This is a genomic window from Plebeiibacterium marinum, assembly GCF_026013615.1.
Lineage (GTDB): Bacteria > Bacteroidota > Bacteroidia > Bacteroidales > Marinilabiliaceae > Saccharicrinis > Saccharicrinis marinus_A.
This window is the reverse complement of the sequence record NZ_JAPDPI010000005.1, coordinates 1-57671: the sequence shown is the minus strand read 5'-3', so window position 1 is coordinate 57671 and position 57671 is coordinate 1. Positions and strand designations below refer to the sequence as shown.

Sequence of the window (57671 nt, the reverse complement as noted above, 5' to 3'; positions counted from 1 at the left end):
TGCATTTCATAATAGCGTCGCACGTAACAGAATTTCTTGAAGCCAAAGAGCCATATATTAATACATCTGACTCATTGGCAACCTTTTCCAACTCTGGAGTAAATTCAATAGCATCCCATGCCACAGGTTCACATATCGTATAACTTGCCTGGTCTTTGTTATCCAGGTTAACTAACACTTCACTTGTTGGTAGATGATCATCTATTTGAATTAAATCAGTGGATAAACCGGATTGTTCCAAAAAATCTATCAACTTTTGTCCTTGTTCATCATTTCCAACTCTGCTGGCTATCTGAACATTTAATCCAATGTTCTTCAGATGCAAAGCCACGTTCATAGGTGCCCCTCCTGGTTTGGCTCCTGTAGGAAGCATATCCCACAGAACCTCACCAATGCATAATATTTTTTTCTCTTTTAGTACCATTTGATTTTTTTCTAAATAATTTGTGTTTCAACTGATTTTTAATTTCTGTTTTGTATCTCACGTTGTATTTCTTCCAGACTTTTACCCTTGGTTTCAGGCATAAGCTTCCAAGCAAAAAAGAAGTGTAATACCATCATTACCGCAAAGAATGCAAATGAGAAACCTCCTCCAATACCAGGCATTTCAGCTACAATTGGGAATCCCCATATTAATGCAGCAGCCATAATCCAGTGCGTAAAACTTCCAAGAGCCTGTCCTTTAGATCGTATCTTATTTGGAAATATTTCGGAAATAAACACCCATAAAACAGCACCTTGTGAAAAAGCAAAAAAGGCAATGAATCCCATTAGGTAAACCATAACTCCATAACCTCCAAACTCAGTAAAATTGTTGGTATAAAATGCTTTAGACAGCATACTTAAAAAGAAAACCATTCCAACAGAGCCGACCATTAATAACGTTCTTCTGCCATATCGATCAATTAAAAACAGGGCAAGGAATGTAAAGGCCAAATTTGTTAAACCTATAGATATAGATTGAAGCAAAGCAGAGTCTGTAGCAAATCCAGCCATTTCAAATACACGAGGTGCATAAATCATTATGGCATTGATACCTGCTAACTGATTAAATGCTGCAATAAGAATAGTAAGTATGATAGGAAAACGATTTTCTTTTACGAAAAGTTTACCATGTTCCAAATGCATTTCTGCTTCAATAGCCTCAACTACTGAGTTTAACTCTCCATGTGGATCCTTAGCACCAATACTTTCAAATACCTGAAGTGCTTCTGCCTTACGGTTTTTATTAACTAACCAACGAGGACTTTCAGGAACTGAAAATAATAATATGAAAAATATAATTGCAGGAACAGCTTCTACTCCAATCATAATACGCCAGGTTTCTCCTGCAAAAGCTTGCGAAATTACATAGTTAATTACGTAGGCCAGAAAAATTGAAAATACCACTAAAAATTGGTTTAGCAGAACTAACTTACCTCGCTTACTAGCAGGTGAAATTTCGGCTATAAACATAGGAGTAACTACAGTGGTACTACCAAGAAATATACCTGTTATAAAACGAAAAAACATCAGAATATACCAGCTTTGAGCAAGTGCACTTCCTATTGCAGATAGTGCAAACATACCTGATAAGAATATAAGAGAACGCTTTCTGCCATATTTTTCTGCTGGCTTCCCTATTATAACAGTACCTATTATAGTACCAATAATGGCAATTGCCACAGTAAATCCAAGGCTCGAATCAGACAGATTAAATAATTCCTGAATCTGAGCTGTTGGACCGGACATCATCGCAATATCATACCCAAATAAAAAACCGCCCATTGCGATAAGTAGAGATAACCTAAAAATATTGTACTGTTTCATTTTTGATAAATTTGTAACGTTATATTCTGCTTCAATTGCAATCGAAACATTTACATTATCAAATTTATGGAAGGATCAACAGAATCATTAACAAACAGGTTTCAATAACTATTACATTTGATACACCGGACTAAAAACTATCACATTTGTTACACAAATATCAAATTTGATACACTATTGTTACACAATTAATTAGACAAACCATATAGATTTTGACTAGTATAACCGCTTTGGTTACCCATATTACTTGATTACTTACCTTAATTACGGAATCTGAGTTAGGAATGTAAAAACATAGCAATTAGTTACGTAAATTTGTATTGCAGATTAAACGATCAGTCATGAGTGATATTATTAAAATAAACAGTGTAACGGAATATAATAATATGGCTGGACAGGAAACACTCCATCCATTAGTTAGCGTTATCGATTTCGCAAAAATGAAACCTTTTGCATTCAAAAAAACACAGATTAACTTATATGCTATATTTCTAAAAGATATTAAATGCGGAAATATTACATACGGTATTAATAATTACGATTACGAAGAAGGTACACTTATATTTATTTCACCAGGGCAGGTTTATGGAATTGATAGTAATGGTGAAAAAAGACAAGCTGCAGGTAATGCCATTATCTTTCATCCTGACTTAATAAGAGGTACATCTCTGGGTAAACATATTGATGAATATACATTCTTTTCTTACGAAGTTAATGAAGCGCTACATTTATCAACCCGGGAAAGAAGTGTTATAAATGAATGTTTTAATAATATCAAATATGAATTGGAACACGCAATAGATACCCACAGCAAAACGTTAATTGTATCCTACCTTGAATTGTTTTTAAATTATTCAAAACGATATTATGAACGTCAGTTTGTTACACGAAACCATTTAAATAAAGATATCCTGGTTCGTTTTGAGAATGTACTTAAAGATTATTTTGCATCAGAGCAGCCTCTTATATCCGGTTTACCATCAGTTAAGTATTGTGCTGAAAAACTATTTATTTCATCTAACTATCTGGGCGATCTTTTAAAAAAAGAAACCGGTAAATCTGCACAAGAACATATTCAATTAAAAATGATTGAAGTTGCTAAAGAAAAGATTTTTGATACCGAAAAATCAATTAGTGAAATAGCCTATGAATTAGGATTTAAACATCCTCAGCATTTTACCCGTATGTTTAAGAAAAGTGTTGGCATGTCGCCCAGTGAGTACCGAAATATGAATTAGTTTATAGAAATATAAAGGGTGTATAAAATTGAGACACCCTTTTTATGAAAATTCAATGCATCCTATTTATTGATTTATATAATACCACAACCAGGAATATTTATATTTTTTGACTAATCATTAGTGGTTTTACACTTTATTTTCTTATTCTTTTTCTGTTGAGCATAGTACCCCATTATGCCCATAAATCCTCCCATAAAACCACTTATAGTTCCTGTTATTCCATGCCCAATGGCATGATCCATTAAAGTATCTGGTACCGGAGTTGTAAAATAGTTCATTATAAAACTCATCACAAATCCCATAAAAGCACCTATAATTCCTTGTTTTAGAAAATTCTTCATAAACTATCGTTTTATTTTACAGTTAATTGATTAATGTAAAGGGGAATTAATGTCCCCTGTTTAATCTATGCATGCACTCTTGTTTTAATAACGAAGTATATCAATGACACAATAGCCAGACTAACACCAACCACAATAAAGCTATAGTTAAGTCCTACCCATTGTTGCACCGGTTGAATAATAATTGGCGAAAAAAACATACCTAAAAAGGTGGCTGTAGTTAATAAACCAATGTATTTTCCCCTTACATGTACGGGAACTAAGCTCATTACCCATAGGTTTCCGTTTGGAATAAGTAAACCTAATCCTAATCCACTGATTAAAACACCTGTAATAACCTGCCAGTAGGTTTCGCTAAAACCAATAACCGAAAAACCAATGGCCATAGGAATAAATCCTAAAATATAAATGGCTATGTAATTCAGTTTCATTTTAACTCTTTTGTAGAAAAAAGAGGCAATAGCCTGAGCAAATGGTAAACAGCCTACTGCTAATCCTACTTTATTACCATTGATTCCTTCTAACTTTTGTAAAAAGAAAGGTAATTGCACTGGTATCAGATAAAAACTAACGGTAGTAATAAATGCGCTCAATAATGCAAGCCAAACATATGGTGAAACTTTTAATGATTCATGTGACGCTGATGCACTTTTTTCTCTGCTAATATTGGGCTCATGCAAAGTAAATGGTGACAATATTAGTATCAAGGCAGAAAAGCCATATACTAAGAATGTCAAACGCCAGTTAATATCAGTCAATACACCTGCAGATGTTATAAAGACTAATCCACCCAGGGCCACAAATGCACCTTGCAAGCCCATAAAATGTTCTCGTTTTGATCCGGTAAAATAGTCTCCGATTAAAGTAGTAGAAACCGTCATTATCCCTGCAACACCTAATCCAAACACAATACGACCGGCTAATATAGCATACAATCCACCTAACCAATAACCCGAAGTTCCGGCCAGTAAATATATCAGTAGTGAAATATTCAGCACCTTTAGTCTACCTATTTTATCCAGCAACTTTCCGGCTAATGGAGCTATAATTGCAATTGTTAATGCAGGTAAGGTTAACATCATCTTAGTTAATATTTCAACATTCTTTACATCTTTAAATGCATTGCTAATTAAAGGTAAAGATGGCGCAATAATAGCATTGGCTAAAATGGTTAACATACTAGCCAATAACAATGTTAACTCTAACATTTTTGTATTTTTCACCCTTATTCCTTTCTCTAATAAGTTATTATCCATCCTTTTAATAAATACAAAATCTAAATCTGCCAACCAAAGTGCAATCCTTATAGAATAGTACTTATAAAAATCCCCCATTGATGATCATCAATTTTCATTGGTCCAAATCCATACCAATCGTAGTTTAATCCACATCCAAACGAAAATGCTTTATAGCTAACACCCAGGCGACTGTATAAATGACTACGGTCGTGCTCACCTATTAAAGTATTTTGACTGTACATTCCCTGAACTTTAGAGTATAATGACCATGCTCCTTTAATTGCAGGGCGATATTCAGCCATGGCAATGGTTTCAAAATTTTTAGTTTCAGTAAGATGAAATCCTGTATTTACCATTCCCATAAACTCTTTTGTATGATAGCCATACTGAGCTCCTGCAAACGGTCTGAATCCCCAATGAGAATTAACTATGGCTCCGGAAAGGATACTGAAGTTCTTATATAAATTGTATTTAAACATAGCCAGGTTAATAGACTCTCTTAAATAAGCATCGTTATCATAGTTTGCTTTAAGATATGATAAGGCAAAATACCCTAGTTTGTTACTTCCTTTAAAGTTTCTGTCAAGTACCAATTGAGATGTGTATCCATCACTTCCTAAAAATATTTCCAATGGAATTGGTGCTGATCCATGAGGTGGTCCGTCTTGTGGAGCTTGTGCTTTAATTGCACTGAATGTTGTTACTACTATTAGTAGTATTACTGTTAATATTTTTCTCATTTTAATTTCTTTTTAATTGTTATTTATTACAAATCATAATCGTTTAGATTTCCAGTACTAAGCTATCTTGTGTTCGGGAAAAAACTCTCAAGCGTAATTAATTGTCCACCAAAAGAATAAACTCTCCTCCTTATTTAAGAAGGAGTACGGCGAGGTACGAGCCGGGAGGTGGTTTTTAATATCAAGATCCTATTAATATATATTCCAACTCTAAGGGTATAAAACCACCTCCCCTCTCCTGCGTCGAGGTACTCCTCCTTATTTAAGGAGGAGAGTTGATTTACAGCTTACAAATTGCTATTATTGAGGACATCAACATCTTTTCAGACACTCAACCTCTTCTCCCCATGTTATTAATTTCACCAACTCTTCCTTTTTTTTATGCACTGGCTGATGCTGATTAAATTCTAATAATTAATGTCAATCAAACGTTGAATATTATACTCTTAAATGGCTGAAAGCCTTTTGAATAGAATAAATCCAAAACTTGATTCGCATTAATATTAAATTCTATTTTCATCTTTAACAGCTGTTCTTATTAAATAATAAATATTGATTGGATAAAGGCATAACATGCCCGATAAAACTTATACCATCACTTACAAAAAGTGTAGTGTGGTATAAGTAGAGTAGAAATAAATCTGCATAAAATGCAGTTTCTTATAACAGGGGTAATGTCAATTTTGTAAAATAATCAGAGTCTTTCCATAAAGTCAATGTTTTTCAAGAGTCTTGTTCTGGAAGGTCGAGAACAAGGCTTGCGAAATTTTGATATTAAGGAAGTTTACTTTCGTAAATGACCGTTTTCAAAATGAGCGTAACGCAGTTATCGGACTTTATGGACAGACTCTAACTAAAAGGCTAATGCTTCCTCTTTAGCTTTCTCCTTAGCATCACTTAACAAAGCAGCGGTATCCTCTGTAATAATATCCAAACGGTCTGTTGCGATAGTAGTAAAATCAGTAATACCCATGAAGCCAAAAATATTACGTAAGTATTTATCTGCCATTTCAAGTGATTCCATTGGCTCTGACGAATAATCTCCACCTCTGGTAATAATATTCAAAGCCTTTTTATTCTTTAATAAACCAACAGGACCGTGCTCTGTATAGGCAAATGTAATTCCGCTAATGGCTACATAATCCACATAGGCTTTTAAGATAGCAGGAAGTCCTAAGTTCCAAATTGGTTCTGCAATCACATACTTATCAGCCTCTGCAAATTGATATGCAAATTTTAAAACAGGATGCTGTTTGTCTTCTTTCATAACAGCCTCTCTTAACTCATTCATCTTACCTTTTGGTAAAAACTGCAATCCGGCATCATATAAATCCAATTCTATCACTTCATCATCAGGATTATTAGCTTTATATGTTTCGATAAAACTATCTGAAATCTGAAAAGTCCTTGACTCACCTTCGGCCTTTGCATTGGCCTTTATGTACAACAATTTGCTCATATTCTTTCAATTAAACTTTTTGTTTAAATAATAATCAACTCTAAACACGCTCCTCTTCCCAATCATTATCTGTGTCGTAATGCGGATATAACTTCTCCATTTAAAACCATTACATATAATAGTTTTATTACCTCCAGATAATAGTGCACCTAATGATTAATCGATATCGAATTGTTGGAAGATTGTATGACAAAAATATTGTTGGCAGATTACAATTCCTTTTACATATGTTAAAAAGTTACTTTTTCGATCTGATACGACTTAATGATACTTGCGAAATACCTAGAAATCCTGCCGTATCACCCAGGCTTATTCGTTGCTGAAGATGTCCGTATTCTTTTAAAAACTTCTCATATCGTGCTGTTGCATCCAGATAGAGCAATCCTTTTAGGTTAGAAATGGCTGTATACGCTACAACCGAAACAAACTTACGGGCAAAGCTCTCAAAAGAATGATGTTGATTACACAAACGTTCAAAGTCTTCGTACTGAAGATAGTGAATGATTGTATCCTCCAATGCAACGGTGGAATAGTCTGCAGGTAGATTATTGAAAAAACTGTCGGTAGCAATAAAAAACTGTTTCTCTTCAAAAAACCTGAATACAAACTGACTTCCTTTATGATAGTAAAAATGCTTAACCAAACCGGATTCTACAAAAAACAAATGCCTGCAAACATGTCCAATTGTGTGTATCAGTTCTCCCTTTTCATAAGTTTTTGTTTTAATACATCTCTGTAAATTTTCGGATACCTCATTTGATACAGTAGAAATATTATTAACGTGTCTTAAAAATTCATTCATTGCAGTTTTATCTATAAAAGGACAATTCAATATAGGATAATAACTGCTATTATAGTAAAAACCTTATTGAAATAATACATTTTTATATAAACAATAAAGACGGATAACCAAAATAAGTAGCCATAGATGCTGTTTTAATTTACCTGGCATTGATCTTATCTGCTCTGTATTTCAACCCAAACCATCCCTCTTCACGGTAAACATTCTTCCTCTTTGCCCTGAGGTAAAGTACGATGCAACAAGCTTGGGGATGGGAGTCGTTCCTGTATTTATTTCAGTTTATTTTACCCACCCATGGCATAACAAGCATATGACGCTGTACTATTGGGGGTATTTTCAATGCATATTCAAGTACCCTTCTCCTACTCAACTCTGATACACGTCTGCCATTCCACACATTTTTATCACAGGTTTAATGCAGGTTCTTCGCACCCTTATGGCAAAGAACCTGCGATGAGTCTGTGTTACACCCGTGTAAAAGGGCGAACGTGGTCCATAACAAACCCATAGCTGATGCATTGAAAGTGCATACCATATGCATAGGTTTTGCGAAGACGGTGCGAAGATTTGCATAGAAAGTGCGAAGAAAATTCGCAAAAAGTGCAAAAAAAACCCAAATCGGAATCGAAAACAGCCTTTTTTACCCCAAAGTGGAATCGAAAACAGGCATTTTGGGCAAAAAGTGGAATTCTAAGCCATTATGGGGGTATAAAAAAATCAAAAGCAAAACAGTCACAAATCACTAACTGCTAATTACCAACACGTTACAGTTGAAAAAAGTTACAGTAAAATTACTGTTATTTTTTTTGTACTTCTATTCAATGTACTTTAGCACTAAACGGAGAAGGGAGAAAGACAAAGTTATCGAATATTTGGGTAGAGGTATACCCATAAAATAGCCATATCAAACCATGGTGTCCAGAATATTGAAAACGGAAAAGTAACGTTTACTGCCAAAGACTACAGAAAAGGTGGCAAAAAACACGATATAATAACCAACCCTGAGTTTATAAGGCGTTTTGCATTACACATTTTACCCAAACGATTTGTCCGAATCAGGCATTATGGAATATTGTCCTCTGCCATTAAATTTAAGGTCCATGAACTAGCAAAACAACAATTGGACGAAATTGTGATACCTCAACATAAACCTCTTAAACACAACAAATGTCCATGTTGCAAAATTGGCGATCTGGTCATTGTTGCTCGTTTAGACATCAGAGGCCCTCCTAAAATAGTTATCCCACTTGGAGCAAATTACATGATAGAATTAAAATAACACCTAATGGTGAATGGCTTTGCTATATCCTATTTTAAAAATTTAGCAATGTGAAGTCTCTAAAAATTGACTCTATACATTTAGGCATGTCTTAAAATATGATAAGAAACAAACCTATTCCTTAAATATGCAGTCTTTTATTCCTTAAAAATGCTCTCTTAAAATTTATCAATCCCCATAATACAGATCGCTTGGGCCGGTTTTCGTCAACAACGCATCCAGCCTCTGTTTTACAAACAGGCAGGACGCTTAGTTATTACCAGCTGGGCTTTATTCTGTTATCAATTCTTTTACTTTTTGTTCTAATACTTTTCTGTCAGGCAGATACAATTGATACTTTGAAACAAATATATTATTTGAAATCCCTCCAATTGCATATTCCACTAATATATCGTTCTTGTCAGCTCCTAAAACAATACCAATTGGAGGATTATCTCCTTCTGTATTTTCCTCCGCTTTGAAATAATTCAGATACATATTCATCTGACCAATATCCTGATGTTTTACGTGTTTTGTTTTCAAGTCGATAAGTACAAAACATTTCAAAATTCTATGATAAAAAACTAAGTCTACGTAATAATGGTCATTATCCAAAGTTATTCGGTATTGTCTACCAACAAAGGAAAAGCCTTTGCCTAATTCAAGTAAAAAAGTCTGAAGATTATCAATAATCCTTTGTTCTAATTTACTTTCTGTCATTCTATGTTCTTCCGGAATTTGAAGAAATTCTAAAACGTATGGGTCTTTTACAATGTCTTTCGGTTCTGTAATTAATTGACCTTGTTCTGCTATTTTTAAGACACCATTTTTGTCTTTACTTAATGCTAATCTTTCAAATAATGATGAACTAATCTGTCTTTTAAGTTCTCGTACACTCCAGTTTTCATTTATGCTTTGTTTTTCATAAAATCCTCTTGCATTGTCATCGGAAACTCCCAATAATTCAGCATAATGAGTCCATGTTAATTTTCCAGTCACTGACTGGAAAATCTGATACTTGAGGTAAAACTGTCGCATTAAGTAAATATTACTCTTGCTAAATCCCTTTCCAAATCTAGCTTTCAGGTCTTTTGCTAAATTAGTTAATAAGGCACTTCCATATTCAGCTTTTTCATTTCCATGTTGCTCGTATTCTACGATATACTTTCCAATCTCCCAATTTGCACTTAGCAATTCATTATTAACAGCTTGAATTGCTTTTTGTCTAGCACTCTCAATTGTCACTCCAATTGTATCGACTAGTCTTTGATATATTTCAGTCCCTTGTGTTTGCTTATCCATATTTCAAAAATACAAAATCAAATCAAGTTGCCTAAATATTTTGCAGATTGCTCTTTTTGCCTTGCTGGTAACATTTCCCTAAATACATTAGCTTTATATACATTATATACAAGGACAATTACCTTTGTAACTAATTGATTTAACGAATATATATATGTTTTGTATTATTTGGTTATTAAAATTTTGGTTAAAAATGCATGCTTGTTTTTTAATACAATCAGCTCCATAGTTACTCTTTATTTTTGGTATTATTGAGAACATTGTAATAATAAAATTGTCGTTACATGTTTTTAGGCCCAACAAAAGTAATAAATGATTTTAAATTACTTTACTTTATACTATAAAGTATTCAATATTGCCACATGCCATAATTTACAGCCGATTTACACATACTTTAAACGCATATCAAAATCATTTTAGTACAGAATATCAATTAGCAATGACCAATGAGCAATGAACAATTTGTCCTTCCTTGATCATTGTTTGTTGTTCATTGAAATTTGATGCCTCTTTACATCATAACTATTTAGGAAAGGGAGCTTCCCAAAGAACTTACTCATGTTGTCCGTGCTCGTTGGGTTCTTTTATGGTTAAAATAGAATGAAATTGGAATAAATACCTCATTAAAAACAAAACGCTGGCAACTAACAAGATGACAGCGTTTTGTTTTATATAATTGATATGTGTATTGTATGAACCCATGGTCCATACCTGTAGTGTAAAATTTCTTTTGGCAATGGTGATATTTGCCTATAGTTATTCTTTAATAATCTCTTTTTCTATTTCTTCCAATGATTTTCCTTTTGTTTCAGGCAGTTTTTTATAGATGAATATGAATCCTCCCAAACAAATTACTCCATATAACCAAAACGTTCCGGCTGCACCCAATGCTTCGTTTAATAATGGAAATGTATAGGTTAAAAGAAAACTTGCTGTCCACAAAGCAATTGTTGAAATAGCCATTGCTGCGCCTCTGATTCTATTCGGGAATATTTCTGAAATAACCACCCATACAATTGGGGCCAATGACATGGCATAGGTAGCAATAGCCAATAATATCAATACCAACAAGGCCACTCCTGTAATGTGAAAAAAGTAAGTAAGACCTACCAGAATATATATGAGTGCCAGTCCGGCAGAACCAATAATCATTAACGCTCTACGACCTAATTTATCAACGGTATATATGGCAACAAACGTAAATATCACATTGATAATACCTGTAATCACAATATTAAACAAGATATCCGACACGCCATAACCGGCAGCTTTAAAAATCTCCTCGGCATAATTAAATATAACGTTGATCCCACACCATTGCTGGAAAGCAGCTAACACAATACCAATTAAAAGGACCTTTCTTATTCCTGGCTCAAATAATTCTTTATAATCTACCTTTTTGGTTTCGCCTTTTAATGATTCGTGGATATTATTATACTCCTGCACAGCATATTCTTTACCGCCAATTTTCATCAGAATAGATTCAACCTTTGACTCATTTCCTGATTTTGCCAACCATCTTGGACTTTCAGGAACAAAGAACATTAACAAGAAAAAGATTCCTGCAGGAATAATCTCAGCCCAAAACATATAGCGCCATCCCATCTGCCCATTCCATGAATTTAATATATCCAGTTCTGTAAAATGATCCGGTATAGGTTCTGCTATTTGCCAGTTTGCCAACTGCGCACCTAAAATCCCCAATACAATTGTTAATTGGTTAAGCGAAACAAATTGTCCCCGCATGGATGCCGGAGCTATCTCAGCTATATACATTGGAGATAGAGTTGACGCTAATCCAATACCAATTCCTCCAATTAACCTATATATAATAAACACAGTAAAATCGTTAGCTATTCCAGTGCCTATGGCAGATAGTGTAAACATGAAAGCAGCAAATATCAACAAACGTTTTCGTCCGTACTTATCACTTAACATACCAGATATTGCGGCACCTACTAAACAGCCAATTAAAGCACTACTCATGGCCCATCCTTGCATGGCTGGCTGATCTGCAATATGAAAAAATTGCTCATAAAATGGTTTTGCTCCTCCAATAACTACCCAGTCATAACCAAACAGCAATCCCCCAAGGGCAGAAACTAATGAGATTGACAGAATGTAACGTGTATTAAATTTTACCTTTTGCATATGTAAAAAAATGGATTATTAATTTATATATTTTAGTTATCCCACTTATCTTAACAGATCGTTAGATTTTAGATAAGAGACGAGAGAGTTATTTGCAAGATGCTTAAAATAAAATCTTTACCCAACTTAAGTTGATTTTATTAAATATCTCATATTCTTACACTTATAAAAAATTAACGAACTATTGTATCTATAACACCCAGTAAAACTTTTCTTTAACTTAAGACTTTTGTCTGGCAAAAAAAAGGCCTGAAGATAGAAGAAGGAAGAATGAAGCATATTCTTATTATTCGTTCTTCCAACTTTTACAAATATCCTTGTTTTCACTGACACTCAAAATGGATGTATTTTTGGTTTTAATGGACTATCTTAGTATTTCAACTCAAAAATCAAGAAATAACAAAAAACTATTACAATCCTGCTTTTTCTTTACTCCTTTCATCCTTTTCTATACTCCATTCCACTATTCATACAAACCTATTTTAGCAGCTTCCTTTGCATCCGGATCCCTTTGAAACAAATCACTCAATGACTTAAATGTAACCGTTTGTTTAGGAGCAAACTCAGGTGTATTCATATAATCTACAATACTATTTAACAAAGCTTTTGCTGTAATGCGACTATCCATATTTGAATGTAAATCAATCCCGCTAAATACTAACTTACCCTTACCTACGTTAACTTCGAACAAGTTTGACAAATCACGATTTTTAAAGAAATTATCAACTACAGTAATAACAGGATCAACAACAATTCTATCTACTTCTAACGATTTTGATTGTTTACATAAATCCCACCACTGCCAGTTTGTATGATATTCGGTAGGGAATTCATTAAATAATGAATGCTGATCCTTAATAAGAAGTCCCATACTTCCTGGCTGATTTGGAAAATGAACCGGACTCCAGAATACAGGAACAAACTTACCTTCAATTCCATTTATTTCTTTTAAATCAGGAGTAAATAATACTTTTCTTCCTTCATTTAAAGCACTCTCTGCTACATTCCATCTTGATGTAACTACTACATCTTTTTTGTCAACTTCTTGAACCTGAGGATACACCCATACAGACCATGAATTTTTATAATCTGTTCCTTGTAAACTTAAGGTAATATCTAACTTTTGAGGTTCATGAATATCTTTTAATTCAAATTCAAAAACACCAACTTCTGCATAGCTACCTTGTTTGATAATTTTTGATTTAAGACTACCTGATTTTAAAACTGATCCCTTTTGTGTTATACTCCAATTAAAAGTAGGTGCATCTAAATTTTTCCAATAATTAGCTACTTCAGCCTTAGCTTTAAACACTTCATTGTTGGTATAAACTGCCTTTTCAAACTTAATTAATGGAACAAGATCATTACAAAAAGTTTTAAACTCATCTCCGGTTACAATTCCCTTCGAATCCCAAAATGCATCAAGCATACCCACAAGAGCTGTTCCTTGTCCGGGAAAATCATGTAAATCTAACAATTGAAAACCGCTGATTCCAGGTGTTTTTAAAGCTCTTTCTACTTCTTCCTTATAAAGAATTTTAGCCAATTGACCAGAAGCTTTTAAATAATCATCTGCCTTATCTAATCTGCCTTTCTTTTCTAAGTCAGCTTTAATAGCTTCAAAATTCTTGGGAGTCAATACTCCGGTATATTTTTCAATTTCTTTTAGGTTTGGGTAAACTGAATACTGGCCTATTTCATGCGTAATTAAAGGTATATCCAAAAACTCAATACTTGCTCGATAATCCTTATCAAAACTTGGCGCATAATCATCGAATACACCCTGTCCTCTCACCCATCCGTCTTTAGTCCATTGAGTAATCCAATATTCATCTACCTCATCGGGCTCCTCAGAATGTGGTTTCTGGAATGTAAATGCTGTAGTTGTATAAAGATGCCTTGGATCTTCTTTTTGTAATCTCTTTACAAAGCCAGTTAATAATTCATAATCCCCTTCCAGTTCGTTACCCATAGCCATCATACAAAACGAAGGGTGATTACCATAATTGCGAATCATACGTTCTCCCTCACTTTCCATCCATTTGACCATTTCCGGCTCCTGTCCATACTTTAGTGACCAGTTAGGCATCTCAACCTGAAGGTAAAATCCTAAACTATCAGCTACCTGAAATGCATCTTCTGGTGGACACCATGAATGAAAACGGATATGATTTAAACCATAAGATTTTGCCGATTGAAATACTTTTAACCAACCCTCTTTATTTAACGGGGGATGACCTGTTAATGGGAAAATACAACATTCCAGAGTTCCTCTTAAAAACAATCGTTTTCCATTTAAAAGCATATTATTTTCAACAGATTGAATTTTGCGCAATCCAAAATCTGTCTGAGCCAATATATCTCCTGTAGTATTTTTAACCTGAGCTGTATAAATAACCGGATGATGCTCATCCCAAGCCGCAAAATCCCCACTCAATTCAACTTCAATATTTTCTTCAGCTTTTGTTTGTACTGAAGATACTTCTTTACCTAACCCATCAATAATATGAATAGTTATATCATTTTCTGATTGACCTTTGGCTTTAGCTACAATTTCTACTTTTCCTTTTTCTATATTTGGATAAACTTGTAAATCATCAATTGAATAAGCAGGTAATGCTTTTAAATTGAAATTACCCAAAATACCATTCCACATAATCTGGGTAGTTTCAGTATATGAATGCGTTAGAGTTCTACCCCGGCTATTATCAAACAAATCATACTGCTGACAATTATCTATGCAAATAGTTATAAGGTGTTTACCTGGAGTAATCTTACCCAATGATATCTGATGAGCACTAACTAAACTATTATCTGTACCTTTATACTCTCCATCAATCCAAACTTCCGATTTCCAGATAACCCTTTCCATCTCCAGAACAATTTCTTTGTCAGACATACTGTTCGGAATTTGAATTTCTTTTTGATACCAGGCAGCTCCTATATATTTGTTTTTTCTGCTTAATTGATACAGAACGTCCTTATCCAATTTAGTTTCAACAATAACTTTTTCACCTATACCAGCTTCATCCAGAGTTGAGGGTAATGTTATAGGCTGCGCATTGGGTTGAATTGTGTTAAACCATTGTTCGTTTTTACCTTTATCGTTTTTATCCAAAGTAACCACCCATTCTCCTTTCAAGGAAATAAATTTCTTATCTTCTGTAGTAGTACAATTGGTTAACAAAAGTATTAAACAGACTAATACCCCACAGTTCTTAACCCTTAAATAATTATAGTTCATAATGTTTAAATTTTACCTTTTGCATATGTGAAAAAAATGGATTATTAATTTATATATTTTAGTTATCCCCCTTATCTTAACAGATCGTTAGATTTTAGATAAGAGACTAGAGACTTATTTGCAAGATGCTTAAAATCAAATCTTTACCCAACCTAAGTTGATTTTATTAAATATCTCATATTCTAACACTTATAAAAAATTAACGAACTATTGTATCTATAACACCCAGTAAAACTTTTCTTTAACTTAAGACTTTTGTCTGGCAAAAAAAGGCCTGAAGATAGAAGAAGGAAGAATGAAGCATATTCTTATTATTCGTTCTTCCAACTTTTACAAATATCCTTGTTTTCACGGACACTCAAAATGGATGTATTTTTGGTTTTAATGGACTATCTTATTTTTTTAGAACAAGAATCATCTTAAAGAAGAAATTAATAATCGCAAGCAACACATATTAATGTATTGTATAAAAAAAGAAGGGAAAATTTTTCAATTAAGATACTGAAGAAATTCGTAAATGCTTAATTATTTTTTTTATGGCAGAAAAAGCATAATCGCTTTATTATGGAAACTTTGAGTAAAAAAACAGCAGCAGATAAGCACATTTAACATACTACATACCTGCTACTTACAACACCTCATCCTTCCCCTAAATTACTATTATCACCGGTTTCAGCATAGGACTGGAAATTTCTATTTCCACAGGTTTGTTTTTATCCACCTTTTTTACATAAATCAAAAGTTGCCCATGAATACAACGCTGAACATTGTCCTGATAATTCAATGAAACATCATTCGAAGCATTCTCCATGCCCAAAAGTACGCCATCTTTAATATTACAGGTAATCTCATTATCACCTAATACCACCTGATTTCCATTTTTATCCAAAACCTTTACTATAATTTGGTACAACTCATCATCAGCTGACTTCAGAACGTCTCCTGCTAATTTAACAGGATGAGTATTTGTAACAACTGAATCATCAACAACCTTTTCATCCCCATTATATGCAACCACCTTTAATTCACCCGGTTCATAATTAACATCCCAATATATAATCCCGGTTTCATCATTATATGGTTTACGTTCACCAATAACTTTTCCATTCAAAAACAGCTCAGCTTCTTCACAATTGGTATAACATACAACCCTCACCTTATCCTGATCGTTATAATTCCATACTTTAGGGGCATCCATCGATAACCAATCGCCATGAGGTTTATATGTTCCAACATAAACCATGGGGCTTTCCAGCCATAGCGACTGACGAAAATATCCCCTGGGTTTTATATTACCTGCAAGATCAATCAGACCGGTTGTAAAACCACGAGAAGGCCATGCACCAGCTTCTCCCAGATAGTCAAACCCGGTCCATAAAAACTGCCCAAAAATAAAGTCTTTATCCCTAACAGCGTGCCATGCCGGTAAATCATGCCTGTTCTCACTTCCATACAAAACCCTCTCAGGATATTTATCATGATCCGTATCGTACTTATATTCGGTATAGTTATAGCCCACTATATCCAGTACAAAAGGGTATTCGGTATAATTTGACATCACTGCTCCGGCCAGTGCAGCTGTAACAGGCCTTGAAGTATCTGCTTCTTTAACAGCAGCAACCAACTCCTTTGCAATCTCCCCAAGACGCTTAGCATTAGGATGATCTGACAAATAACCTCGCTTATGATGCTGACCTATTCCTTCTTCATCCAATATTGGGTGCGTATAAGGATCGTTGGGATAATCCACCTCATTACCAATACTCCACATAACAATTGAAGGATGGTTCCTGTCCCTCATCACCTGATCTTTTATATCCCGTTCGCTCCACTCCCTAAAATATTGAGAAGTTCCCTGGTGACCGGGGGTTCCTTTATTCCAACCTTCAATCCACTTGTTTTTAGGGTATTCCCATTCATCAAATGCCTCATCCATCACTAAAAAACCAAGCTCATCGCATAATTCATACAAATGCGAAGCCTGAGGATTATGACTGGTTCTGATGGCATTACATCCCAGGCTCTTTAATTGCATTAAACGCTTTCTCCAAACCGATTTATAAACTGCAGCCCCTAAAATACCGGCATCGTGATGTAAACAAACACCTTTGAGTTTCATGTTTTCTCCATTTAAAGAAAAACCTTTGTCTGCATCAAATTTTATGCTTCGGATTCCAACTTTTGTTTCGTTCTGATCTATGACTTTCGAGTTCTCAATCACTTTTGTTTTTAAGGTATACAAATAAGGTGATTTTACACTCCAGAGCTTAGGTGATTTAAGATGAATATACTGAGCAATGTCAGTTGTAGTATGAGCTTTGGCAACTGCATTCTTTGAACCGGAAGCCACCTTGTTCCCCTCTGCATCAAATATCTCCTGCACTACTTTTAATGAAGAGGTTTTTTTGGCATTATTAATAGTGGTATTGGTTTCAATTATGGCCTGATTGCCTTTCATTTCAGTCTGATAATATACCCCCCAAAGGTCGATATGAACAGGGTTTGCATATACAAGATAAACATCTCTGTAAATACCTGATCCCGTATACCAACGCGAATCAGCATCCTGGCTATGATCTACCCTTACGGCAACAGAGTTTTCTTCACCCCATTTAATATATGGAGTTAACTCATACATAAAGGAAATATAACCATTGGGCCGTTTTCCCAACCATTTTCCGTTGATAAATACCTCACTGTTATTGTATACGCCTTCAAAGTAAACGTACACTTTTTCGCCTTTTTTCGCTTCTGGTATTGTGATGTTTTTTCTATACCAGGCAATACCTCCGGGTAAATATCCTGTACAACTAGCCAATTCAGGACTTGCATGTTGTTTCACGCTCCAATCATGTGGGAGTTCCACAATATCCCATTTACTGCAATCCATAGATTCTCTGCCGCCATACTTCATATCACCCAAATGAAAGAACCAACTGTCATTTAACAACACCCTTTCACCAAAGCCCTGACAATAAAAATTTGAAGTAGAAATAAGAATAAAAACAAAAATGGAAAACAACCTTTGAACCATAACAATAATTTTTTGCGTACATCCGAACTAGCCAGATATGATTAAACCTAATAACTCCAGCAAATTTAGTACTCCAAAAACAAAGGTTATCTTACAAATCCGTCAAATAAGTATAAGAAATTATGCAAAACTGCTGTTTTTAATCCCATTCCATCCTTCAAATTTGATCACGAAGAAAAAATATTGTTTAATCACGATTAAATATACCTTCCAAAACGATATCTAAATTATATCCGCGGATACCTACTTTAACAATGTTCCCATTTGGATCAATAAGTATTAAATATGGAATTCCAGTAATATCATAGTTCGTAAATAATTCACTATTAAAGTCAGCCTGATATTGAGCCCATGGCATATTTTCCTGCTCCATTGCTTTAAGCCAGGCTTTCTTTGATTTATTTATTTCATCGGCAGAAACACTAATAACATCAAGTCCTTTTGAGTGATATTGCTGATATATTTTTTTAATATGGGGAATATCGTCTCTGCAATAGCCACACCAGGAGGCCCAAAAATCGATTAAGGTGTAATTTCCTTCTGTAAACTGAGAACTCAATTTAATGGTATCTCCATTTATTGAACATACTTTACCATCCATAAATGGAGCCCCTTTTTCAAAGTTCAAACACCTTTTCGACAATATTTCAAGTGTATCAATTTGTTTTGGATTGAATGAACCGGACTTTTTCAACGCCGATATCCAGTTTGCTGTTTTTTTAGAGTCCGGTATCGAAATGGATTCATAATAACTGACTGCTTTAGCAATACTCTCATCTATACGTTCTTCATAATGCGAGTCCATACTCATGGCAGCAAAGGCCAAATCGTATGCCACCTGGCTGCCTGAATGTTTAAGTATAAAATCATTTAAAATCTGATCCCTACGCTTTTGAAGACCTAACAATTTGCGCTGATTTTTATGTGCTTTTTGTAATTCAACCTCAGTTTTTTGGTGAGAAAGAACCGAATCAGTCACAAAATTCATACTTATTACTGCTGCCTGATTTACATATGGACGTACATTACTCAAATATTCTTCGTATAAAATATTTGCTTCGGAGCCCGTTATTACCGGACGAATACTTGTTGTATCAGAATAATCATAGTAATTTTCGAACTCATTAAAATTACCCGTACATGTAATTTGCCCGTTTTCGATGTAAACCAGCGATGATTTTAATGTTGAAAACGGAGGAACATTGGGAACAGCAATATATAAACGATACAATTTAGGTTGCTCTAATTGTCCATTAATAACAAAATTACCATTTACCATTTCCGCAGTATCTTCCTCATTGCTAATTGGATCAACCAAACGAACCAAACCTTTTTCTACAATTCCGGAAAGCTCACCTTTAAATGTATATGATGACTTTTCCTGACACGAAATTATCGATACCACAATAAGCAATATGGCTACTATTTTTAATATTTTATTCATTACAGATTATATTTTGAACAGGGTTAAAACATATTATCATTAATTAGTGCTTGCAAGAAAACTGCGGCATTATTGTGGCCTCCACCGCTCACCCCTCATCCCCTAAAGGGGAAGCCTCTCGCACCGTGTGGGTTGACACCCTCCCTTTAGGGAGTTGGAGGGTGCGGGTTGGAATAAATTCGAGCTTTCTTGCAGGAATTAATTACCATAAATATTTTTAAGGATTAAATCTAAATCAAATCCCCTCACTCCGGTTTTTAAAATCTTTTTATCAGGAGTGATTAACAAAATATTGGGGATGGCAGCCACACTATAATCTTTAATAATTTCACAATGAAAGTCTGTCAGAAACTGGGGCCAGTCCATTTGCTCGGCATCGACAGCTTTTAGCCATTGATCTTTCATTTGATTTCCATCCAGCGATAAACCAATAACATTCAACCCTTTATCTTTATACTTTTTATATAACTGTTTTAAATGTGGTATTGAAGCCCTGCATGGATGACACCAGGAAGCCCAACAATCTATTAACGTGTATTGCCCTTCCTTTAATTGCGAACTTAATAAAACTGAATCTCCACTAAGTGTAGTTATATATCCATCGATAAATGGAGCTCCCGGAGTTAGGTGACTGCATTTGGTTGCCAACTGCCTTAAAGTATCCATCTGATTTGGACTAAAAGTATTTTGCTTATTAAGTAAAGAAATCCATTTCTCAACTTTACCAGTTGAAGGTATGGCAATATCTTCAGGGTAACCATTGCCATGAGCCCTGTTTTCATCAATCCACTCCTCATAATGCCTGTCCTTTGCAATAGATGCAAGAACAAAATCGTATGCAAGCTGACTGTTGGCATAAGTCTCAATATACTTATCCTTAAAAGAATCGCGTTTACTCAACAAAAAATCCAGTTGTTCCTGCATTTGTAAGGCTTCGGAATATTGTTCTTCTGTCATATTTTCAACAGCAACACCAGGATATTCAAGCTTATTACTCACAACTATCGCCTCTTGCATTATGGGGCGTATGTCGTTTAAATAGGATTCGTATATCGCATTAGTATTACCTCCTTTTATGGTCATTCTTTTTAATGACGGATCGTTATTCTCAATGTAATTCATTAATTGATGGTACTCGCCCGAACAATGAATGTCGCCATTTTCAATATATAACAAATCGCTTTTGCACTGCGTTACCAGAGAATCCGCAGGACCAATAAAATACAGTCTGTATATTTTGGGAATCTCTTGCTCACCGGTAAATTCAAATTTGCCATCGATAAAAGGTACAGTATCTTCTTTATACGTTTGATAATCTTGTAAAATAGCAACACCCTTTCCCTTTACTCCGGTTAAATGACCAGAGAGTTTATATGATGTTTCATTATTATCGTTACTACACGACAATAGAAAGCAAATAAAAGCCCCTAAAAAGGGGCATAAATAATTTATTTTCATGAAAATATTTTTTTAGTAGATTACAATATCAAACTTCTCATTTAATACGCTGTTGAGAACTTCCATTTTGCTAATGATACGCGTATAATCACCATAGGTAGCCCTGAAATCATCTTCAGAAACTGTGTACATATAATACAAAAACGTTTTTATATCATGCCGGCGATTAAAACCAGAGTATCCTGTTGGGGCTTCTATAAAACCGTTATATTGATCATCTTCCGTATATGTTGGCCAAACTTTCATCCAATCATCATAGATATCTGAAGACACATCAAAAAATGGTTTCAAATCATTACTGTAATTTGTAGTTAACTGATAACTTAAATATTGAGATAAGACCGCACTTTTTAATTCTTCTTTCTCACTTAAAGATTTTGCTTCTATATCCCCCAGGTTAATTACCGTAGTTTTTAAACTAATTAAATTGATAAGTGTTTCTGTAGTTCCAAAATAATCAACAGATACAAAATCATTTGCTAAAATAACTGAATATGGAGGAAGGATATTCCCTATTTCATTAAGAATATTATTTTGCACAAATTCAGCAGCATCCTTCATTTCTGAAACTGATGTATATTGATCAATAAAATAATCATAGCCCGTATAATCAACAACGTAGTTATAATCAACGTCCAGCAAAATTGTATCCGATTCAGATGTATAAAGTGTATCTGAAAACAATAGTTTAACACCTGTATCTTTAAAAAACTGCCTTTTTAGTTCCGAAACCTCATCTGTTTGACTCGCTTGAGGTAAAAAATAATCCATTTCAGCATAAGAAGGGGTCAATTCTTCTTCTTTCTGACAACCCCAAAGCAAGAAAACGAAAATTAAATATAGAATACTTATATACTTTTTCATAGTTAACATATTAGTAGTTTATGGTATTGTATGGAATCCTGTCATCCCTGTTATTCCCTTCTGAATCATTATAATCCATTTCATATTTAGGTATAGGCAACGTCCATGCAGGATCACCCGGATCGAGTCTGTAGTAATCAAATCTCACCAATTCATAATCTGCAATAACTGATGAAACCGAATAAAGGGTTTTTGTTTCAGGATATGCCTCATTCACTTGATACCTTCTTAAATCGAACCAGCGGTGCCCTTCCATACACAACTCTTTTTTTCTTTCTTCCCTGATAAAGTGTACCAATTCAGCATTATCTAGTAATATGGGTTGAAAGGCACTGTTTTCAACTCTGTTTTTAAGCAGAGTATTCATTGCATTTTGAGCACTTAAATTGTCTCCGGAACACGCATAAGCTTCAGCAAGGTTTAACCATGCTTCAGCAGTTCTAAGGGTAAAACAATCTGATATTTCACTGCTTTGCGCAATTAACTCATATGTTTGCTTATCGTATAAAACCACATTGGGAGCTTCTTCATTGATGTGGAAAAAATTACTCTTGCGTAAGTCACTATCGCTAAAACTATTGTATAAATCATTTGCAACAACAAACTGACCTACCTGTAAATATAGCTCCCCATACAATAAGTATTCATAAATATTTTCAGCAATGATATTGCCACCCATGGTAAACATTATGCTTTCATTGTTTTTGCTAAAAAGTGGGGATGAAAATGTATTTAGATCCACCATTTGCGGAGCTTCAGCGATGGCTTTTTGCGCCCATGAAATAGCATTGTTATAATCTTGCATATACAGATATACTCTACTAAAGAAAAGACATGCACCTGCATAATTTATTCGGTATATTGATTTTTCTTCGTTATCCTTCAATGCCACTGTTGCTTCTGATAAATCTGAAACAATCTGTTGATAGACTTCTTTAACAGATGCCCGTGTAAATGAACCTATTTCGGCATAATCTGTAAGTTTTACCGGAACGCCTGGCTTTTGATCTGCATTAACCGGTTCATAAGCGTCGGCATAAAGATTAACTAACAGAAATAAATCGGCTGCCCTGCAGAAAAGAGCTTCACCTTTTATTCTTTTGGCTTGTAGTAATTCTTCGTCATCTTTGGGAGACAGTTCTGACAAACCGGATAGAACTACATTTGCAGAAACAATACTCTTGTATATATTTTTCCAATCCTGGCCGTCATCATATACTTCGCTTCCATCTAGGCCCAAAGTAACATCTCTTTGCCAGGTATAATAACCAAACAACCGCGTAGTTGTCCTTGGAGGAGTATTGATATTCTTAGATACATCAATTAATTGCGTCACTTCATCACTCATAAAGTGAATGTATGGCATATATGTATCTGATATATCATTGCTGGCTGTACTTGTACCAGGCGAAAGATAAACATCCCCTAATAATATCTCATCTAAATCATCGTAACCAGTAATGTATGACAGATCCTGAGAATTTTCTGTTAAAAAGTCATTACATGACGATAGTGCTATTCCTATAATTATTAATGATATAAATCGCATTGTATGTTTTTTCATAATTATACCCGTTTTATAAAGTAACATTTACGCCTAATGAAAATGTAGGACGTTGAGATAATTGAATCTTATCAAATCCGCTTTGAGTAGGAGTTTGTCCTTTTAATTCCTTTGCTGAAATTGTAAACAAATTGCTTCCTGAAAGCGTAAATTCTGCCCTGGTAATATTCAACTTTTGTAATAATTTATCCGATAAACCATAACATAAACTCAGATAGGTACATTGTAAATAATCTGCACTCACAACCCGTATATCAGAGTAATTATATTGATCCCAACTATTTGCAGCTACTCTTTGATTCTCGCCCCTATACCAACCGCCAGTTGCCCAGTGATCATCATATGGACTATTAGCTGAGTAGTTTAGCACAGCCGGAATATTTGTTTTCAATTCATCACCGGGGTTTCTCCATCTGTTCAGCAGATCCTTATTCAAATTATATTGAGGAGAATAATCATTCCCGTTTGGATAGAATTTCAACAATCGGGTTTTGGCTCCCAGACTATAAGAAAAATTTGCATTTAACCTCCAGCTTTTATAACGCATTGATGTATTAAACCCTCCGGTAACATTTGGATCCCGTCGTCCAGATTTCACTAACACCTTTGTATAAGTATCATATTTATTAAGATTGGCAATTGAAGCAACATCTCCATCATCAAACAAAGGACCTCCATCCTCAGGGTTCAGTCCTGCAAATTTATAACTATAAAATGTACCTATAGATTCCCCCTCAATGATAGCTGTTCCATTTAAAAAGTCACCATACTCGTAGGTATCTATTCCAACTTCTGATTTCATCTTATTATTAATTTTTGTCATAGACCCGGAAAAAGTCCAGAAAAAATCTTTTTTACGAATTGGAGTAAGAGTAAAATCAATTGTATATCCTTCATTTAATATATCTCCCCCATTTACCATATACGAAGTGTATCCATTAATTCCGGATATAGGTCGCTCAATAAAAGCATCTTTAGTATCCTTGTTAAAATAGGTCAATTCAAATTGCAATATATTATTCCATAAAGAGGAGTTCAGGCTGATGTTAAAAGAACTTGTTTTTTCCCATTTTAAATTTGGATCCGGGTAGGTATAAATACTGGATGTATATTCATTAAAATAAGAATCATAAGCACCTGCCTTAATAATTGTTTTGGGCGACAAACCCGTTAACATATTCCCTTGAAAGCCATAAGAGGTTTTTAACCTGAGATAATCAAAAGTAGACTGATTTTTTAACAATGACGCAAAATTATACATAAACGAGGCAGACCATATAGGCAAGACCCTGTTGTTACTTTGATCGCCAAATTTATTCGAGTTATCTAACCTTGCATTGGCATTTATTGTATAGTAATCTTTATAACTATAAGATGCAGAAGCATATTCGGACAATAAGTTGGTAAGATTATCAGTTACGGTTGGAATATTGGTTGACAACCACTGTGCATATTTTGTATATGTGGTCAAATCAATATCCGACACGTAGGACTTACCCCGCTCCTTCATATAACCACGAGTTGTTAATGAAAATCCATCATATTTTGAGGAATTGGCCTCCAATCCAATGGATGCATTAATATTATGCTGATTTTCTACACCAAAATATTTATTTATATCCCCCTGAATTCGTGCAGTGTAAGCATTATTGCGGGTATAATCTTTTGTCAATTCACCTCCATACACTAATTCAGCTAAATCAGGCTGAATATCTTCAAGTGTTTTACTCCTTCTTAACTGAGCAGCATAATAAGTATTTTCGCCCCACCAACCTTCAATTTCAGTGTTAGAAACACTCATAGATACTATCGTATATAGATTTAACCAATCACTCACTTTATAATTTAAATTTGCCCTGGAAGTGATGGATGAATTATTCTGATCAACGCCACTATTCTTTAATTCCTTCAGGATATTATAATCGTAGCCCTCACCACCTCCTGCTCCAAGTGTTTGATTATAAAAATAGTACTCCCCATTTTCATCATAGGCAGGAATCACACGACTGGTATTATATGCATAGTCAGTTGGAGCCAATGAAGACTGGTAATATTTATGCTTACCAGTATTGGCAAGTATGTTTACTCCAACAGATAATTTATTAAAATTATGTCGCAAATTAAGGGAAGCCGTATAACGTGATAAATCATCAGAATTATTAACACCCTGATTTTCTGAATACCCAACAGAAGCTCTATAAATAGTATTCTCATCACCACCCGAAAAGCTTAACGAATGGTTTTGCGACCAGGCATCACGCATCAATAAATCAAACCAATCAGTATTGTTAGTTTCTAATTTATATACTTCCTGTTCAAAAGTATCATAATCAATCTGATTGTTATACAACTGATAAGCAAGTTTTTCGTACCCATACAAACTATTCGAAGATGTAAACATATGATTATCCTGCATTAATTCCCTGGAAAACTGAACCCTTTCCTTAGAATTCATCAGATTGATTGATTTATCCGTATATCTGGGCCTTACCCGAACCGAAGTGCTACCTGAATAATTCACCTCCATTTTTCCGGCTCTACCCTTTTTTGTTGTAATAACAATAACCCCATTGGCAGCTCTTGAACCATAAAGAGCTGTTGCAGAAGCATCTTTCAGAACATCAATACGTTCAACATCCTGCGGGTTAATACCCGAAATTGCATTTCCTATACGATTTATATAATCAGGGTCGTTTAATTCTGCCGGCGACACATCTACCGGATCAGACAAAACAACACCATCAACAACCCACAAAGGTTCTCTGTTACCCACCAATGTTGATACCCCACGCACTCTGATCTTAGGTGTTACTCCCATTTCTCCCGAATTAAAACTAACACTTAAGCCAGGTACTTTACCTGACAACATCTGGTCTACACTAAGAGCCTCGGTTTGGATTATTTCCGACATATCTAACGAACTCACAGCACTAGTAAGTTGCTTCTTATCTATTACCTGATACCCTGTAACAACAACTTCCTGGGTAAGTTGCATATCCGATTTCATTTGAATTTCAAGGTCACTTCCTGTCCATTGAATATCCTGATCTTTCATACCTATAAATGAAATATGAAGGGCTGCTTCATGTTTTTCAAATCCTTTAGATAATGAAAAAGTTCCATCTGCCCCGCTTATTGTACCCACATTTGAGGCATTAATAAGAATACTTGCTCCTGGAAGGGGAATGCCTTCATCATCAAGTATGATACCACGGATAACAGAAGATTTTGACTTCGGCCTGATAATCAAGGTATTTTGCTCAATTTCATAAGTCAAATTTGTTTGTTGCAAACAAAAGTCGATTATATCTCCAATCAATACGTTGTCAAAATCATAATTCTTTATAGGGATACGATTAATGTCCTCGTTGCTATAAACGAAATTTATACTGATCTGCTTGTTTAATTCATTAAACAACTCAAGTGGCGTAACCCCCTTTAAATGAACCGACAATCGCTCTTGCGTCTGTGCTGACACTCTAAATATAAGGACGTAGGAGACCAGGAGCAATAATATTGCCCTTTTAAATAGTACAATCTTTGTCATTTTGTTTTTGTAAAAAGGTTTAGGAATTTTAACCAGCTTAACGTAAAATTTTAAGATTTAAAACGCTTATAAATAATAAAATCCAGATGTTTTCCGGTTGTTAATACATTCCATTGATTAATATTTAATGTATGTGCACAACATTTTCTTTGTAACTAAAGTCTACCTTCTCTACTTTTTCAATAATTGAAAGTAATTCCTTTAAGTTTTTCTTTCTGCTTACATTAATTGTAAACCTGATGTTTTTTAATTCTTGTTTATCAAATTTAATATTGACATCATATATTCTGGATAAACTTGTCATAATCTCCTCCAAGGATTTATCTGTATAAATCAGATTCCCATTTTCAACAGCACTAACGGTTAACTTATTAAGATTATTTATGACAATTTCCCCTTGATCTGCAACTTCAGTTCGCATATTAGGCGTCATTAAAACCGTATTGTCTTTATTACTGACTTCAACCTTACCCCTCACTAATGTAACTATGGTTTTAGCTTTTTCCCCATAGTCCATAATTTTAAACTCTGTACCTAAAACTTTTACTTGTGTTTGACTGGTTTTAACCACAAATGGTGAATTTTTATCATGTGCTACTTTAAAATAACCTTCCCCATTTATTTCAACACGACGGTTAATGGCATTAAAATCTTCGGGTATTACCAAACAAGATTCTGAATACAAATGAATAACCGTTCCCTCACTCAAACGAACCTCAATTTCACCTCCCCGTGGAACTTTCAGAATAGTATATGTTGAATCTTTCACTTCAACATAAGCCACATTTTGTACTTCTTCAAGTTGCCCACCTTTTGATTCGATAACCGCTTTTGACATACCTGTTTTTATTGGAGGTATATCATAGCTAGTCATGTTAATCTGATAAATAAATAACCCAATTATAAAAATTGCTGCTATACTGGCTGCTGTATAAATCCATTTTATTTTTTGTGGCTTCATATTAGCACGCCTGCTAAATTGTTCATATGATTTACTCGCTTCCTCCTCATGATTACTCATTATTGCTTTTTCCACAAAAAGACTATTCTCTATATTTTTTATAAGACGCTTATTCTCCTCAGATATATTTATCCAGGCCTCCACTTCTGCAATTTCATCATCGCTAAGCTGCTCTTTTAATATATATTTTGTAAGCAATACTTTTATATGATCCGATACTGAAAAATCCATATGATGAACTATTTTATTTATATGACACAACATTTATAATAAGGGGTAATGAAAAAAGTAACTTTTTTCAAAAAAAACGCATTTTTGTTATGGAGAAGGATTAAAATATCAATAAAACAAGGGCGACACCTACCCTTTAGACTACAATCAACAAAAAAGAAGTATAAATTCAAGAAGGTGCTTTAGGTTATCCTTCATATAATGGTTTGCATTATTAATATGCTTTTTTACCGTATTTACAGAAATATCCAGGTCTTCAGCAATTTCTTTGTACTTTTTCCCATTCAACTTCTCAACATATACCCTTTTAGTAGCTTCTGATAATTTACTGAAAGTGTGGTTGATTAATGCATAAACTTCTGATTCAATAATTTTTGAACTGATATCATCCTCTATTTGATCAATAAGCAATTGGGTATGATGTTTATCTCTTTTATTGGAAATACGGATTTGGTTAAGTGCTGTATTCTTTACCGATTGGTATAGATATGCTTTAAGTTTATGCTTATTTTCGAACACAGGTTTTTTATCCCATACCTTAAGCCAAACATCCTGAATAATATCTTCAGCCTCATCTTCTGAATTCAGGATTTTTGTTGCAAAATACTTTAACCCTGTATACATTTCTGAATATAACCGATGGTAATTACTTTTTTTTCCCAAATCCAGTTCATTACTCATACACATCAACCTTTAACTAAAGCACCCCCTATAAAACAAAGGGTTCCATTCTATTTACACAATTATTTCTCTAACGACCCATTTCCGGGAGGGCAAAGTTTCTGAAAAAATTTTACTCCACAAACTCTTTTCTAAAGAAAACAGAAGCTCAAATATAGTATTTCTACATTTATATAAAATAACTTAAATCATGTCTATAATTTATCCTCCCCAATCCGATCTTATAAACTTTAAGTCTGATATTTTAGGTTAGAATGCTATTCTTATAATATATAATGCCAATATTTTAAGTGAAAATGGCATTCTTATAGCTTATAAAGCCAATATTTTTAAGCAAGTGTGCTAAACTTATAGAGTTTTATGCCAAAATTATAAGCCAGAGTGCCAAACTTATAGATTTTTTTGCCAATATTATAAGACTGAAAGCTAATTTTATAGGGTTTTAGGCCAATATTTTTAAGCCAGAGAGCCAAACTTGTAGAGGTTTTTGCCAATATTTTAAGCCAGAAAGCTAAACTTATAGCTTATGAAGCCGATATTTAAGGTATAACCCCGATATTTAGGGGTAATGCCCGATCATTAGGGGCTTGCAGAAGGTTTTGGGCGGTTGTGTTTTGTTAAAATCAAATTATTAGAAAAGCATAACGAAGTATTGATAAAGGAAACTGAAGTAAAATGGATCGGCAACTTCAATTAACAAGCGGAAATATTAACCTATGCGGGTAAAAACAGGATCTTTTACCCGCATAGGTTAGTTCGTTGTATTTAGTGTTGGCAAGAAAACTGCTGAAATTTCTGTTAGCCCACCCACACCCCTCAGTCCTCCCGAATACAAGTTCGGAACAGGCTCTAAAGGGGAAGTTACTTCCGCACAGTGCGTTGGAGTTTTCCCCTTTAGGGGAATCAAAGGGGTGAGCGTAGGAATCATGAATTTTCTTGCAGGAACTATATAAGGCTAACGACTACTTACCTACAATAATATTTGCCCCATTTGGGATTATACTGAGTTTGAATTGCCCTTTGTCACTTATCTTCTTTTCCACTAAGCGGGCTTTTTCATTTTTATCGTCATAATAAAACGAAATATTTTTGCCTGCCAACATTGGCAATTCTACCTTGAGGTTTAATACCTCATTAGTGGCATTTACTCCTGCTACATACCAGGTATCTCCACTTTTACGGGCTAACACACAGTATTTACCCGGATAACCATCAATAAAAACTGTTTCGTCCCATGTAGTAGGGATATTTTTCATAAAATCAATCTCAAATGCCGGTTTATCCGTGAGGTTATTGGGTGCAATACCAAAATTTTGTACCGGGGTTTGGAACAACACTGCTGTAGCCAGTTCAAAAATATCTGTTACAATACGCTTCTTTCCCCCGTCGTTATTCCGGTTTCTGTTTTCATTCAGCAACACAGGACCAAAATCCATACTACCCACGGTGTTCCTTATAAAAGGGTGAAGACAGGCATTATAGGCTTCTTTATCGTTAAAATGCTGTTGAAAAACCAGGTTTTCGGAAGCCAATACAGCCTCACTACCTACAAAGTTTGGATACATTCTTTCCCAACCTCTTGGCAAGGTGCAACCATGAAAAATAATCATTAAACCTGCGTCGTTGGCATCTGAGAGTATATCCTCATACAATCTCATAGTTTCCTGCTTATCTCCTCCAAAGAAATCCACTTTTAGACCTTTTACTCCAAGACTCTTTAACCATGCCATTTCCTTTTTACGGATAATTGAATTATTCATTTTATGGTGAGGCCCTTGTGGCGCATTATTCCAATGACCATTAGAGTTATACCATAAAAACACATCCACCCCTTTTGATTGTGAATAACCAATCAGTTCAGGCATTCTTTCATAACCAACCTGAGTATCCCAAAGCGCATCTATAAGAATGTATTCGTATCCCATGGTAGCTGCCAGATCAATAAAAGCCACCTGATCGTCATAATTCATGCTGTTGTCCTGCCATAAGATCCAACTCCATGTTGCTCTACCATATTTATATTTCTGTGATGCTTCGTACTGGGGCTTAACCACATCAAAAGGCACGGTTGTTTCAACAACAGGCTTTAAATCGCTCCCTACCGTAATTGTTCTCCATGGTGTACTTCCCGGCAGTGCCATTGCTGCATTGGCTGAACCAAAGCCATTGTTCTCATCAGGATGTGGAAAAGCAATACTATATAATCCCCGGGCATTCCCTTCACTTAGGTGAGAAGCACAATAGGAGCTATTGACGCCTGTTTCAGAAACCAACACCCAACCATCATCCCCTATATGAAATAAGGATGGAAAAGTAAAACCCAGACCATATTGCGAAGGAGCTCCCAACTTATCGTCAGCCACATACTCTTCTTCATAACTTGGCTTTGTTTTTTTCCAACCAATGCCAGGTGTAGCCTGAGGTGTTATAAATGTGGTAGCTTTTGAAGGAAAATCGAATCCGGTAATTTCTTTTTCAATAATGCAGCAAATATTATCTCCTTCAGGATATAGGGTATAGTTAAAAGCTACATCATTATTGCTTAGTCTGAAAGTAACATCCATTTTCTGCCCTGATTTGTTTTGATACGAACAAACCAACTCATTGGCAACATAATGAATATTGCTCCTTTTTGTAGTTGCCAGACTATATTTTTCATCAATGGCAGTTTCCTTTTTACCGGTATAGGTAAGATCATGGGTAAAATCTCCTAAATCAGTTACCAACCCCAATGGAGAGTTCTCCAACATTTGCTTTCCATCATATAAAACCGAATAGCTTAGCTTTCCTGATTCCAAAATAACTGTAAGCTCCAGGCGCTCATCGGGTCCGGATATTTTTACTTTTTCTGCGTTTATGCCGGCTATAGAAAAAAGCCAGGTTGCCATAAACAGTATTATATAATTCTTCATGCCTTATAAAATTTTATATTCAAAAAAGGGTTGAAGCCTTAATTGTTAACGCCTCAACCCTTGATTTATGTTTTATAACTTTACTGCTTTAACCCCTTCAAAAGTCGGTTTTACTTCAATAATATTTCCCTGGGCATCAAACTCCAGTTTATCGATACATACTTCGCGATGAAATCCGCCTTTAGGTCCCATTTCAACACCCTTTGGATAGGTAAAACGGTGATATACCAAATACCATTCGTCTTTTCCAGGAACCTGGACCGCAGAATTATGTCCTGTGGCAAAAATGTTTTTCTCCGCGTCGCGCTGAATCACAATGTTATTTTCAGGGAAGGTTAGCTTACCCAATGGAGAATCTGAAGTAGCATAGCGTACTTTATATTTTGGACTTCGGGTATCATCTTCCGACCACATAAAATAGTATTTTCCATTTCTGTATATCGTATAGGTACCTTCGCGGAAAGTATCTCCAATTTTAAAAGTCTTTAAGGTTTCTTTTTTAATGGAAACCATATCCTCATTCAACTCAACACCTGCCATATAGCAATTGCCCCAGTACAGGTAGCTTTTTCCTGTTTTAGGATCAGTAAAAACATCAGGATCAATCTCCTGACCATTGGTAACCCCTTTAGGTTTAAAGTCGATCAAAGCCTTACCGCTATCCACAAACGGTCCGGTTGGATCATCGGCCACGGCCACACCAATTTTTTGAGCTGCCGTAAAATAATAGAAATACTTGTATTCCCCTTTAATTTTTTTCTCAATAATACAAGGTGCCCAGGCGTTTCTGTTTGCCCAGCTTACATCCTTATGCAAGTCAATGATTATTCCTTCATCTTTCCAATCCACTAAATTATCCGAAGAAAAAGTTTTAAAATAATAGCCCGACCAGCCATCGAAACCATCTGAGGTTGGATAGATATAGAATTTATTTGTTTTTTCTGCATAAAGAATATCCGGATCGGCATAATACCCTTCCAGTACAGGGTTATGATCCTCGGCCAGTTCAACGGCATACTTTACCTCGCCTAAACCTTCATATTTAAAAGTATACTCTACAGCTCCTTTAGAGAAATCCTGAGCCCCTGCAGGTTGGATAGACAACCCTGGCCAGGCTTTAAACTGAGGATCGAAATTGGTAAAGTCAACTCCCGGTTTAACCGGTATATGGATGGTTTTGCTTTCTGCTTTGATATCCACGTTTAATTTCTTAATACCTTCGCCCTGAGACTCTATCATTACATCTTCAAAACTTCCCCATTGGGTCATTAACCTGTTTAATTCATCAGTTGTTATAGGCATTACGGTTCCGTGTCTTGGATGAAAATTCATTGAAATTTCTTCATCAATCACGGTAAAGTGTTTTAGATCGGTACTTTTTGTAAACTGGTAACCTCCCTTGGTATACAAGTCATACATCAATATCCATTCATCCGAATTATTTAGTTTAAAGATCCCACTTCCTTCAACAGGGTCTGTTTCTTCGTCCACTCTTTCCTTGCTAACCAGTTCATAACCTTCTGTCAACTTATCCGACATGGCCAATTTAATACCCGGTTCTCCATCTTCCGACTTCATAAAGAAATGGTACTTGCCCTGGTACTTAATAATATCGCCATCGATACAGGCATTGTTGGTTGGACTAAAAAACAACTGTTCTGGCGCTGCTTCTAAAGCTGAGAAATCCGGGTTGGCATAGGCATAGTAAATTTTATCCGGATCGTTGCCCTGTTTCATGGAAAAGTAAATCATATACTTACCCTGCTCCTCATCATAAATGGTTTGCGGAGCCCAAACCCTGTCAACATCGCCAAACTCATCTTTATAGGTTTCAGGGATATTTACCACTGAAGTTTCCCAGTTGATCAGATCGCTTGATTTCATCAACACCATGGCAAAGTTATTCCAGCCCTGTTCTGGTACATACAAATCGGTGGCTACCATATAAAACTTACCATCTGCCCCCCTTAAAATATGAGGATCGCGGACACCACCTGATGTACTTATCTTTTTTGAATCCAGAATGGCCTTATTATGGTTCAAAGCCCGGTAATGATAACCATCAAAACTTACTGCATATCGTATGGCCTCTTCACCAGGGCCGTTTCCGGTAAAATAAGCAAACAAATAGGCAGAATAATCATCCTTATTGCTTTTGGTACAGGAACTTGTTAACAATAACAACCCTGCCGCAACAAAAAGCAGAAACACATTACAACTTCTTTTCATTCTATTCAACGGTATCATCATCGAGTATTTAAATAATTAATAATTTTATATCGAATTCTGGTTAATATTTACAAAAATACCAAAGTATTACTTAAAACATGATCGGCCTACAAAAAAAAGGGGCGAACAATGATCGCCCCTCAAGTATTGTTTAGATTGGATTAATAACCCGGATTATTCGGTAACAAATTTTCATTAATATCTATGTCAGCCTGAGGCACTGGCCATAACCAGGCTTTTGTAGAATTAAATGTTCTTGTTGCAATTTTAATCTGTTTAAAAACCCATTTGGCAGGATCTGCAGGATCACTTAGTAAGGACTTATCATATCCATAAACATCATGTACCAAAGCCTCATCTTTCCATCTTAACATATCCGCATACCGGGTTCCTTCCATACAAAACTCCACCCTTCGTTCATGTCTCAAAATATCACGAAGTTGAGATTGTGTAAGCCCTGAACCTTCAACAGATTCAATTGAAGGCATACCTACCCTTGCTCTTACGGCATTAATTAAGTCATATATTTCCTGATCAGTACTACCTGATTCAATCAAAGCCTCTGCACGCATTAAACAAATATCTGCATAACGCATCAGGATAGTATTCAATGAACTCACATTAACATCGGCCACTCCATATTCTGCGTATTTTCTGGGTTTCGCACCGCATGGGTACTCTGCATAACTAGCTGGAACAAAAGTAGCTTCCCCGTATTGGGTTCCCGGTAAAACAACTGTAGCATCTAACCTTGGATCTCTGTTTGTATAAGGATCCTGATCATCATATCCGGAATTTGGATCATCTATTGGCAATCCATTTGTCATATAATATGAATTAATCATTGAAGCAGTGATGTTTGATGTTTGCCACGTACCTAAAACAAAGGGCTCTGCAGGCCAAGGTTGAGACTGAGTTTGAATATACTGAATATCAAAGATTACCTCAATATTATTTTCATTAGATTCTGTAAACAACGCTTCATAGTCATTAAAGAAATCATATTCATCTAGATCAATAACTTCCTTAGCAGCTTGTGCGGCTTCACTCCATCTTTCATTATAAAGAAGAATTTTTGCTTTATATGACAATGCTGCACCTTTTGTTGCCCTTCCAACCTCTGAACCGTCATACGAAGTAGGTAAAACAGCAGCCGCATCGTCAAGATCTTTGAGAACCTGAGTAAGGACATCACTTTTAGAGTCTCTGCTAACATAGGCTTCTGACAGAGGCAATACTTCTGTAATCAATGGCACATTGCCATAATAGGTAATCAAATCGGCATAAGCATATCCTCTTAAGAACTTAACCTCTGCAACCATTTGTTCTTTCACATCCTCATCCACATCTGCGTTTGCAACATCCTGTATAAACTCATTTGCCCTTGCAATAATGGTATAATTCTGAGTCCATTTTGCATATGGACCCCAACTGGTTGAGGTTGTACTCCACGAACCAATTTCATTTGATCCCTGCCAGGCTGCCTGACAGTAACCATTATCAGACATAAATTCAAATTGATAAAAGTGTGTTGGTGTAGCATTGGGCTGAATAGCAGCATAAACACCCATCAAAGCCATCATACACTGCGTTTCATCCTGAAAAAATGTAGCTGGAGACAAGCTATCCTTTGGTGTTTTCTCCAATAAATCATCTGCACATCCAAACAATACAGAAGATATTAAAAACAATATAAATATTCTATTTAGATTTTTCATATTCATGTTCATTTAAAAGTTAACATTGATACCCATTGTCATTACTCTAACCTGAGGGAACGCCTCTGCCCTGGTTTGATCTACTGTTTGCTCAGGATCGAAACCTTTGAAGTCTGTAATGGTAAAAACATTCTGAATATTTCCATAAACTCTAACAGAACTCAAACCTATTTTTGAAATAATGCCAGGACTTAAAGTATAACCCAACTCTAAATTTTTCAATCGTAGGTATGATGCATCTTCCATATAGAAAGAAGAGTGAATATTAGTACGGTACTCATCCAGGGTTAAACGAGGCAATGTATTAGATGGTCGATCTGGAGTCCATCTGTCTTTCCACCATGTTCCCATATTGGCAACACCACTAAACGGAGATGCTATTTCGTAATACAGATACCCTTCAATACCTTGAACCCCCTGGAAGAACATACCTAAATCAAAGTTTTTCCACTCCAAGTTAATATTCATAGAATAAGTAAGATCCGGGAACTGTTTACCAATAACTTTCCTGTCATTATTAGCATCAACCACATTGTCTCCATTAAGGTCTTTAAACTTAATATCTCCTGGTTGTGCCACATAATTTGTAACTGAAACAACATCTGGTTTTAAAGTATAAGTCGTACCATCGTAATCAAAATCCGACACCTGATAAATTCCATCCATTTCATAGCCGTAAAATGAGTTAATAGCATAACCTACCTTAATAGCCTTAGGAGAATTTAACTGTTCCGGTGCATTCATCTTTGTAATTTTATTTACAATATGAGATGCATTTAGTGTAGTCCTCAATTTTAATCCATTAGAAAAAGTTTTTCGGTAAGTTAGTGATGCCTCAAAACCTTTGTTCTGAACCTCTCCCGCATTTACATATGGGGCAGATGCAGCCATTGTTAAAGGAATTGGACGTGTTAGCAACAAGTCTTTTGTTCTTTTATCAAAGAAATCAAATGTAAAATCAATTCCATTATCCAAGGTTAAATCAACACCAAAATTTAATTGTTCTGATGTTTCCCAGGTTAACTCCTTATTAGTCATACTTGTAATAGCTACACCAGAATACAATGTTCCTCCTAACGAATAATTTCGTCCTGAACTTAATACATCACTACCATTATAATAACTTCCAATATTCTGGCTACCTAATTGCCCCCATGATCCCCTTAATTTTAGAGCTCTTAACCAGTCAATATTACTCATGAAACTTTCTCGAGAAATAATCCAACCTCCTGAAAATGATGGAAACGTACCCCACTGATTTCCTTCTGCAAACCTGGATGAAGCATCTCTACGAATATTTGCTTCAAACAAGTATTTATCATTAAATATATAGTTTACACGACCAAAATAAGATTTTAACCCTAAATCGTAACTACCTGCATCATTTGTTTGAGTAGCTGCATCCCCAAGAGATAATACTCGTTGATCGTTATTAACAAAATTCTTACGATAACCACTTTGCCAGTCCCAGGTAAATTCTTCTTCCGAATACCCTGCTAACATATTTATTTGATGCAATCCAATGGTTTTGTTGTACTTGATCAAAGCAGTCAACAATGTTTGAATATTATTATCATTAGCAACAGTTAAATCAGAAGACTCTGTTTTAGTGCTTCCATCCTTATTGTATAAAACATTATTGGCATTAAATGAATTCCTGTTGGCATCAACAACATTGTATCCATAAGTAAGCTGAGCACTCAATCCATCCAATATTTTATATTCAGCCTCAACCTGTCCATTGAAATTATAACGTTTTGTTTCAGAAGTACTTCCTGCCTTTATGCTTGCATAAGGGTTTAGCTCCCCATTTACAGTCATATATTGACCATCCGCATTTTTTAATGGATAAATAGGAGCCAATGTAGCATACCATGTAGCATTCCAAACACTTCTAGGCTCCCCCTTTACACCAAGGTTACCCGATAACTTAGATGATAATCTTAACCTGTTATCATTTAAAAAATATGCATCTATATTAGAGCGAAAATCTGTCTTTTTATAATTAGTAGCAACCATGATTCCATCCTGATCTAACCTACCTACCATAAAAGCATAATGCAACTTTTCAGTACCTCCAGACATTGTTAACCTATGGTTTTGTGTACTAGCAGAACCATAATAAACATCAAAGTAATCGATGTTTGGATACATAGGATCATCACCAGCTTCATATTTAGCCAGATCTTCCAGTGAATAAGTCTGAACTCGCCCTGAATTTTCAGAAGCTTCCCTGTGAAGCGTTACATATTCAGATGAATTCAGCACATCCGGCAAGGTTGTTGGCTCCTGAACGCCTATATATCCACTATATGAAACCTTCATTTGACCAGGTGCACCTTTTTTTGTTGTAATCAAAATTACACCGTTTGCAGCCCTGTTACCGTAAATAGAAGCAGATGCAGCATCTTTCAATACAGAAATAGACTTAATATCATTAGAGTTTACATCAGACATGCTACCAGGAAATCCATCAATCAATATAAGAGGCGAATTATCACCAAAAGTACCAACTCCCCTAATATCAATCACAGCATTATCATCACCAGGTTTCCCTGAACTTTGCAAAGCATATACACCAGCTACTGTACCTTGTAATGCTAAACTGGCATTGGTCAATGGTCGGCTTTCCATATCGTTCATCTGCACATTTCCGACTGCTCCTGTTAAGTTTGCTTTTTTCTTTGAGCCATACCCCACTGCAACAACTTCATCCAGGCCAATTACATCTGATTTTAGGGAAATATTAAATACCGTTTTGCCTGCAACAGCAATTTCCTGGCTTTGCATACCTATAAATGAAACTACTAAAACAGCATCTTCTGGAACATCCGACAGCACAAACTTTCCGTCCAAATCTGTGATGGTACCAATGGTTGTTCCTTTGATTAAAACCGATGCTCCGGGGATAACTTCTCCCTTATCATCCGAAATTACACCTGAAATAGATTTTGTTACTCCTTCCTGCTGCTGCACCTCTTTATTGAACAACAAAATCCTGTTTTCGGTGACTCTTATTGCGATAGATGTTCCCTGAAAAACTTCATCCAAAAGATTCTCTACCTTTTCATTTTTTACATTAACAGAAACTTCCCTGTTTAAATCGATATACTCAGAACTATAGGCAATAGTAAAATCAGTGTTTTGTTCAATGTAATCTAATACTTCACTGACTTTTACAGCCCTACCTGAATAGGTAATCATATCATCCTGTCCTGACACACTAGCAGAAATCGAGACGAACGAAACAAATAAGAGAATAAATGATAGTTTCATGATTCTAAAGAGTTGATTCACTTTTATTAGAGAACAATCGCCTCTAACTTTTCCATTTTTTTTCATAATTTTACAACGACTTTAAGTTATACATAAGCACCTTGCCGGGTGCTTTAAAATTTACCGGGGAAATGTTGCCGCATTTTTCCGGTTTTTTTATTCAGCTAAACAACAACCGTTATTTAGTATATGGTTTAATTAAAATTGAATCTCCTTTAGATACAATATTTACTGGTGTTATCGTGGTTAACAAATCCAAAACACTGGGCAGATCCTCCTGGTTAACCGTAAAGGTTACTTCCATATCCTCAAGTGCCTGATCCAATCCGAATTCAAAATTGTACCTGTTGCTCAGTTTTCTTACAACATCCCTCATTGGGGTATTATAAAAATTCAAAATCCCATTTCTCCAACTGCTATACCTCTCTGCACGCACATTAGTTCTTTTGGCTTTTTCTGTTTCTGAATCATACACAATTTTTTCACCCGGTTTTAAAAACATTTTTTGTTTCGGATGCCTTGATGGCGTCATTTCAACGCTTCCTTCTTCCAGTACAACCGAAGCCTGAACTGCATTATCATAGGCATCTACAGTAAACCGAGTTCCCAATACCTTTACATTAATATCCCTGCTGCGGACTATAAACGGAACCTTTTTATTTTTTACCACCTCAAAATAGGCCTGTCCGTTTAATTTCAACAACCTTTGGCTATTTCCAAAACCATTTGAATACTCCAGGGTAGAACCTGAATTGAGCCATACTTTAGAGCTATCCGGCAAAGTTACAGTAGCCACGCTCCCCCTATCTGCAGCTATTTTTGTATATAGAGGTTCGTTATTAATATACTTACTAAAATAAAACCCTCCTCCCGAAATAATGAACAACAACACTACAGCTGCATATTTATAAAAGCTTTTTAGTTTTATTATTTTATTTGTTTGAGCAACTGTATCATTAAGCATAAAGGATTGAAAGTTAACCAACCCTTTTTCTGTTACGGGATTTATATTCTCATTTTTCAGATTATTTTTCCACGATTTTTTAACCTTACAGAACTCTGCATAATGCTTGCCATCCCTCAACCATTCCAACAATTCTCTTCGCTCCTCCTCTGTAGCTATATTTTCAAGATATTTTCTTATTAACTCAGTCATTAAAATTTTGCTTTTATAATGAGTACAACCAACCCTCCAAAACCCTACCTCAAAAATGTAACTTTTTTTTACATTATTTTATAATTAGTGTTTTTTCCAAAAACCACCACTTCCGCTACCACACTAACCCACAGCACTTTTTGAATCAAAAACTGATATTTTAAATTGTAAATTATTCTTAATTTTTGTCATAAAATAAAATTTATATTACTTTGCAAATAGAAACTAAAAAGATTGATTCCTTATCGTTTATATGAGCAATATTGAATTTAGAACTAAATTAAAGAACGGAGACCCGGATTCGTTTAGCTCCTTTTATTTAGAGACCTATCCCAGGTTGATTGGATATTGCAGTCTCTTTATCAAGGATTCTAAACAAATTGAAGATTTCGTTCAGGATTGCTACGAAAACATATGGACACAACGAAAAAAAATCAATACATCTAAGTCGGTTGAGAGCCTATTGTTTGTAATGCTCCGTAATAAATGCCTGAACTTTTTAAAAAGTGAAAAAGCCCATCATAGTATAAATTTATCGGACGAGTTTGCTATAAATGAACTGCAATATCTTTACCAGTTAGATTTTACAGCCAAAGAAGGCACCAGCATTGAAGAGGAATTAATCCAGTCTTTAAAAAAAGCAATATCCGACCTGCCAGAAAAAAGAAAGAACATTTTTATACAGTGCAAGATAAATGGCCGCAAACAAAAAGAAGTGGCTGAAGAATTGGGTATTACAGTAAAAGCGGTAGAAAAACACTTGAGGGAAGCAAAAACCCAGCTGCGCAACCAACTTAAACCCAAGTATGCTCAACTGGTTATTATTATTAGCATGTTATTAAATTAAGTTGTGATGATGCCCAAAACAATAAATTATTTAAGAAATCCAGTGTTGACTTTGTAGATTCTTCAATAATCCTGACTCTTGATTCAATTTCGGGTAATGAGTACTCTTTAAAATTAACATTTAATTCTTCAGTCAAACTCACCACTGAAGAAAAAGGGCTTCTTAAATCGTGCGCAATTACAGAAAAGAATTTATTTTTTGATTTATCGACTTCTTCCAATTGTTTTAAAGTCACATCCAATCTTTTATTAATACTCTGTAGCTGTATATTTTGAGATTGTGTTTTATCTTTCTCTTGCATCAAATTTCTTTTAAGATAAAACTCATTATATCTTATTTTTTCATTATTAAAACTTAGTATTACTATTCCAACAAAAACAGTTATTAATCCAACCACTTCAGCATGATCGTACGTTGTAAAATGCATGTATGAATAAACTATGGTAACTAACCCCATAACGGAGCCTATAGCATAAAGCAACAGGGTAGACCAATATCCCCTAATAAAAAAATGAGAGGCAACAATTAATAATATACATGAAATAATACCCTTAAAATTATATTGAGGCCCTATCAACACCAATCCAAACCCCATAAACAATAAGGAGAGACAATGAAAATTATTAACAACAATAACCAGATACCTTTTTTCCCTTAATCCTGAATAGGTAAAAATCAATAATAACACACATGTTATTATACCAGGGTATCTAAGAAATGAGAATGCAAAAATCTTCCAAATAAAGAAATCTCCTATCAAGTAATAAATAAACACCAAAAGCATAAAAGGCAATAACAATTTATTATGCTTTAAGATAGATACATGCAATTCCTTTACATATTCAAAATAGAATTTATCCTTATGAATATGATCTCTAAAGATTTCAAGATTCATTATCATATAAAAGTAACAGAGTAGTAATTGACTGCAAATTTAGAAAGTTAATACCAAACAAACATAAATCATATACATTTTTAATAAACTTTAGAAACATAGTCACACATCAACAGGTATTCAGCTAATTGTATTATAAATGAAAAATTTACACACGGTTGGAGAAATCATAAAAAAAACCCGGAACCTACAAATTTTAGATTCCGGGTTTTCTGAGTTATACCAAGTGCTCATTTCATCGTCAAAATGGTATTAAATAACAATCTAGTTTGTTCTATGAATCAATTTACCCATTTCTGCAGGAGGATTATCCCCCATCCTAATATCACAATCTCTTACCTGTACATCGGTAGCGTTATCAATATAAAAAGCAGAAGTTTTGGCCTTTACAAGTCCTACACCTTCGCAAGGGCGACGGTCGTAAATACCTCCTTCATAATCGGTAACCCTGTTTAAAACAAGCGACACTCCATCGAAAAGAATATGGTTGATTTTGTCTTTGGATTCTCCGCTCACATATATACCATTTTCAGATCTGCACTGGATATTTCTGAAAGTAATGTCGTTTACCTCTCCAACAAACCCTTCTGTTGCACCTTCAGGGAATCGCCAGCTGGCATCTTTATGGTCGATATTAGCCCTGCGATAAGCTGTTACATAGATAGGTTCCGATTTACCCCACCATACATCACTAAAGTATAGACTTTCCACAATAATATTCGAAAACAGTACATTTTGCACTACACCCTCATCTCTGTTTTGTATACCAATGCCACGATTACTGGCCAGGATGGTACAATTGTTTACGGTCACATTCTGAATGGTGTCCATATTCTCAGATCCAATTTTAAAAGCACATGATCGCGAACACATCAAACAGTTGGTAACAACTATATTCTCACAATTTCCATATTCTTCAAACTCTCTTCTGTTTTTTAAGCAAATGCTGTCATCCCCGCTTTTAATATTACAATCGCTAATTCTGATATTTTTACTATGATCCAGGTCAATGCCATCACTATTCCTTATTTTCAGGCTGTTATCAATGGTAATTCCGGTAATAACGCCATCAGTACAACCTATTAAGTGCACTGTCCAGTAAGCAGAATGCCTGAAAGTAACATTCTCAATACGAAGGTTACGCACATTAACCAGGGTTAAAACATGCGGACGGGGGTCTTTAACATTAAAAGGCAAAAGCTCATACGAATCTTCCAGCTCTTTTCCCATGAATTTAATTCCATTTCCATCAATTACTCCCAGTCCCGTAACAGATACATCATGAAGGTCTTTCCCTCCAATCCAAATAGTACCTTCACCCGGGTTCTCCCTAAAAGCACTTTGTGTATAAACAGCAGTATCCGGATTGGCTAACAAGGTAGCTCCGCCTTCAACATGCAGCTCCATTTTTGAAGTTAAATCAAACGGCCCGGTTAAAAAAACACCCTGGGAAGGAACAACAACCTTTCCACCACCGGCCTTTGCACAAGCATCTATAGCCTGCTTTATGGCTGATGCATTATCCGTTACACCGTCGGCAACCGCACCATAATCAACTATATTAAATACTTTATCAGTATTTTTTTTAACCTGACAACCCATTAACAGCAACATTGTTAATGCAACCGAAATACTCTTTAAATGCCTCATACGATATATTTTATTTAATTTCATTATTTCTAACAGATCGTTAGATTTTAGATAAGAGATAAGAGACTTATTTGCAAGATGCTTAAAATCAAATCTTAACCCAACTTAAGTTGATTTTATTAAATATCTCATAATCTCACACTTATAAAAAATTAACGAACTATTGTATTTCACTATATAGTTTATTTGTTTCCCAACAAATTACTTGGCGGAAAGCCAAACTGTTTCTTAAAACACCTGCTAAAATAGTACGGATCATTAAACCCAACCATATCAGACACCTCCGAAACATTATGCCGTTTTTGTTTTAATAGCTGAAAAGCCTTTTTCAACCTGATTGTTCTTATAAATTCGTTGGGCGACAGATCGGTAAGTTCTTTAACTCTCCGATAAAGGGTTGATGAACTTGTGCCCAATTCGGAACAAATAAGGTTCCCTGCCAAAGTGGTGTCGCTTATATTTTCTTCTATAATGGCAGTAATTTTATTCATAAAATCCTCGTCTACCGGGGAATGGGTCAACAAATCAACACTACTTTCCACATCTCCTGAAAATTTTTCTTTCAGGTTTACCCTGGCTTTTACAATATTTTCGATTCGAGTTTTTAACAAGGATGGATCAAAGGGTTTGGTCAAGTATCCGTCGGCACCCAATTTATAACCTTTAATCTGGTTATCGCTATCGGATAACGCAGTTAATAACACAACCGGGATATGGCTAATCCTTTCATCATTCTTCAGTGATTTACAAAACTCAAAACCATCCATTACAGGCATCATCACATCAGCGATACAAATAATAGGGTTTACCTGACGACACATCTGCAGCCCTTCTTCTCCATTTTCAGCTTTATAAACTTTGTAATAATCTGAAAGATAATCCGCAATATAATCCCTTAGTTCTTGATTGTCTTCTATTACTAAAATCTTTTCTCTCAACTCTGTTGCATAGGTTTTCTTCTTTACATCGGTTACCACAGTTTGAATAGACGCGGTTGATTTCAATTCATAATCGAAAATTTCATTTTCTTCATACGATTCCTTATCTATCGGAATTTCAATAGTAAAAACACTTCCTTTATCAGGAGCACTATATAATTTAATGTTTGCTTTATGAATTTTTACCAGAGAGTTTACCAGAGCTAATCCGATCCCACTGCCTGTGTGTTCATCTTTTGTATTTTCGACCTGGTAAAACCGGGTAAAAATTTTACTCTGGCTTTCCTCGGGAATACCAATACCATCATCGCTGACTTCAATATCCAGTTTTCTTGATCCATCGTCTGCATGACTTATACCAACATATAAATCAACCCGGCCATATTTATGACTAAACTTAATGGCGTTGGATAACAGGTTGTACAATATCTTGTCATATTTATCTCCATCTATCCATCCTATAACTTCCTCTTGCTCACAGATAAAATGATAGTTTAATTTTTTTTCTTTTACCAGTCCCTCAAAAGAATGGAATATGTTTTTTGAATATAAAAGAATATCTGTTTTAGATACCTTTAATTTGAGTTCCCCATTTTGGGCTTTCCTGAAATCAAGAAGCTGGTTAACCAAATTGTAGAGCCTGTTTGAATTTTGTAGTATCAACCCAATACGGCTTCTTTGATAATCTGTATTTAAACCTTCTTCGGCAAGTTGTTTGGCAGGCCCGATAATTAATGATATGGGTGTTCTTAGCTCATGAGATATATTGGTAAAAAACCGAAGTTTTTCATGATTGAGCTTATCTTCTCTTTCCCGCTGTACTTTCTCCATCAACAGCTCATGCTTTAACATCAAACTCCTTTTTAACTGTTTATGAACCAAATATATTGTAAGAGTTAAAAAGGCTAACATCAAAACAATAGCCTTATAGGTCAACCAAAAAGGAGGATTAATTATGATATGATACGATGAGATGTCACTCCAATATCCACTACTATTCGAAGCCCTGATTTTAAAGGTATACTCTTTAGGGTAAAGATTTGTATATTGAATATTGGTAGAGTTATTATCAACTGTAATCCACTCTTCATCAAAACCCTCGAGCATATACTCATATTTGTTTAACCTGGTGTTTGAATACGAAGGAGACGAAAATGACAGGTAAAAATTACGGTTTACATATTCAAGCTCCAGTTTTCTGGAGTAATTAATATCCTCATGCAAAACCACTTGCCCTTTAATTGTATCTCCCGGAGAAACTGTTTTGTTTTGAACTTTTACTTCACTGATAAAAGGAGGATCTGATTTCAGATTGTCTTTCAGCTCATCAATGGTAAAATGTATGATTTCATCTTTCCCGGTAATATAAACAAGAGAATCACTAAAGAGCATAAATCCCTTATTACTGAATATATCTAATCGGTTACCACTACCTACATCATAGGTATTTAATTTATTGTCGACTGGATTAAACAGCCCCACCTGTCCATTATTAAAGTTGAACCACAAATTACCTTTATTATCTTTTAAAATATCTGTAATCCAGTTTTTACGTAACTCCTGTGGATTTATAACCTGTTTAAAATCATCAATTTCAGGCGAATAATAATTTAAACCCATTCTGGTAGATACCCATATTTTTCCGGTGTTATCGATACAAACAACTTTTGTGCTGTTATTTGTTAACCCTTCTATTTCGCCATCCTTAGAAGTATATAATTTTGCCTCTTGATTTTGCTGGTTATATGATATCACACCATTTTCTGTAGCCAACCAAATAACTCCTTCTTTTGTTGATGCTACCTGGTTAATTTCAATATTTGGGAACAGTTTTCTAAGCGTAGAATCAACCCTCAGGGTAATAGGATCGATAATCACAGCACCGCTTCCATGTGAACCAATTACTATGTTTCCTCCGGTTAACTTATTAAAAGCAAAAACAGGAACTGAGCTAAAACCTACATCAATTACTCTTGAAGTATTTAAAACATAGTTATAAATTAAAATCTTTCCAGACCATAATCCACAGTAAAATATCTTTCCATCAGGTGAAAAAACACCTGAAATGTCTTTATACTTTTTTTCAATAGGTTTAAACCGGTTTCTATCCTTTAAAAATAAACCACTATTATGCGTAGCCACCAACAGTTTGTTATCATATGTTTGTCCGTAATCTGAAATACGCGGAATTCGTCCGTTAACTACTAAAGCAAAGGAGTTTATACTCTTAAATTGATTTTTAAAGGGATCGTATTTATCCAATCCATTATCTGTTCCAATCCAAAGCAACCCTGAGTTATCAAAATATAGAGCTGAAACAGCGTTATCGACCAAAGAGGTTTTTTCAGATCGTTTTGAATAGTACCACTGGAAATTTCCTTTTGATATATCTTCTAAACGATTGCATACAATGATTCCTCCAATTGTTCCAAGCCAATATTTTCCATCGGGAGCCCTTGTTATTGAAATAAAATACGGTCCTATGGTTTCTTTAAAAGTTAGATCATGAATAGGCTGCAATTCAAATACATTATCCTGCTTATCCCATTTATACAGGCCTTCGCGGGTGCCAATAAAAATATCAGATTTATCATCCTGATATATAAAATAGGTATAGGGGTTAACAATATTGGTTCCCGGTACTTTTAAGGTATAATTATTTATATGCTGAATATCGCCCTTATCATTTAACGTGATTTTTGAAATCCCTCCTGTGTCGAAACTTCCTACCCAAATATGTCCGTTAATATCTTCGAATATTGTTTTTATATAAGTAAATCCTTCAATTTCTACCCGGGAAAAGGATTCTGTTTCCTGATTGAATATACATAATCCTGAATCTTTGGTTCCGATCCAAAGCCTTTTAAATTGATCTATATATATTGACCTTATCTCTGAATCAGGGATTGACTGTGGATTGTTTTTATCGGGAAGAAAGGTTTTAAACTGGCGTGTTTTAAGATCAAAGCGGGTCAATCCCCCCCTTGTCCCAATCCACATAATATCATTGTCATCAATAAGCAAGGCTGTTATATCATCATCCTTAATTCTGTTTGCTGACTTTATATTACTTACATAAGGAGTAAACTTTTGACCATCGAAACTATTTAAACCTTTAAAGGTACCCAACCAAAGTAAACCGGTTTTATCCTGAACTATGTGCCTGACAGAATTATGGGACAGACCATTTTCGCGACTATAATGTTCAAGCTTAATATCTTCAGCCCAAACATTAGTTGAAATAAATAATATAACCAGTCCCAGCAAGAAAAGTCTATTTTCCCATCCACACACCCTTTGATTCCCTACTGGGAGCCCCTCTAACCCACACTGTACGAAAGATTTCCCCATTAGGGGCCTGGGGTGAGCATTTGGTGTTTTTAATATCTCAGGACTTATCTTGCAAACACTAAATGGTATAATAAAACGATGAATCATCTTCATGTGCACATATTTTATTTTTAATTCAACCTTAAATGTATTGAATATAAAATAAAGTCAGCATATTATAAATTAATAATTATAGTTGATAGCATAATAACTTTACCTGCAGGGCAACCGATTTTAAATGAAAACTTGTATCAAAACGACTGCCATGTGCTCAACCCCGCAAAGGCTTTAACTTTTTTCTATGAATTTGATTATTTGCATCTAAATTTTAATGTAAATCCGTTTTTTATGTAAGGCATAACCTAACGACCAACATATTAACATAAAAACAATTGCTGTAACTAAACACCCAAAAGCTCCCGGAAAAATATTCTGAAATATTTTTTCACTCACCCACTCAAAGGCATCCAGGCCATTCCCAACAGGAATCAACCTCACGGTCACGTAAAAGAGTTCTGAAAACAAGTAAATAAACAAAGGATTCTTTCCAAAAACATCAAAAAATGCAATCCCTGATTTTACTTTCTTAAATTCTATAAAAAAGATAAGTACAGCCATGATTGACAAGTCAAGCCCCACGGTGTAAAGTACAAAAGGACTTGTCCATAACTTTTTACTCATCGGAAAAATCAAATCCCACCATAATGCCAGCGAAGTCATCGCAAACCCTATCATTAACAGTTTGGAAATTCCTTCAAAAGACTTTCCTTTTTTCTGGATAAATACACCTGCAATATATCCCAAAACAACATTAACAATTGCAGGCAGGGTACTCAATATACCTTCAGGATCAAAAGGAATACTATCCCTTTTATAGATATGACCAAAACCTAAAATTGACAAATCGAACTTTGAAGCAGCATTGGTGGCCATTTCCAGTTGTGCCCCAGGCTCTCCAAACAAATACAATATGGCCCAATAGCCTAATAAAATAATTGCTGAAATGATTAAAGCGGCTTTTTCTGACAGGTAATAAAAAATAACTGACGCAAAGAAATAACAAAGTGCAATTCTCTGTAAAACTCCCATTATACGTGTTTCCGATATTGGTTTAAGCATCAATCCACCACTTTCACCAAGTTTAAAAAACGGGAACCAGTACATTAAATAGCCCAACAAAAATATAATGATGGTTCTTTTAATCACTTTTGTCCAAAAATAAGCTACCGGAGCTTGTTTCATTTTTAGCATAGAAAAACTCATTGAATTCCCTACTGCAAAAAGAAACGATGGAAACACCAGATCGGCCAATGTAAAACCGAACCATTGAGCATGTATAAAATACCCATATATTTGAGCACCTGTTCCAGGCGTGTTTACTACAATCATTAAGGCTATGGTTAGCCCCCTAAACACATCCAACGATAAAAAACGTTCTGCTCTCTTTTTCACAATTTCTGCCATAGTAAATATTTAGTATCCTTTACACCATTTCACCCTCTCACCCTTATTTCAATAATTGTAATCTATCTGAGGTTGAATATTAGTCAATGGTATTATCTTATCTCTGTATTTTTCATACAATTCCACAGCTATTTCTGCAGGATCTCCACTTGGTTCAACAGGGAATTCATTGTTGGAAATTACCCATTGCCATTCCCATTGTTTAATCTCTTCATCAAAAGCTTTCTGATCGAATTTCTGCCAGTCTTGACGAATCTGATCGAAGAACTGTTCCCATCGTGGTTTATAAAAATCATTAAACAAGCCACTCCACTGACGACAACTATATTCGTGCAGCCTGTTATTGGCATCACCCCAAAGGGTAATTAAATCACGGGCATTTTGCTCATATAAATCCTTTTCTTCAGTTGTAAATCCACATTCTCGGGCATCGGCTAACCAAGGCCCCAACATAAAATCTTTTTGGGTAGCCAACAATCCATCCATATCCTCAATTAATTCGATAAACTCCTTACTATACTGCTCAAATTTTTGTTTATCGTTGTTATTATAAGCCACAGTAATTTGTTGTTGCAGAGGCAGTGCATAATTTGCTAACACTTGTCGCGAAACATCTACTAAATCGTAAAGAAAACCATCGTATTGGTCGCTACCATCTATCGATTTAATGAATAAGTCCCATGCTGGAAGTAAATCTTCAGGTTTGTAATTCATCTTGGTACGAGCCCATCTGCGATAGCCTTCAAAAGTAGGACGGGACACTATAATTGATTCTGCACCATCCCTGATTACTTTACCATTGTATACAGTTTGAACCAGGATATTCCATGCATCCTCCAAATCTTGAGTAGTTTTTCCATACCTGTTTCTAATGTAGTCCTTCAACCAGGCATCAAGATCAATGGGTGTATCTCTCCAGGTGTTATCAGTCATCAACTCATATAAAACCGGGTTTTGCTCAATGGCTTCCATGGTTAACCCAATTCCTTTAAGCTGTCCTGATTTAGGATCATTTAAATCTTCTGCAGGATTATTGGCAACATTTTCAATACGGCCAAACATACTGATATTTCCACCAAAGTTGTGAAGCATGTTCCATATCCATTGCTTCCCGTAAAAAGCCTCAGTGCGTTTCCATACGGGTTCAATTTCTGTTGCCAAATCAAGAATAATCATCCTGTCGTTAGGAACTGCATCCAGCAAACCTTTGATTTGTGGTGCTTTCCAGAAATCACGATGACTATAAAATAACCATCCTTGCATCACCCAAATAGCTTCCGGATCGGCAGACTTCATTCCTTCAAATACTTTTTTACTGAGCTCTGACAAATATTCTGGATCATCAGTTGGCGGTTCATTTTCATTAAAAGTATCGGCAGAATATAAATGATCTGTTCCGTAAACTTCCGACTGAACTTCAAGGAACTTCTTACCTAATTCGGCAAACAAAGGATCATCTGCATCAAGGATATAAGTATCCTCAAAATCGTTGCCCCAATTGGTTTGCTTTAGTTTTGCATCAGGGAAATACTTTTTAAATGAAGCAGGTACATGACCTGTAAACGCAGGCAAAACAGGTTTCATACCTAATTCGCGTTGACGTTGTACTATCTTAATTTGTAATTCCTTGTGACTTTCTTTCCAGCTTTTGGGAAGCGGGCCTCCCCAACCATCCAGATTTCCCATCCAGAACCATGAAAAATACGCAGGACCACTGAAGAAAGGATCCAGGTCCTCATCTGTAAATCCATACGAACGATATACCTGATCCCAGATGTATTCTTCGCCGGTAATGGCCAACGGCATATTGATGCCATGCAAAGCCATCCAGTCAATTTCTTTCTCCCAGCGTTCCCAGTCCCACCAGCTCATACTGTAGTTAAACGTACAATAGTTTAAATAATAGCGGTATTCATAAGGTGTTTTTTTATGAATCTTTTCTTTAACAACCGGAAGTAAATCTGGTAAATTTAAATTTGTACCATTCCAGGTAATCTGACAATGACCATATTCTTTTAAATAGTAGTACAGAGCAGAAGCCACCGAAACCCCATTAGTTCCCCTCAGTACAATTTTATTATCTACAGATTCTATCTCAAACCAATCCACACTATCCTTTACACCTATTTCTGTAACAAAGTGATGTGCATGATTTGGGATAATCCGCTGAATCAAACGATCAGCCGGAGACTTTGCTTTACCCACACCCGATTTAGTAGTACACCCCACAACTACACTACAAAAAATCAATATCGATATTTGATATAAAATACTCCTCATGTTCATCATTTTTATTTTACTATTGTTATTTTCTCAACCGGATAATCAATATTGTAATCCAAAACATTTTTCAAGGCGAACTGAGCTTGTGAACCACAATTCTCAAGCTTAGTATTTTGTACATCTAATTTTTCTACATCATCAAACACAAACGCCGGACGAAAATCCTTATCCTCAAGCTTTAAAATGATATTTTTAAATTCAAGCCCCTTAACGTGTCGAACATAAAAACCCCAAGCAGGAAGCTCTCCAAACATTGAAAACTCAGGATATTTTTTTATCTGTTCCGGAACGCGATCCAAATCACTTAAAGGAACATAAGCCATTCCTTTAGTCGCTCTTCCCGGAAAGGTTATCGTTACATTTTCGATTGTTACATTTTCGATTTCATGGCCAGGGATTCCTGCAATAGATGATGGAAATGGATTGTGAAAGAAATCTACTTCCGGTCCACGTAAATCATAATCTATGTCAGGACGACCAAAAGGAACCTCAACCTGCATATCTGAAATATGGATATTTCTGACAATCCCCGGTTTCTCTCCTCCACGATGTCCTAACCTGATAAATATGGCGTTGCCGGTGTTTTTAGCTACAATATTCTTCACTTTAATATTTTCGATTACTGCACCATCCACCGATTCAATGGCTATTGCAGACCTGAAAGTATCGAACACCTTAATATTTTCGATGGTTACATTTTTAAATCCCCCAAACGAACCTGTTCCAAACTTTACTGCACTGGCACTGCTCCTTACGGTACAATTGGCAATATAAATACTATCGTTACATGATTCGGGATGATATGATTTCAAACAGATACCATCATCGGCTGCATCGATATTACAGTTTGTTATTTTTACGTTTTTGCAATCCGTAATGTCCATTCCATCATTATTCCAATAAGCACGATTAATAATAGTAAGATGATCCAAAATCATGTTTTTACATAAATCGAACGACAAACCCCAGTTGGCACTGTTGGTTAAGGTTACATCTTTGATTTCAATATTATTGGATTGCAGAAACCGGAATAATTTAGGACGAACCAATTCGCTGGGACGCATCCTCCTGTAATTGTAGTTTTTATCAACCAACACTCCGGCATGATGCAAGCTATCTCCATTTAAAGCCAGCGCTAACCCCTGTCCGTCAATTGTTCCTTGTCCTGTAATTTTTATGTTTGAAGCATCAATAGCTAAAATGAGTCCCAACTCCGAGTTATCATCTGTTTTAGGGCTTTCGGGAGTTCCTTCTCCTTTAACTTTAAAGTAATCATACGGACTGGTACTACCGAGTAAAAAAGCACCTTCTTCAAGATACAATTCCACATTGCTTTTTAACTGTATGCTTCCGGTTAAAAATTTACCTGAAGGAATAATAACTTTGCCTCCCCCTTTTTTATTTGCTTTGTCGATTGCCTGTTGAATAGCTTTTGTATTTAATGTAACTCCATCAGCAACAGCCCCAAAATCCTGAATGTTATATGATTTTCCATAAACCGTTTGAGCAAAGATTAAGCTCAAAACCAATACTATTGTTTGTAATATCTTCATTTTCTATAAAATTTAGATGAAAGACAAAAGGCTTTGCACTTTCAACTTTTAACTTTCAACTTTTAACTTCCCTATATCTCTTTATCCGACAATGAAGGAGGCAACAATTCCGTTCCCCATTTATCAGAAGGTTTTGATCCCATTATTATTGTCAGCGATCCTCCTTTAACAATATCACTATGCTCTATAAATGCCTTTGTGTAATCAACACCATTTAATTGTACAGATTGGATATATTTATTTTGTTCTGAAAGATTCTTTGCTTCTATGATAAAATCATTTCCATTCTCCTGATGGATTGTTGTTTTCTTAAAGTACGGGGCATTAATTAAATAGTACGACTGACCAGCATTTGGATAAAGACCAATCATATGAAAAGCCAGCCATGAAGACATCGCTCCTGAATCATCATTACCGGGGATTCCGCTTGCGCTGATGTTATAATTATTGTCAATGATTTGATGAATCCTATCGTTACTTAAATCCGGCCGACCGATCCAGTGATACAAATTCGGACTAAGAAAAGAAGGTTCATTGGCAACATTGTACAATCCTTTATCAAACAAGGTATTTAACCGTTTTTGAAAGGCCTCTTTACCCCCTGACAATTCCACTAGTTTGGCAACATCATGAGGTACAGATAATGAATATTCCCACGAACTTGCTTCATAAAAGAAACCACACCACCAACACACGCAAATAGGCCAATCCTGCATTACAGGGGTATAAGGCACATAACTTATCCTGCCATATTTTGCATTGCACTGAATACTATCTACCCAGTTTCCATGGGCATCTTTAGGCATGATAAAACCGCGGGATCCATGATCTTCAATATCGCGCCATAGATTTTGCCAGTTATCGGCCTGTTTAATAAAGCGCCAATACTCTCCTCTACGCTTAATAGCTTTGGCAACTATGGCCAAACAATAATCGTTATAAGCATATTCCAGCGTCCGGTTTCCGGCTCTGACAAAATCAGTTGAAACGTAACCCAAGCGATTATAATCAGTCAATCCCCCGCGGCCTTCTTTCTCTTCATTACCTCCCGGAGGCACAGTAGCGTCTTTCAGCATAGCCTCCAGCGCCACTTTATATTTTATTCCTTGCAGTCCTTTAACAAAAGCATCTGCAATCACTACTTCTCCATTTGATCCGCCCTGGGTTCTACCATTGGAATTACCACTACGGGCATCCGGCATATAACCATCTCGCTTATAAATTTGAAGCATGGCATTTATAATATCCACCTGGCGTGATGGATTTAGTAAAGTTATTAATGGACTGGAAGAACGGTAAGTATCCCAGATGGCGTAGAAATCATCATAATAGGGACCGTTGTTTTCCCACAAAGGATTTTCTCCTGTTCTGTCAACCGGCATAAGCATGGTATGATACAATCCGGTATAAAGCATTGTTTTCAACTCAGTACTTGCATCTTCATTTACTTCTAGGCGTTTAAAAACAGCCTCCCATTTATTTTGAGTTTGACTTAGGGTTTGGTTAAAATCCCAATGGGGTATTTCATTATTGATATTAGCCCGGGCTTTCAACGGACTTAAAAATGAAATACCTATTTTCATTTGTATATCATCATTCGCCCCATCAAAAGACAAGATAGCTCCGGTTTTATCACCTGTATCAATTTGAATCTTTTGATTGCTAAATATTTTATCTTTTTTCCATGTTGAATAGGTTGAAATAGGTTGGTCAAAAACTGCAGAAAAATAAACTGTATAGGCACTACCATTATTCCAGCCACCGCGTATTCGGCTATACCCTCGAACTTCGGTATCAGATACAATTTCAATTTCTGAACCTACAAATTGTTGTGCTTCGCGGGCATCAGGATTTGGAATAGCAGCTTCACCCAGGAACTTACCCAAATCAATCTTTACAAAACGTTTTGCCCCTTGCGGATATGAAAAATGATAGAATGCAGCACGGTCTGACGTAGTGATTTGAGTTTGGATATTCCATTTATTGAGCATTACATTGTAATAAGCCAAGCGAACCTGCTCATCGCTACGCAATGATGTCTGATCTTTTGAAGGAGTATCGCTCTCCGAAGAGAAAGGCATCACGGAGATATTCCCGTATTTTGGTCCTCCTCCTGTTCCACTTACATGAACCTGACTAAAACCATAAATCTCCTTATCTGCATTGGCTGAGTACCCACTATTGGAAGCCACATCATTATCCGGCCCGGGTTTTACCATTCCATATGGAGCAGAAGGCCCAATAAAAACATTACCCAATCCTTCAGATCCAATTAAAGGATCAACATATTTATGATTTTGAGAATACAGAGATATTGGCAAGGTTAGTAAAACCGACCATAAAATACCTATATGTAAAATCCTGTTTGTCATATTGTTATTTTTTCATCCTTCTAAAACCAAATCAATTTATTCACCATAAAGACCCAAAGTCACAAAGAATCTTCAAAAAACATAAATTAAACTTTGTGTCTTTGAGCCTCTGTGGTAATTACTAGCCACCCTGCGAATCAATTATATTACACCATGCGTGAGGACACGCACGGCAGTAAAGGGGGGGGTATTGATATAATAATTAAAAAACAAACCACCTCCCCTCGCCTTTGGCGACGTACTCCTCCTTAGCAAGGAGGAGAGCTAATTTACAGCTTGCAAAGCCTGTTTAATTACAATAAAAACAATTTGTCTGAGCCTCTAAGACAAAAAGAATCACCAAGCTGCAAATCAGTTCTCCCCCTTTGGGGGAGTTAGAGGGGGCTTCTCACCCCTTTGGGTATAACCTTTTCAATATTTTGATTTGCATCAAATTTTAAACTATCGATACAAAGCTGACGCAGTACATATTCTTCTCCTTGCGGGAAAATACGATGGTATAACAAGTAATCCTGACCATTCTCATTAAACACGCTATGATGCCCCGGACCATAAGTGGTACTATCGGCAGTGGTGGTTAAAATTGGACTATTCACCCCTTCGGTAAATGGCCCCATTGGAGAATCAGCTACCGCATAACCAATTTTATAGGTATGGTCTATCGCTTTACCATCAGAGAACATCAAATAGTATTTACCAAAACGCTTAATCATATGCGGTGCTTCAAAATAATGAGGAGGTGTTACATCGATAGGTTCGCCATCGAAAGTAACCATATCCGACTTTAACTTAACAGCCATACAGATTCCATTTACCCAGTTAAAACCGGAGCCCCAATAAAGATAAGCCTGACCATCATCATCAATAAAGCAATCGGCGTCGATATTATGCACTTCCGGAAAATCTTCTTTAGCTACTAATGGAGTATTGTCATTCTTGGCATTTTTCCAAGATCCTAAAGGACTATTTGCCACTCCTGCCCAAACTTCGCTACCTACAGAAACATACATATAGTACTTTCCGTCAAGAGCTTTACGTACAGCCGGAGCCCAAACCATAGAATTATTTGATGTTTCACTGGTACAAGCCTCTTTGGTTGGCCAGTTAATATGGTGGCGGGTAAAATCAGTAAAGTCTTTGGTTGAAAAAACAGCTAATTCCTCTCCTCCCCATGGATCAATGGTGGCATAGATATAAAAAGTATCACCTTCTTTTACAATAGATGGATCGGCAAAATAACCATCCACAATTGGGTTAGTAATTAATTTTTCCTCATTGGATTTTGCTTTCTTTTGTGGTGCTCCACACGCCACAGCTATCAAAACAATCAGAGGTAAAAATTTAAATCTTCGTTTCATAAAAATTCGTTTTAAGTTAAAAGCATAAAGATAAAGACTGGTCACTATCTAGTATGTTATTTATTCTAACTTTTATCATAATTAATTATTTTTCCTTTAACCTTATTGCCTTAATTAGTCTCTGCAAGAAAACTCATGTTGCTGCTGCACGATTTCATCGTGCTGTTCTTTATTTTTTAATGAACCACGCGTGGGGACACGCGCGGTAGCGTATGAGACACTTGCGGTCAATGTCATTAAATTAAGAAATTCACTTCGTGAATTTCTTGATATTGGGACGTTGTCCCAAACCCAACTCCCTTTTTGGCATTGCCCCAAAAA

34 protein-coding genes and 1 pseudogene (1 of these 35 running past the window's edge) are annotated in these 57671 nt (G+C 35.5%); 3 read left to right on the top strand and 32 right to left on the bottom strand.

The features are described from left to right. Together OM074_RS03960 and OM074_RS03955 are read right to left on the bottom strand one after the other, a co-directional pair. Window positions 1–424 carry the beginning of a carbohydrate kinase family protein gene (locus tag OM074_RS03960; RefSeq protein ID WP_301197990.1) on the bottom strand. The gene continues 473 nt to the left of window position 1, outside the view, so only the first 424 of its 897 coding nucleotides appear in the window; it begins with the start codon at window positions 422–424; the stop codon falls past the left edge of the window. A gap of 38 nt (window positions 425–462) precedes the next feature. Further along, window positions 463–1809, bottom strand: coding sequence for a sugar porter family MFS transporter (locus tag OM074_RS03955; RefSeq protein WP_301197989.1), 1347 nt, complete (start codon window positions 1807–1809; stop codon window positions 463–465). Between the two features lie 341 nt (window positions 1810–2150). On the opposite strand from OM074_RS03955, the gene OM074_RS03950 reads away from it, so the two are divergent. Continuing rightward, complete coding sequence (locus OM074_RS03950; protein WP_301197988.1) at window positions 2151–3047, top strand: helix-turn-helix domain-containing protein; 897 nt, start codon at window positions 2151–2153, stop codon at window positions 3045–3047. A gap of 113 nt (window positions 3048–3160) precedes the next feature. On the opposite strand, the gene OM074_RS03945 is transcribed toward OM074_RS03950, so the two are convergent. The 5 genes from OM074_RS03945 to OM074_RS03925 form a co-directional block, all read right to left on the bottom strand. Then, complete coding sequence (locus OM074_RS03945; RefSeq protein ID WP_301197987.1) at window positions 3161–3391, bottom strand: hypothetical protein; 231 nt, start codon at window positions 3389–3391, stop codon at window positions 3161–3163. A 65-nt stretch (window positions 3392–3456) separates the two neighbouring features. Beyond that, window positions 3457–4647, bottom strand: coding sequence for an MFS transporter (locus tag OM074_RS03940; RefSeq protein WP_301197986.1), 1191 nt, complete (start codon window positions 4645–4647; stop codon window positions 3457–3459). A gap of 47 nt (window positions 4648–4694) precedes the next feature. After that, window positions 4695–5369 (bottom strand): hypothetical protein, encoded by a 675-nt coding sequence (locus tag OM074_RS03935; protein WP_301197985.1) that lies wholly within the window; start codon window positions 5367–5369, stop codon window positions 4695–4697. Between the two features lie 853 nt (window positions 5370–6222). Beyond that, window positions 6223–6828 (bottom strand): FMN-dependent NADH-azoreductase, encoded by a 606-nt coding sequence (locus OM074_RS03930; RefSeq protein ID WP_301197984.1) that lies wholly within the window; start codon window positions 6826–6828, stop codon window positions 6223–6225. 238 nt (window positions 6829–7066) lie between these two features. Continuing rightward, the gene (locus OM074_RS03925) at window positions 7067–7630 is read right to left on the bottom strand and encodes a Crp/Fnr family transcriptional regulator (RefSeq protein WP_301197983.1); all 564 of its coding nucleotides are present in this window, start codon (window positions 7628–7630) and stop codon (window positions 7067–7069) included. 892 nt (window positions 7631–8522) lie between these two features. Here OM074_RS03925 and OM074_RS21465 point away from each other — a divergent pair. Continuing rightward, window positions 8523–8909, top strand: a pseudogene (locus OM074_RS21465) (transposase); the annotation flags it as partial. Between the two features lie 270 nt (window positions 8910–9179). Here the strand turns inward: OM074_RS21465 and OM074_RS03920 are convergent. From OM074_RS03920 to OM074_RS03845, 16 genes are all read right to left on the bottom strand, one after another. Then, window positions 9180–10190, bottom strand: a complete 1011-nt coding sequence (locus OM074_RS03920) for a PDDEXK nuclease domain-containing protein (protein WP_301197982.1) — start codon at window positions 10188–10190, stop codon at window positions 9180–9182. 756 nt (window positions 10191–10946) lie between these two features. After that, window positions 10947–12341 (bottom strand): sugar porter family MFS transporter, encoded by a 1395-nt coding sequence (locus OM074_RS03915; RefSeq protein WP_301197981.1) that lies wholly within the window; start codon window positions 12339–12341, stop codon window positions 10947–10949. A 463-nt stretch (window positions 12342–12804) separates the two neighbouring features. Next, on the bottom strand, window positions 12805–15585 hold the full coding sequence (locus OM074_RS03910) for a DUF8487 domain-containing protein (RefSeq protein WP_301197980.1): 2781 nt from the start codon (window positions 15583–15585) through the stop codon (window positions 12805–12807). A gap of 649 nt (window positions 15586–16234) precedes the next feature. Then, the gene (locus tag OM074_RS03905; protein WP_301197979.1) at window positions 16235–18619 is read right to left on the bottom strand and encodes a glycoside hydrolase family 2 TIM barrel-domain containing protein; all 2385 of its coding nucleotides are present in this window, start codon (window positions 18617–18619) and stop codon (window positions 16235–16237) included. A 187-nt stretch (window positions 18620–18806) separates the two neighbouring features. Further along, window positions 18807–20063: a TlpA disulfide reductase family protein gene (locus OM074_RS03900; protein WP_301197978.1), complete on the bottom strand. Its 1257-nt coding sequence runs from the start codon at window positions 20061–20063 to the stop codon at window positions 18807–18809. A 198-nt stretch (window positions 20064–20261) separates the two neighbouring features. After that, entirely contained in the window at window positions 20262–21521 is a 1260-nt protein-coding gene (locus OM074_RS03895) for a TlpA disulfide reductase family protein (RefSeq protein ID WP_301197977.1), read from the bottom strand. Between the two features lie 12 nt (window positions 21522–21533). Beyond that, window positions 21534–22385, bottom strand: coding sequence for a hypothetical protein (locus OM074_RS03890; RefSeq protein WP_301197976.1), 852 nt, complete (start codon window positions 22383–22385; stop codon window positions 21534–21536). A gap of 10 nt (window positions 22386–22395) precedes the next feature. Next, window positions 22396–23949, bottom strand: coding sequence for a RagB/SusD family nutrient uptake outer membrane protein (locus OM074_RS03885; protein ID WP_301197975.1), 1554 nt, complete (start codon window positions 23947–23949; stop codon window positions 22396–22398). Between the two features lie 13 nt (window positions 23950–23962). Further along, window positions 23963–27496 carry a SusC/RagA family TonB-linked outer membrane protein gene (locus OM074_RS03880; protein WP_301197974.1) on the bottom strand — a complete coding sequence of 1178 codons (3534 nt, stop codon included), beginning with the start codon at window positions 27494–27496 and terminating at the stop codon, window positions 23963–23965. A 124-nt stretch (window positions 27497–27620) separates the two neighbouring features. Then, a complete protein-coding gene (locus OM074_RS03875) occupies window positions 27621–28688 on the bottom strand; it encodes a FecR family protein (RefSeq protein ID WP_301197973.1) in 1068 nt (355 codons plus the stop codon). A 147-nt stretch (window positions 28689–28835) separates the two neighbouring features. Then, window positions 28836–29369, bottom strand: coding sequence for a sigma-70 family RNA polymerase sigma factor (locus tag OM074_RS03870; protein WP_301197972.1), 534 nt, complete (start codon window positions 29367–29369; stop codon window positions 28836–28838). A gap of 962 nt (window positions 29370–30331) precedes the next feature. Beyond that, on the bottom strand, window positions 30332–32281 hold the full coding sequence (locus OM074_RS03865; RefSeq protein ID WP_301197971.1) for a glycoside hydrolase family 97 protein: 1950 nt from the start codon (window positions 32279–32281) through the stop codon (window positions 30332–30334). A gap of 72 nt (window positions 32282–32353) precedes the next feature. Beyond that, complete coding sequence (locus OM074_RS03860; protein WP_301197970.1) at window positions 32354–34510, bottom strand: glycoside hydrolase family 43 protein; 2157 nt, start codon at window positions 34508–34510, stop codon at window positions 32354–32356. Window positions 34511–34671: 161 nt separating this feature from the next. After that, a complete protein-coding gene (locus OM074_RS03855; protein ID WP_301197969.1) occupies window positions 34672–36228 on the bottom strand; it encodes a RagB/SusD family nutrient uptake outer membrane protein in 1557 nt (518 codons plus the stop codon). A 12-nt stretch (window positions 36229–36240) separates the two neighbouring features. After that, window positions 36241–39570, bottom strand: a complete 3330-nt coding sequence (locus OM074_RS03850) for a TonB-dependent receptor (protein ID WP_301197968.1) — start codon at window positions 39568–39570, stop codon at window positions 36241–36243. 112 nt (window positions 39571–39682) lie between these two features. Then, on the bottom strand, window positions 39683–40660 hold the full coding sequence (locus OM074_RS03845) for a FecR family protein (RefSeq protein WP_301197967.1): 978 nt from the start codon (window positions 40658–40660) through the stop codon (window positions 39683–39685). A gap of 253 nt (window positions 40661–40913) precedes the next feature. Between OM074_RS03845 and OM074_RS03840 the strand changes: the two genes are divergently transcribed. After that, a complete protein-coding gene (locus OM074_RS03840) occupies window positions 40914–41507 on the top strand; it encodes an RNA polymerase sigma factor (protein ID WP_301197966.1) in 594 nt (197 codons plus the stop codon). On the opposite strand, the gene OM074_RS03835 is transcribed toward OM074_RS03840, so the two are convergent. The 9 genes from OM074_RS03835 to OM074_RS03795 all read right to left on the bottom strand — a co-directional run. After that, the gene (locus tag OM074_RS03835; RefSeq protein ID WP_301197965.1) at window positions 41488–42195 is read right to left on the bottom strand and encodes a histidine kinase dimerization/phospho-acceptor domain-containing protein; all 708 of its coding nucleotides are present in this window, start codon (window positions 42193–42195) and stop codon (window positions 41488–41490) included. The two genes, OM074_RS03840 and OM074_RS03835, sit on opposite strands and share 20 nt — an antisense overlap. Before the next feature lie 471 nt (window positions 42196–42666). Continuing rightward, window positions 42667–44052 (bottom strand): glycoside hydrolase family 28 protein, encoded by a 1386-nt coding sequence (locus tag OM074_RS03830; protein ID WP_301197964.1) that lies wholly within the window; start codon window positions 44050–44052, stop codon window positions 42667–42669. A gap of 182 nt (window positions 44053–44234) precedes the next feature. Continuing rightward, a complete protein-coding gene (locus tag OM074_RS03825) occupies window positions 44235–48434 on the bottom strand; it encodes a hybrid sensor histidine kinase/response regulator transcription factor (protein ID WP_301197963.1) in 4200 nt (1399 codons plus the stop codon). Window positions 48435–48641: 207 nt separating this feature from the next. After that, window positions 48642–49784 carry an acyltransferase family protein gene (locus OM074_RS03820; protein WP_301197962.1) on the bottom strand — a complete coding sequence of 381 codons (1143 nt, stop codon included), beginning with the start codon at window positions 49782–49784 and terminating at the stop codon, window positions 48642–48644. Between the two features lie 48 nt (window positions 49785–49832). After that, window positions 49833–52064, bottom strand: coding sequence for an alpha-N-acetylglucosaminidase (locus tag OM074_RS03815; protein ID WP_301197961.1), 2232 nt, complete (start codon window positions 52062–52064; stop codon window positions 49833–49835). Between the two features lie 11 nt (window positions 52065–52075). Continuing rightward, a complete protein-coding gene (locus tag OM074_RS03810) occupies window positions 52076–53620 on the bottom strand; it encodes a glycoside hydrolase family 28 protein (RefSeq protein WP_301197960.1) in 1545 nt (514 codons plus the stop codon). Window positions 53621–53691: 71 nt separating this feature from the next. Beyond that, entirely contained in the window at window positions 53692–55992 is a 2301-nt protein-coding gene (locus OM074_RS03805; protein ID WP_301197959.1) for a GH92 family glycosyl hydrolase, read from the bottom strand. 374 nt (window positions 55993–56366) lie between these two features. After that, a complete protein-coding gene (locus tag OM074_RS03800) occupies window positions 56367–57350 on the bottom strand; it encodes a family 43 glycosylhydrolase (protein ID WP_301197958.1) in 984 nt (327 codons plus the stop codon). Between the two features lie 114 nt (window positions 57351–57464). After that, window positions 57465–57671, bottom strand: a 207-nt coding sequence (locus OM074_RS03795) for a hypothetical protein (protein WP_301197957.1), incomplete at its 5' end; no start/stop codon positions are given.

What these genes read in the sequence shown, in the direction of transcription:
- OM074_RS03810 (WP_301197960.1), bottom strand. Translation starts at nt 53,620, where the DNA reads ATGAAGATATTACAAACAATAGTATTGGTTTTGAGCTTAATCTTTGCT.
- OM074_RS03955 (WP_301197989.1), bottom strand. Translation starts at nt 1,809, where the DNA reads ATGAAACAGTACAATATTTTTAGGTTATCTCTACTTATCGCAATGGGC.
- OM074_RS03830 (WP_301197964.1), bottom strand. Translation starts at nt 44,052, where the DNA reads ATGAGGCATTTAAAGAGTATTTCGGTTGCATTAACAATGTTGCTGTTA.
- OM074_RS03865 (WP_301197971.1), bottom strand. Translation starts at nt 32,281, where the DNA reads ATGAAGAATTATATAATACTGTTTATGGCAACCTGGCTTTTTTCTATA.
- OM074_RS03910 (WP_301197980.1), bottom strand. Translation starts at nt 15,585, where the DNA reads ATGAACTATAATTATTTAAGGGTTAAGAACTGTGGGGTATTAGTCTGT.
- OM074_RS03950 (WP_301197988.1), top strand. Translation starts at nt 2,151, where the DNA reads ATGAGTGATATTATTAAAATAAACAGTGTAACGGAATATAATAATATG.
- OM074_RS03840 (WP_301197966.1), top strand. Translation starts at nt 40,914, where the DNA reads ATGAGCAATATTGAATTTAGAACTAAATTAAAGAACGGAGACCCGGAT.
- OM074_RS03940 (WP_301197986.1), bottom strand. Translation starts at nt 4,647, where the DNA reads ATGGATAATAACTTATTAGAGAAAGGAATAAGGGTGAAAAATACAAAA.
- OM074_RS03945 (WP_301197987.1), bottom strand. Translation starts at nt 3,391, where the DNA reads ATGAAGAATTTTCTAAAACAAGGAATTATAGGTGCTTTTATGGGATTT.
- OM074_RS03825 (WP_301197963.1), bottom strand. Translation starts at nt 48,434, where the DNA reads ATGAAGATGATTCATCGTTTTATTATACCATTTAGTGTTTGCAAGATA.
- OM074_RS03875 (WP_301197973.1), bottom strand. Translation starts at nt 28,688, where the DNA reads ATGGATTTTTCAGTATCGGATCATATAAAAGTATTGCTTACAAAATAT.
- OM074_RS03855 (WP_301197969.1), bottom strand. Translation starts at nt 36,228, where the DNA reads ATGAAAAATCTAAATAGAATATTTATATTGTTTTTAATATCTTCTGTA.
- OM074_RS03890 (WP_301197976.1), bottom strand. Translation starts at nt 22,385, where the DNA reads ATGAAAAAGTATATAAGTATTCTATATTTAATTTTCGTTTTCTTGCTT.
- OM074_RS03885 (WP_301197975.1), bottom strand. Translation starts at nt 23,949, where the DNA reads ATGAAAAAACATACAATGCGATTTATATCATTAATAATTATAGGAATA.
- OM074_RS03845 (WP_301197967.1), bottom strand. Translation starts at nt 40,660, where the DNA reads ATGACTGAGTTAATAAGAAAATATCTTGAAAATATAGCTACAGAGGAG.
- OM074_RS03805 (WP_301197959.1), bottom strand. Translation starts at nt 55,992, where the DNA reads ATGACAAACAGGATTTTACATATAGGTATTTTATGGTCGGTTTTACTA.
- OM074_RS03930 (WP_301197984.1), bottom strand. Translation starts at nt 6,828, where the DNA reads ATGAGCAAATTGTTGTACATAAAGGCCAATGCAAAGGCCGAAGGTGAG.
- OM074_RS03905 (WP_301197979.1), bottom strand. Translation starts at nt 18,619, where the DNA reads ATGGTTCAAAGGTTGTTTTCCATTTTTGTTTTTATTCTTATTTCTACT.
- OM074_RS03815 (WP_301197961.1), bottom strand. Translation starts at nt 52,064, where the DNA reads ATGAGGAGTATTTTATATCAAATATCGATATTGATTTTTTGTAGTGTA.
- OM074_RS03870 (WP_301197972.1), bottom strand. Translation starts at nt 29,369, where the DNA reads ATGAGTAATGAACTGGATTTGGGAAAAAAAAGTAATTACCATCGGTTA.
- OM074_RS03800 (WP_301197958.1), bottom strand. Translation starts at nt 57,350, where the DNA reads ATGAAACGAAGATTTAAATTTTTACCTCTGATTGTTTTGATAGCTGTG.
- OM074_RS03895 (WP_301197977.1), bottom strand. Translation starts at nt 21,521, where the DNA reads ATGAAAATAAATTATTTATGCCCCTTTTTAGGGGCTTTTATTTGCTTT.
- OM074_RS03880 (WP_301197974.1), bottom strand. Translation starts at nt 27,496, where the DNA reads ATGACAAAGATTGTACTATTTAAAAGGGCAATATTATTGCTCCTGGTC.
- OM074_RS03935 (WP_301197985.1), bottom strand. Translation starts at nt 5,369, where the DNA reads ATGAGAAAAATATTAACAGTAATACTACTAATAGTAGTAACAACATTC.
- OM074_RS03850 (WP_301197968.1), bottom strand. Translation starts at nt 39,570, where the DNA reads ATGAAAAAAAATGGAAAAGTTAGAGGCGATTGTTCTCTAATAAAAGTG.
- OM074_RS03915 (WP_301197981.1), bottom strand. Translation starts at nt 12,341, where the DNA reads ATGCAAAAGGTAAAATTTAATACACGTTACATTCTGTCAATCTCATTA.
- OM074_RS03900 (WP_301197978.1), bottom strand. Translation starts at nt 20,063, where the DNA reads ATGAATAAAATATTAAAAATAGTAGCCATATTGCTTATTGTGGTATCG.
- OM074_RS03925 (WP_301197983.1), bottom strand. Translation starts at nt 7,630, where the DNA reads ATGAATGAATTTTTAAGACACGTTAATAATATTTCTACTGTATCAAAT.
- OM074_RS03860 (WP_301197970.1), bottom strand. Translation starts at nt 34,510, where the DNA reads ATGAAAAGAAGTTGTAATGTGTTTCTGCTTTTTGTTGCGGCAGGGTTG.
- OM074_RS03820 (WP_301197962.1), bottom strand. Translation starts at nt 49,784, where the DNA reads ATGGCAGAAATTGTGAAAAAGAGAGCAGAACGTTTTTTATCGTTGGAT.
- OM074_RS03920 (WP_301197982.1), bottom strand. Translation starts at nt 10,190, where the DNA reads ATGGATAAGCAAACACAAGGGACTGAAATATATCAAAGACTAGTCGAT.